This window comes from Streptomyces sp. RB17 (assembly GCF_009604455.1).
Lineage (GTDB): Bacteria > Actinomycetota > Actinomycetes > Streptomycetales > Streptomycetaceae > Streptomyces.
Map to the genome: position 1 here is coordinate 1 of NZ_WEGL01000020.1, position 44113 is coordinate 44113.

Here is a 44113-nt window from a genome sequence, read left to right on the forward strand (position 1 = left end):
CCCACTGGGTGTTGCCGGCGCCCAGCAGCGCGTACCGCACATTCGACAGCGAGCCCTCGGGCAGCCCGGCGGCGAGCAGGTCGTCGAAGCGCTGGGCGTTGTCGGGAGCCTTGCCGTTGTAGCTGGCCGCCACCACGGCGAGCAGGCCCTCGGAGGGCAGGTTGTCACCCAGCTCGTCCAGGCTCACCAGCGTGGTGCCGAAGCCGGAACGCTCGCCGCGGTCGGCGATGGTACGCGCCAGGTCCTCACACGAACCCAGGCTGGAGCCGTAGGCGACGGTCAGGTTCACACCGACACCACTGACCGCTGCCTGCTCGTGGGCCTCGTCGCTGTCCAGGGCTGCGACGCTGAAGACGGTCCGCTCGTGCTCCTGACGCTGGCGCACCACCAGTTCGAAGTCGCCGGGCTTGCGCGTCAACGCCTCCCGCACGTCCATCTTGTAGTCGCTGGTGTCGGAGAACTTGAACTTCTGCAGCACCAGCGCCAGGGCCAGCTTGGCCTCGGTGAGCGCGAACTGCCGGCCGATGCAGGCACGCCGGCCGTTGCCGAACGGCTTGTAGGCGTGCTGGTGGTGCTGGGCGCGGTTCTCCGGCAGCCACCGGTCGATGTCGAACTCCTCGGGGCGGTCCCACGCCTTGGGGTGCGTGTGGAGCGGCCCCATCAGCAGGTTCACCTTCGTGCCCGCCTTGAGTTCGTACTGGCCGCCGATGACGGTGTCCTCGATCGGGGCCTTCATGATCTGCGGGATGGGAGCCCAGAGGCGCAGGGTCTCCTCCAGGATCCGCGGGATCACGTCCATCTTCATGATGGTGTCGTAGTCCGGCACCGTGTCGCCCGGCAGCATCCGGTCCACCTCGGCGTAGGCTTGGGCCAGCACGTGCGGGTTGCGCATCAGCGAGTAGGTGGCGAACGCCAGCAGACCGCTGGTGGTCTCGTGGCCGGCGATCAGGAAGGTCACGACCTGGTCGCGGACGTTGTCGTCGTCCAGCGGCTTGCCGGTCTCCGGGTCGGTGGCCTCCAGCATCAGGCCCAGCAGGTCGTCCTCACCGCTGGGCTTCCCCTGACGGCGCTCCTTGATCACATTTTCGACCAGGTCCCGCATCAGCTGGATGTTCTCGTGGTACCGCTTGTCGTCGTCCACCCGCAGCGCGGTCATCGACGGCAGCTCCTGCGTGCGCCGCATCGACTCGGTCAGCGCCTCGAGGATCGCGTTGAGGAAGGGGTGCAACTGCTCCTTGTCGAAGGAATCGAACCGGTAGCCGAACCCGGACAGGGCGATGGTGTCCAGGGTGAGCCGGGTGTAGTCGTCGGTGATCTTGACCGGCTGGCCCTCCTTGCGCTCCCACTTGCCGACCAGGTTCTGGGCGATCTCCAGCATCTGGCCGAAGTAGCCCTTCATGGCCCGCTGGCTGAACGCCGGCATGAGGATCCGGTGCGCCATGCCCCAGACCTCTTCGTCGTCGGCGGCCGTGAACAGGCCGGTGCCGGTGTAGTCCCGGACGTGAGTCAGCGGCGCGAAGATCGACTTCCCGAAACGGGTCTCGTCGGAGACCTCGGTGATCAGGTCCGGGTCGTAGACGAAGACGTTCTCCTGGCCGGCGAGGTCCACGCTGTAGATGCCCTCGGGGAACTGCTTGGCCTGCTCGGCGAAGTACGCCACCGGGTTGGTGTCGGGTATCTGCGGCTGGCCCAGGATCGGGATCCCGTGCGAGGACCGGATGGGGCGAAGGTCGTTCGCGGAGTGCGTGGTCATGTCTTGCTCCTCTGCGTGGAGGGGTGGGCAAGGGCGCGCTGCGCAGGTCGATGCCGTGGCGCCCTACAGAAACATACGCCGTATGGAATTGAAACCATACGCAGTACGGAAAGCGAGTAGCCGGCTCCTGCCACCCACACAGAGCAGTCAACCCGCGACCGCGGCACGGGATCTTGGTCCTCGGAACTAAAAATTCCGCTTGCTTTGGGCTCGCGCACCCATGTGAGCAGCGCCGGTCCGCAACCCGCGCTTCGAAACGAAATGGAGTAGCTCGCGCGCCACCCGTGTCGCGCGACGCCCTCTCTTTGTGCCGCAGGCACGATCAGAGGTTCGTGCCGGTGCTGCCCTCGCCCTTCGATGAGTTCCGCCGCGTGGTCTCGCCCTTGGCGGAGGCGCCCTTCCCAAGCTCCTCCAGCAGCTCCAGGAGCGCGGCGTCCGCCTTTCTCTCGACGGCTCCCCGCATGGCGGAGTGTTGCCGGCAGGGAGTGCGGTGCGGACCGCGTGGTGGGGTCGGGGGGCAGTCCCATGCAGCGTTGGAAAGGGGTTTCGGGCCCTGGCCGCCCCACCACGACCGGCCCTTGCGACAGGGAGACGACCATGCACAAGCTCGTGCAGCGCGCCGCCCCCGCGACCACCTCGGCCGCCATCACCGCGGCAGCCGTCCTCGGCGCCGGGGGCACCGCCTCCGCCGGGCGCGGGCGAGGTGGGCGCCGCAGACTGTGCAACGGAAGAGCATGGCGGTCGCCCGCTCGCCTAGGTGGGTCAAGAAGTGCTCAAGCTGGTTTTCGTCGTGCCAGCCGTCGAGACGCATGTCGGCCCGCAGCTGCTCGAGGGCTTCCGGATGCGCCACCAACTCGGTGTACCCGACTTCGCCCACGAAGGCGGCCGCGTCGTGGCAGTGGACGAGCCAGTGCGGATCCTGCCAGGCGTGGAATCCAGGGGTGCGACGGGTGACCTCATGCAAGACGTCCTCGCTGACACCGTCCAGCCCGTAGGAGTCTATGAATTCACCAGCGAAGCGTTCAGCCTGGATCCACCGCGTGAATTCTGATCTGCGGTCTCAGGCGGTTTCGGGGTGATCTTTCGGGGTGCGGGCAGCGTGGTGGGCCGGGTGGCCGTCCGGTGCCGGGTCTCCGAGGTCTCTCCGTGTGGTGGGCGGTCAGGTCGAGTGGGGTGGTTCAGGTGAGCATGCGCTGGCCGGTGGCTGTCCACAGGTCGGTGAAGTCGTCGGCCCAACGCAAGCGTTCTGGCAGGTGGAGGGTGAGGCGGCGGGCTCCGGTCGCGATCCGGGCCGGAAAATGGCCAGACGCTCGCAGCGTACGCACTGAGCTTGACGTTTAACGTCGCAGGTCACCCGACCTGCTGATCTGCGGCTCTTTCTGGGACAGCGGAGGCGGCCGTTCTCCACGCTTCGAGATGTCGTGTCACGAAGCACCAAGAGAACGGCCGCTGTGTATGAGTCTGTCTGTCGATGCGCCCGCAGGCGAGGCGTTGGACGTGTTGTCCCGCTTTCGGGTCGAGTTCTACGAATGCCTCTACGCTCGCGCGGATGCGCTCTTCGAGCTCACTGATGCGGTGCTGTGCGCGGACGGGCCGGTGAAGACGCTGGTCGAGCTGTCACTGGCGGTCGAGCACCGGCGCGGGCACGGAGCCCTGTACGCCGCGCTGGACCGCGGTTGGGTGGAGCCGACGCGCCTGCGCCGCACGCACATCTGGGGCGTCTTACTTCCGGGAGCCGCGGGCACCGTCCAGACGCCGTGCGTGGTGATCCGATGCTTCGCCACCGGGGATGTGCCTGGACCAGATGTTCTCGTAGGCGACGAGCGCCTCAGGGCTGCACAACGTGTAGACACGGAGCTGGTACTGGGACATGGACACTCGTTCCTTTTCTGTATGAGCGCGGATGGTCAGTGGTCAGCCTGGCGAGAGCAGGTACGCCAGTTCGGCGTCCCAGTCGATGCGTCCGGCTTCGGTGCCCCGTGGCACCAGAGCCTCCGTGCTCTCCAGGAATGCTTTGACGTCCTGTACGGGAACCTCGAGCAGGGCGGTGCCCGCGCGAGACCCGAGAGCGACCAACCACGTGGCGCAGCTGATCGCCCTGGCTGTGCTGTCAGCTCTGGTGGTCTTCGTCTGTTATGTGCGGGAGCGGCATGCCCGGGAGCTGAGCCGGTTGCGGTCGGTGGCTGAGACGGCGCAGCGGGTTCTGCTGCGGCCTCCACCTCGCCGGATCGGGCCGTTGCGGGTGGCCTGGCTGTATCTGGCCGCCGAGGACGAGGCCCAGATCGGGGGCGACCTGTTGGCGGTCGCCCGCGCTGATCACCCCTGCACCCGGGTACTCATCGGCGACGTACGAGGCCGTGGTCTTGCCTCCGTCGGCGAAGCATCGGTGGCGATGAGTGCGTTCCGTGAGGGCGCGCACCGGTACCCCTCCTTGCCCGAGCTCGCCACCGCCGTCGAAGAGAGCATCTGCCGGAACCTGGAGGAGGTCGCCGACACCGCGCACGATGCCGGCGAGCACTTCATCACCGCCATCATGATCGACATCTCCGATCAGGGCCCACAGGCTGAGATGCTCAATTGCGGCCATCCGCCGCCCCTGCTGATCCGCGGTGACCAGGTATCTGCTCTGAACTCCCGCCGTCCCGCACCCCCATTGGGCCTGCGTGCTCTGTGCGTACTCAACGACCGGACCGACTGGTTCGCATTGGAACCGGGCGACATGCTGCTGCTCTACACCGACGGCGTGATCGAAGCCCGCTCACCGACCGGAGCCTTCTACCCGCCCGCCGAACGAGTCGCCTCCTTCTCCGCCTCAAGCCCCGACGCCTTGCTGCACCACATTCACCGCGACCTGCTCGCGCACACCGGCGAGCAGCTCACCGACGACGCCGCTTTCCTGATCATCGAACGCACCCCGTCACACCATCTGCACCGGCCGCTCGTCGCGTCCCATGCCGACGGTCGCACTCGTCCACAGCCAGCTGGCCGTCACGGTCTGGCCGGCTGAACACGTTCCGCGCATTCCCTCACCCCGATGCGAGCGGGCGACCGCCATGCTCTTCCGTTGCACAGTCTGCGGCGCCCACCTCGCCCGCGCCCGGCGGAGGCGGTGCCCCCGGCGCCGAGGACGGCTGCCGCGGTGATGGCGGCCGAGGTGGTCGCGGGGGCGGCGCGCTGCACGAGCTTGTGCATGGTCGTCTCCCTGTCGCAAGGGCCGGTCGTGGTGGGGCGGCCAGGGCCCGAAACCCCTTTCCAACGCTGCATGGGACTGCCCCCCGACCCCACCACGCGGTCCGCACCGCACTCCCTGCCGGCAACACTCCGCCATGCGGGGAGCCGTCGAGAGAAAGGCGGACGCCGCGCTCCTGGAGCTGCTGGAGGAGCTTGGGAAGGGCGCCTCCGCCAAGGGCGAGACCACGCGGCGGAACTCATCGAAGGGCGAGGGCAGCACCGGCACGAACCTCTGATCGTGCCTGCGGCACAAAGAGAGGGCGTCGCGCGACACGGGTGGCGCGCGAGCTACTCCATTTCGTTTCGAAGCGCGGGTTGCGGACCGGCGCTGCTCACATGGGTGCGCGAGCCCAAAGCAAGCGGAATTTTTAGTTCCGAGGACCAAGATCCCGTGCCGCGGTCGCGGGTTGACTGCTCTGTGTGGGTGGCAGGAGCCGGCCACTCGGCCCGGCCGCCGGGCCGTCACCGTGGTGCTGTGACGATGTCTGCGCGGCCGAGCCGACGGAACTGAAGCACGGTGCGAGGCACACATGGACAGTTTGCTCGGAGCTTGGGTCCTTGAGGACTTCTCGCTGACACGACAGGGGACGGTCGTCCGTCCGCTCGGGGAGCGTCCCAGGGGGATGCTGCACTACGCCGCCGACGGCTGGATGAGCGCACTGCTGACAGCCCATCCCGATGACGCCCCGTTCGTATCCCCGTTCGAGGAGACAGCCACCGGGACCGTGGCGTACGCCGGACGCTGGGAGCGCGAGGCGGACGGGTCGGTCGTGCACCACGTTCAGACCAGTCACTACGCACCGTGGACGGGGACGGACCTGGTACGCGAGGTCCAGTTCGGCCCGGGACGGCTGGAGCTGACAGCTGCCGGGGCCGACGACTCCCAGGTGCGCATTGTCTGGCGACGGGCCGACGCCTGACGACGTAGGACGGGCCCAGTGTCCGCCACACAGCCGGAGCAGCGACAACGACCGTCCGACTGATCACCCGATCGTCCCGTTCCCCCTTCTCCTTTCTGAACATGGAGGTGCTGTGCCATGCGGACAGCCACGCTCAACAGCCGTCTCGTGCTCGTCTTCCCCGACGGCGCCGCAGATGTGGAGAAGGCCAGCGACGGCCTGTTCTCCTCGGACCCGCAGGCGGTCTTCGACCGCTGGGCCGAGTTCCGCGACTGGGCCCAGTCGGCGGCCGCGACCGGCCACGAGCGGATCGCCGTGGTGGAGCAGCAGCTGGGCGCGCCGGTGCCCCGCCCGCGGCAGGTCTTCGCGGTCGGGCTGAACTACGCCGACCACGTGGCGGAGTCGGGGGTCGCCGTACCGGAGCGTCCCGCTGTCTTCACCAAGTACGTCACGTCCCTGACCGGGCCCTACGCCACGGTCGAGCTGCCGAGTGCCCTGGTCGACTGGGAGGTCGAGCTGGTAGCGGTGATCGGTCGTGAGGCGCACCAGGTCGCCGCTTCGGACGCGTGGCAGTACGTGGCCGGCCTCACGCTCGGCCAGGACCTGTCCGAGCGCGGCATCCAGTTGTCGGGACCGGCGCCCCAGTTCTCCCTCGGCAAGTCGTTCCCCGGCTTCAGCCCGACCGGGCCGGTACTGGTCACCCCGGACGAGTTCGACAACCCCGACGACCTCGCGCTCGGCTGCGCGATCGACGGCGAGACCATGCAGGACTCCCGTACCTCCCAGATGATCTTCTCGGTGTCCCGGCAGATCGCCTGGATGTCGTCGATCTGCACGCTGCTGCCCGGCGACCTGATCTTCACCGGCACCCCGGCCGGCGTGGGTGGCGCCCGGAACCCGCGCCGGTTCCTCGCCCCCGGCGAGGAACTGCGCAGCTGGATCGGCGGCATCGGTGAGCTGCGCAACCCCCTGGTCGCCGGCCCCACCTACCCCGAAGGCACCCAGGCCGTCTGACGCGCGGCCACACACCTGTCTGCGTACACCACCCGCACACTGAAGCTCTTTGAGGAGACTGCCATGGCCCTGCACCGCATGGCGCACATCACGATCGGGGTGCCCAATGTGGCCGACACCTCGGCCTACTACGCCGATTTCGGACTGACCGACCTCGGCGACGGCCGATTCGCCACTGCCGACGGTGGCGAACAGCTCAAGATCGTTTACGCGGCGCGGCGCCGCCTGGAGGAACTCACCCTGAGCGCCGACGACCAGGACGACCTCGGGCGGATCGGCTCGGCCCTCGACCGGCTCGAGGTGCCGTTCGTCCGGGACACCCACCGCCTGCGCGCGGTCGACCCGGGCACCGAGGTGACGGTGACCGTCGAGGTGCAGCCGCGCATCGTGCAGCCCGCCGCCGCGCGGATGCCGTACAACGCTCCCGGGCGGAACGAGCGGACCGGCGAGCGCGCCCCCGGCGTGCTGCGTGAGGGTCCGGTGCGCGTCCGCCGCCTCGGACACGTCGTCCTGGGCTCCACCGACCAGGAAGCCTCCCAGCGCTTCTTCACCGAAGGGCTCGGCTTCAGGGTCAGCGACCTGGTACCGGGCGCGGCGTTCCTGCGGTGCTCCACCGACCACCACAACGTCCTCGTCCAGAAGGCCCCCATCTCCTTCCTGCACCACACCTCCTGGCAGGTGGACGACGTGGACGAGGTGGGACGCGGCGCCACCCGGATGCTGGAGGACCACCCCGAGCGCCACGTCTGGGGGCTGGGCCGCCACCAGCTGGGGTCGAACTTCTTCTGGTACCTCCGGGACCCGGCCGGCAACTTCTCCGAGTACTACTCCGACATGGACTGCATCGTCGACGACCAGCTGTGGACCCCCGGGACGTGGGAGGACGCCCGCCTCGCCCTGTACAACTGGGGCCCGCCTGTACCGCCCTCCTTCCTCCGCCCCGAGGACCTCGCCGCGATGATGACCGGCGCGCACGACGCCGGCTGAACAGACGAAAAGGAACGCAATCATGAGCACCTCGACCGAGGGTCTCGCCGCGGAGACCTACGACGTGCTGGTCGTCGGCGCCGGTCCGGTCGGGCTGGCCACGGCCATCCAGCTGGCAACCCGAGGCCGCCGCGTCGGCATCGTGGAACGCTGGCCGCAGCAGTACCCGCTGCCGCGCGCGGTCGTCTTCGACCATGAGGCCGGCCGCATCCTGGCGTCGCTGGGGTTGGACATGGCCGCTGTCAGTGAACCCGCCGTGGACTACGAGTGGCGCAACGGAGAGGATCAGCTACTCCTCCGTTACGACTTCTCGGACGACAACTACTCCGGCTGGCCCAACCTGAGCGCGTTCAACCAGCCCACCGTGGAAGCGGTCCTGAACGAGCGCGTCCACTCGCTGCCGGGGATCGACGTCCTGCGCGGCTGGGAAGCCGTGGCAGTCCAGGCGGGCCCCACGACGGTGGAAGTCACCGTGGCGGAGAGCACGGGAGACGAACCTCTGCTCCGTGACGGGGTGCGCGTGCAGCGTACCCTCCGGGCCGCGTACGTCGTCGGCTGCGACGGCGCCAACAGCCTCATCCGCTCGTGCATGCACACCTCGGTCACCGACCTCGGCTTCAAGTACGACTGGCTGGTCCTCGACGTCATGCCCCATGACCGGGACCGCGCATGGACGCCACGGAACCTGCAGGTCTGCGATCCGGCCCGGCCGACCACAGCGGTGGTCGGCGGCCCCGGCCGCCGTCGGTGGGAATTCATGCGCCTGCCCGACGAGTCCATCGCCGAGCTCCTCCAGGCCGAGACCGCCTGGAAGCTGCTCGAGCCGTGGGACCTGCACCCGGACAACGCCACCCTCGAGCGGCAAACCGTCTACACCTTCCAGGCACGCTGGGCGGACTCCTGGCGCGACGGCCGGCTGCTGCTGGCCGGGGACGCGGCCCACCAGATGCCGCCGTTCGCCGGGCAGGGACTGTGCTCGGGCCTCCGTGACGCCATCAACCTGAGTTGGAAGCTCGACCTGGTGCTGTCCGGAAAAGCCGACGACAGTCTGCTGGACACCTACACCACCGAGCGATGCCAGCATCTGCAGAATGCGATCGAGAAGTCCGTGATGCTGGGGAGGGTCATCTGCGAGCCGGACCCGGCCGCAGCCGCCGAGCGCGACGCCCGCATGATCGCCGACCAGCAGGCAGGCCGCGTACCCCAAGGAGATCAGTTCCTGGTGACCTTCACCGGCGGACTGCTGGACCGCGACTGCACCGGCGCCGCCGCGGAGCCGACCGGGCAGCTCAGCCGGCAGGGACGGGTGCGGTTCAGGGGCCGTACCGGCATGTTCGACGAAACCGTCGGCATCGGGCTCACCCTGCTCACCACCGGTGATCCGCGTGACGGGCTCGACGAGGACACCCTGGCCTGGTGTGAGCAGGTCGGGCTCCGCCTGCTGAGGATCACCGACGACCCGGCGGCGAACGGCCCCGACGACGTCGTCGATCTCGACCGCACCTACCTGTCCGACCTGGCCCGTACGGGCATCGAGGCCATGCTGGTGCGCCCCGACTTCTACGTCTTCGGCGGCGCCAAGAGTACGGCCGACCTCCCGCGTCTGGTCACTGCGCTGCGCGGCGGGCTCACGGCGGCCCCAAAACGGTGCTGACCGTGCAGGCCGGCGGCAGGACGCATCCTGCCGCCGGCCTGCACGGCGGCGCTCGTCGTCCTCAGCGGCGGGGTCCGCGGCTGCTCGACTCAGCAGGGAAGATATGGTTCTCTGACCTGGGTTGCAGCTGCGAGCGGCCCGCTCGCCCACCTTCCCCGCGACGGAGGGACGAGAAGCGTGAGGGGACAGTGGCTCCAGTGGTTGCGGCCGGACCCCGGCCGCCTGACCGAGCCCGTCCTGTCACCGGCGGAACTGGCCGCGGCACGCACGGAACTCGGCGCGGGCCCGGTCGAGTGGGCGCTCCAGAGCGCCGACGCCATCGCGGAGGAGGTCCTCAGGAAGGTGCCCGAGCACGGCGGCGGTCCCGCTGCCGCGACCACCCTGCGGCGTGTGACCCAGTCCGTGGTGCTGACGTTCCTGCACCTGATGGCGTCCGACATCGGCCGGCCCCTCCCCACCCTCACCGAGGATGCGCTGGAAGGATGCCGGGAGTTCGCGCGCCGCGGCATCCCGCTGGAGCTCGTCCTGCGGGGAGTGCGGCTCGGGCACGCGCAGCTGGCGCGCGGCCTGGCAGCAGCGGTCGAGGAGCACGTCCCGGCCGACCAGCGCCTGGCCGAGCTGCGCCGGATCGACGACCTGATGTTCACCTACGTCGACGCCCATTCGAGCGTGATGGCCGAGGAGTACATCGCCGAACGGGACCGCTGGCGCGGCAGTGACGAAGCCGCCCGCCGCGCCGTCATCGACGAACTGCTGGCCGCCCGCCCGGTCGACCAAAAAGCCGCCGCCCTGCGTCTGCGGTACGACCTGTCAGGCACGCACGTGGCCGCGGTGCTGTGGAGCGACGACACCGCCACCGCCGCGCCCGCCGCCCAACGGCTGCACCACGCGACCTCAACCATGGCCCGCGCCCTGGGAGCGGCCAGGACGCTCGTCATCCCGGCTCACGACAACCATGTGTGGGCATGGTTCGCCGTCAGCGGCAAGACCGACGAAGACCACGTCCGGCACCTGCGCAGCTCCCTGCCCGAGCCGGCAGGAGTGCGCGCGGCTCTCGGCCCGCCCGCACCAGGGCCCCACGGCATGCGCCGCAGCCATCTTGGGGCGTTGCAGGCACAACGGATGGCCTCGCACGCGTCGGGCTCCTGGCTCTGCGACTACCAGGACATCCGCCTGGCGGCCCTCGTCACGGCCGATCCCGAACACGCACGCTGGTTCGTGCAGGAGGTCCTCGGGCCGCTGGCCTCCGAGGGGGCCCGCCTGCGTGAGCTGCGCGAAACTCTGCGCGTCTACCTCGCCGAGGAACGCAGTCCCCGCGCCGCGGCCGAACACCTGCACGTAGCCCGCAACACCGTCACGTACCGCGTCAAACGCGCGGAGGAACTGCTGCCAGTCACCACCACGGGAATCAGCTCGCTGGAAGTGCGCGTGGCGCTCGAAATCGACGCCGCCTCGCCCCACGGCCCATCGGCCAGGAGCTGACCTCGAGTACAAGGTGCCGTGACGGACGGTCCGCCAGGCGGAGTCGAGGGCCGGAGCGGCTGCTTCCGCCGCAACCCTTCACCCCCGTGGTGTGACCGGACCGGTTGGCGAACCACGCCACGTGCCGCACGGACGGCGCATGCCTTGCCGCTGGTCGGCGCTTGCCCGTGTGGCTGGCACAATCGGGGCGACCCGGCAAAGCTGCCGGCACCGCACTCGCCTGCTTCACGCACTGGTCGGACTGAGTCAGAGAATCTGCTCGGCCCACACCGTCTTGCCGTCGGGGCGGTAGCGGACGCCCCAGTTCTGCGCGAGTTGGGCGACGATGAACAGGCCACGCCCGCCTTCATCGACCGTCTGCGCGTGGTGTAACCGCGGTGCGACGGGATTGCTGTCGTAGACCTTGCAGGTGAGGGTCCGGTCCTTGACGAGCTGCAGTCGCAGAGGCGGGCTGCCGTAGCGGACGGCATTGGTGACCAGTTCACTGACGATCATTTCGGTGATGTAGGCGGTTTCCTCAGGCACTCCCCAGCGGGCGAGTCGATGCTGGTTGTGGGCGCGTGGCGACAGCTGTGAGGTGGTAGTCGATGTCCCACGCGGCGAGCTGGTCGGCGGGGAAGGGGTGGGTACGGGCGAGGAGCAGGACGACGTCGCCGTCGCGGGTGTCGTTGTGCAGCCGGTAGAGCATGTCGTCGCACAGATCCTGCAGGGGCCGGTTTGGCTGGGCCGGCACCCGTTGCAGGGTGTCCGCGGGCGGGGAGGCGTGCAGGAGGGCCGCGGTGTAGAAAGGAGGACGCTGTCGGCGGCGACAGGGACCGTGGCAGCGGCGAACGGAGGTCCCTCGGCAGTGCCCAAAGGAGGTCCGCTCGGCAGGTCAGGGATCTCGGCGGACCCGTCGGGGCGGGCGAGGTTGATCCGCAGGACTCGCAGATCCGGGTCCAGGATCAGCAGGCCCGCAGGTATTTTATCGAACAGAATTTCGAGAACGGCAGCATCTTCATCGGGAGTGATTGCTTCGTCGTGCGCCACGGCAACTCACCTCCACCATCCAGCCTGTGCGCCGCCCGATCGATCCGCGAGACGGAGGCCACGGGCTGGGAACCGGTCGGGGCGTCGCGTCAATCCGCCCCTGGTGACCTGGGTGCCCACGTCGGCACGGCGCAGAAGGCCGGGATTCCAGTGGCGCCCGTGTCAAGGCGTTCGGCCCGGGCTGCCCGCTGGCGGAGACGACCCGCAGGTCACCCGGGCGTGGACCGCGTGCTCTGCCCGGATGAGCCGCAGCCCGCGCAGTCGGCGATCGGTCGAACAGCGCCCAGGTGTGACCTCGTCTGTCCAGTTGGGTGGTACGAGGGAAGGGCTGACAGGCTGGATGCCTACGCCTTGCGTGCCCGTCGCAGCCTGCCGTTCGGCCACGCCGGTCAGCTGCGGGATGAATCATGCACCGCGGGGTCGCGGTCGGCGAGGGGTGGAGGCTGTCGCGCCATGGCCCGCGTCCTCCTGCACGCCGCTCTCTCGGTGACCGTCCGGCCGACGACTCCCTGCGGGCCTCGCGGTGCCGGCCAGAACTTCGGCCGTAACGGCGTCGCAGACTCGCTCGGCAGCAGTGATCGTTGCCTCCCAGTTCGGCAGTCTGCGCTTCGGCGGGGTAGGTTCGGCGTGGGCCTGAGCTGCAGCGCGCCGCGCGTCGGCCAGGAGGCTGTAGGCCGCGCGGCGCAGTTGCTGACGCTGGGTGGTGGTGGCGCTCGGCGCCAGGTCGCGGTACCGGCGGACGGCGAGCAGCGCGGCGTCGGTCTGCGCCGCGGCCCAGTTCCCGGGGGAGTCCGGCCACACGAGGAAGTTCGCCACCAGTACGATCGCCGCGGCCAGGGTGGTGTCCAGGATGCGGGTGCCGTACAGCGTCCGGTGGTCTCCGAGCAGGTCGACGAGGACGAAGACGATCCCGGTCAGACCGGTGGTGGCGATGGCGTAGTGATGGCGGACGCCTACGGCCATGAGCGCGCCGAAGACCGCCAATGTCCCGATGAGTGCGTACGGGGTGTTGCCGGTCAGCAGGGCGACCGCGCCGATCGCGGCGACGCCGACGACCGTGCCGACGCAGCGGTTCACCGCCCGGCGCAGGACGGGACCGAAGTCCGGCTTGTAGATGAAGACCACGGTCATGGGCAACCAATAGCCTCGTGGACGATGCAGCAGCAAAGAGCTGATGTAGGCGACCAGGACACAGGCCGCGAGCAGAACGGCGTATCGCGAACGGTCGGTCCGACCTGGCCGTTGACGTGCAGGCACAGACAGGACCTCGTCCGCGTCGGCTTCCGCGTCGGCCGTCGCGCCCAGCCCGACGAGTGCTCGTACGGCGGGTGAGCGCAGGTCGTGCTCGGGTACGGCCTTCTCGGCCGGGACGGGAACCTGCTCGGTGGCGGTGCCCTTCCCTGCCGGAAGCAGTCGCTCGGCCATCGTCACGGGGAGATTGGCCACGCCGGGCGGGAGCGGGCGTCCCTCCGACACGAGCGCCGACACCACCTCGCCGAGGCGCACGGCCAGACTCAGGGCTTTGCGCAGCCGACGGGCGTCAGGATCTTCCTGCTTATGCCGGGTTGCCGCCGTCAGGTCGGGGGCCATGACGTCGTGCGCGTCGTTGAGCGCCAGCGTCATGGAGCGTCGTGCGGATTCGGCCTGCGGGGTGCCGACGGCCGTCAGCGCCTGTGCGGCGGTGCGGTACACGGCGCGCACGGAGTCGGACTCGATGCGGTGCCGCCGCCACAGCCACGGACTCGTGGACAAGAAGGTGACGAGGAGCACTCCGGACAGCAGTGCGAGCGGCGGCTGCCACCAAGGTCCGGACAGGGCGATACCGCTGCCGACGGTGGCTCCGAGGACCAGGTGCATGCCCGTCACGGAAAGGATGGGGCCACGCAGACTGATCAGGCCGCCGACCAGAGCAGTGGCGACCAGACAGCCCGCCACTGCGGCCCTGTACCCGCTGCGCAGCGCGAGTTCTCCGAGAAGCAGACCGAGGGCACTGGCCAGCCCCACGGCCAGCTGTCGGCGCATGCGCAACCGGTAGGGGGACGAACTGTCCTGCCCCACACCCCATAGGGCGCCGATGCCGGCGAACACGGCGGGACCCATGTGTCCTGTCCACAGTCCCACCAACAGGGGAAGAGCCAGCGCTACGACGCCGCGCAGCGCGGCGGCGAACGGGAAGCCCGCATGCGCTGTGCCCAGGGCCCGCCGCAGCCGTGTGGTCACGGCCGTCCGGGGACGGCGAGACCGCGAGGCTTCTGCTCTGGCTGTCATGGGAAGAGATCCCTCATCGCACAACCTCGCTTCGCGCCACCGGTACGCCGCCCTGCGGCCCGTCTTCCACTGACCTGGCCAGGATCTCGACAAGGTGCACGGGGCGCACGGTGTGGCCGTCCTTGGCGAGACGGCCGCGGATGTTCATCAGGCAGGAGTTGTCCACCGCCGCCGGGACGTGCGCCCCGGTCTCCAGCACGTGCCGGGCCTTCCCCACCGTTCATGGCACCGAAGACGGCGCCGTTCTTGATCGAGAAGGCGCCGCCGAAGCCGCAGCACTCCTCCTGCGCGGGTAGCTCGACGAAGTCGATGCCCAGTACCGCCCGTAGCAGCCGGTAGGGCCGCTCGCCGAGCTGCGAGGCACGCAGGTGGGGTGGTGGGTGACGCGGTGCGGAAAATAGGCACCCATTCCTTCCACGTCCAGGATGTCGGTGAGGAACCGCGTCACCTCGTACACCCGGGGCGTGATCGCGCCGACCTCCGCAAGCAGGTCGTCGTCCCCGACGGACTCGGCGGCCGCCGCGTATGCCTCCGAAGGCAGCCCGCCGCATGATGCCGAGGGCACGATGATCCGGTCGTAGGCGCCGAAAACCTCCACGAAGTGGCGGACCAGTTTCGCTGTTTCGGTTCGGTAGCCGGTGTTGTAGTGCATCTGGCCGCAACAGCTCTGAGTGGTGGGGAACCCCAGCTCGACCCCGAGCCGCCGCAGCAGCTTGACGGTAGCCTGGCCTGTCGCTGGGAACAGAGCGTCGTTTTGGAACGTGACGAACAGCGCGGTGCGCATGGCGTCCCTTTCTCATTCGAACAGATGTCGCCCGCTTCCAGTCTGAGTCGCGCAGGAATGGACTGCCATTGCGGTGGAAGGTTCGCCGCCGACACGTATTCAAGTTGAACGCAATCTTGTATACAAACAGTGCAAAGATCCAGGTCAACCTGCGTGCATGCGGCACAATGGCGTCCGTGAGCCGGAAGTATGCCTCCCGCTCACGGACCAGCTTCTTGCGTCCTTGGCCACCCTGTGCACCTTGCGGATCTCGAACTCCATCACACCCCGTGAGATGGGGTGTTGCGACGACTCCTAGGACCCCAAGCGCATGGGACGGGCCCGCCGTACTGGGCGGCGACCGCGCCACGGGCCCTCTTTTCGTCACGCCCGACCTCGACCCGCCACGGGCTCCCTACTCCTCGCCACCGCCGTCGCGCCGCCCCTCGCCGGGCTCCGTCAGTTCCTCGACGCGGCCCTCGCCCATGCCGTCGGCACCGGCGGCTGCTCATGTGGGCCCGCAAGCTGGGTACGGTGCGCCGTGCCGGTGTGGAGGGCACCGGCACCTTCGGCGCGGGCCTGTCCCGCTACCTGCTGGCCCAGCAGGTCGAGGTATACGAAGTGAACCGCCCCGACCGCTCGGCCCGCTGGCTGCTGGGGAAGTCGGACCCGCTCGACGCGCAGGCCGCCGCGCGGGCCGTGCTCAGTGGCCGCGCCCGGGCCCGGGCCAAGTCCGGCGACGGTCCGGTGCACAGCGCCCGGATCTTCAAGCTCGCCAAGGACTCCGCGGTCAAGGCCCGTACCCAGGCGATCAACCAGCTCAAAGCCGTCCTGGTCATCGCCGATCCCACACTGAGGGAACGACTGTCCAGACTGGGCAACCGCGAGCTGTTCCGCACCTGCGCACGCCTCGGGCCAGGCGTCGGCGAGGACGGCGAGTGCACGGTGGCGCAGGCCACCCACATGACCCTGAGAATGCTCGCCGAGCGCATCGAACAGCTCACCGGACAGATCAATGAGCTGAACCAGCGCCTGACCCGGCTCGTCGAACGTCACGCCCCACAGCTGCTCGTACCGGTGGGCATCGGTCCGGACAGCGCCGTCACTCTCCTGATCACCATGGGGGACAACCCCGAGCGGCTGAGCACCGAGGCGTCCTTTGCTGCCCTTTGCGGAGTCAGCCCCGTCGAGTACTCCTCCGGCCGACGGCGCACGCGCCGGCTCAACCATGGCGGCGACCGCCAGGCCAACGCCGCCCTGCACCGAATCGTGTTCACCCGCCTGCGCCACGACCCGCGTACCCAGGCGTACTACGAACGCCGCACCCAGGAGGGCAAGACCCGACGCGAGATCATCCGATGCCTCAAGCGATATGCCGCCCGAGAGGTCTTCAACCTGGTCAGGACGGTATCCAGCGTCCCCCTGTTATTGGGGCGTCCGTGAGACGTGAGAGGGTCTGGGGCGTGAGTGAGACACCCCCGAACACCCTGCAATACCGCTTTGACGGGCCAGAAGACGCTCCGGTCCTGATCTTGGGTCCCTCACTGGGTACCACATGGCACAGGTTGTAAATACCGTCCATGGGCGTCCGAGCAGTCCAAAACGGGCGCGTAATGCCAGGTCGGAGGCTCCCGGTCCGGGGGAGTCGATGCAGTTGGTGACAGGCGCGTGAGAGCGCCACTCGATGAGAAGCCCCGCGGGTGCGGCCAAGCGGGGCTTCCGAATCGGTGGGTTGCAACGCCGGCGCGGGCGCCGTAGCACTCGGTTGTCCTCTTGGGAGCCACCCGAAGCAAGGACACAGCGACGGCACGCGTTATACGGCCGATGCGCAACACACGACCCAGGGACTTGGTGCGATCAACCAGGACACACCGCTTGCTAGCGCAAAGTCGAGCGTCTCCTGACGCGGCTCACGAGGCCAGCCTGAAGTCGTCCTGCACAGGCTGGCCCTCGCTGCGGCAGGCGCAGGGGAAGCAGCGGATGACCACCCCGTTCTCCGGCTCCTCCGCAGCGGTTCGGGCGTCCCAGTTGCTGTCGGCGGGCGGTCGATGCGGCGGCAGCGAATTGGTCGATCGGGGCCTGGTCAGGCGGTTCCCGGGAGCGGTGCAGGAATCCTGCCCGAGCAGCCGCCCCCCCGCACGGCGGCACGCCCCGGTGCGAAATACTCTCCCGATGAGTTCACGCACTTCCCCGATCAGTCAGCCGATCACGATACGGAGGGCCGTCGCGCGGGATGCCAAACGGCTCACGCGGCTCGTGCGTGGCTCAGGCGCCTACGAGGGTAAGTACGCAGCCGCCGTCGCGGGCTACCGGGTCGGTCCTGATTACATTGAGGCCCACCGCGCCTTTGTGGCCGTCGGCGCCGACGAGCAGGCAGGCCGGGTCCTCGGGTTCTACTCGCTCGTCCTTGCTCCACCGGAGCTCGACCTGCTGTTAGTTGCCGACGAAGTGCAAGGACGGGGTATTGGACGGCTGCTCGTCGCGCACATGCAGTCCGAGGCTCGTGCCGCCGGGCTCGACCGTCTCAAGGTCGTGTCGCATCCTCCCGCCGAGGATTTCTACCACCGCGTCGGTGCAGTGCGGACCGGGACCGCGCTCGCGAACCCGCCCGCCGTGCAGTGGGACCGTCCCGAATTCGAGTTTCGCATTCCTTCGGAATGACGCGGTGTGCCGGTTGGCAGGGCACCGGCTTCGCCTGCATGGTGACCGGCATGCAGGAGCCGCTGGACGCCGCGCGCTCCGTGTGTGCCGTCGCCTCAATGACCCTCGATCCGGCCGAGAGGAATGGTTGGGGCCGGGCCGCCGGTGACGTTCCCCGCGGAGGGCGTCGTTGAACCCGAGTAACGGCAGGGGGCCGTGCGCCTCGCAGACGACGGTTCGGGCGATTCGCTACTGAGTACGTGTACCCGCGCCGTACGGCTGCAGCGCATCCGAGGCGGCAGGAAGCCGGGCCGTCGCCCATGGGTAGGCCGCCCATCCCTGGTCGAGGACCGGGTTGCGGTCGCCCTCGTGCCCGTTGAGGCACTCGTTGAGCGCCCATATGGAGCGCAGGGGGTCGGCCGCCCGTTCGAGGAGCAGCGCGCTGGGCGTGGTGTCGGTCAAGGTCACCAGGCGTTCGATCTCCTGGGCGCCGACGACCGTGGTGGGGATGTCGGCGGCGGGCAGGTCCACGTGGGGCAGGTTGGCGTTGGCGATCGGGAACGGCTCAAGCGTGACGATCAATGCCTGACGTGGACGGTCGGTCGGAACGCCGGCGAATGCCGGATTGCGCTGGTCGATCTGGGCCGAGGTGGAGTTGACCTGGCGGTAGGCGCGAGCCAGTTTGCTGTCGGTCTCTGCCACTCCGTCTTCCAGTCCGAGCCGGGCGTTCTCGGTCGGCATCATGGACTTGACCTCCACGAGCAATACCAGGTCATCCAGGACGACGATCCAGTCGACGCTGAGGAGTTCGTTGCGCTTGACCCGGTAGGTGATCTCACCGACGACGTCAGCATCCGGTATCAGGCGGAGCTGGCGGCCGATGTACTCCTCGAAGAGATAGCCGGTCTCCCGCAGGAAGCCTGTTCCGAAGTGCTCACGGCCCGTGTGATAGATGCCGGCCGGAGTCGCCTTGCGCCAGACCAGCTGTGGTGAGGGGCACAGCAGGCCGGGTCCGAAGCCGGTGACCGCCGGCCGGCCGAGCAGCGGGTTGTACGTGAAGCGCCGCAGCTGGGCCGCTTTGCCGCCAGCCACCCTCACCAGGCTTTCCACGGTCTGCTTCTCGGTTGCTTTGATGGAAGCCACGTCAGTGGCGAAATGCCGCTCGATGACGCTCAGGACCGTCTCTCGGCTGATCGCCCGGCTGAACTTCTCCCCGTCGGGGCTGTCGTAGATCGCGGGATCGAAACGCCCAACGTTGAACAGCGCGCATCCCCACAGCAGTTGCGCGGTGCCGACGTAGTCGGGCAGCGGACAGCCGAACAGCTCTGTGTCCCAGCCCGGGACCATGCAGCGGGGCTGGCGGTGTGCGGGGAATGGCGTGTGCAGGTACAGCGCCGCGGTACGGGCGAGACTGTTGAACTCCGGGGCCTGCCAGGCTCCCTGCTCGCCGCCCAGGCGCATCATGAAGTCCCGGAGGCGGACCGTGGGTTCGTCCGTGCCGTGCAGGGTGGGTTCCTTCAAACTGGAGTACGCCGTCAGGATCTCCAGCAGATCACGCTCGGTGGCTTCGGAACGCTGGTACTCGGTGCCGTAGGCCAGGCAGACGCGGGCCGCGTCAGCCAGAGCCCAGGGCGTGTACTTCATCAACGGGCTCTTCAGCCAAGGCTGTGGCCGCTCCGGGGTGCTGTAGCGTGCCGCCGCTGCGGCGATCAGCGGCAGCAGTGAGCTGGGGCGATGCCGCCGGATGCGCTGGCGGTATTCGTCCTCTGCCACCAGCCGGTCGTAGAGGTATGCAGCCATCCCGCCATGATCCTCGCCGCGAAGGGATTCTTCGAGGGGTTTGTGCTCAGTCGGTGCAGAGCGGGGTTATCCCACGACCCAGGTCACTTTGGAATGGATAATCGCGGGTCAGCCCGCGCGGGCGCGGACCCGGTCGAGACCGCCCAGCGGGCGGCGTGGAGGTTCTCCTGCCCCCGTGCGCGCAGTGTCGCTATGTCCGGCGCAGCGCAGCGTTCAGTACTGCTCGGTCTCCACGAAACCCGTGTCCACGTCGTCGGTGCCGAAGGCGTCCGCAGCGGAGGTCGGGTTGAATCCGGGCGGGCTGTCCTTGAGACCGAGGCCCATGCCGGCGAGCTTTTCCTTGACCTCGTCGATGGACTTCGCACCAAAGTTGCGAATGTCGAGGAGGTCGGCCTCGGAGCGGGCCACGAGCTCACCCACGGAGTGGACGCCCTCGCGCTTGAGGCAGTTGTACGAACGGACGGTGAGGTCGAGCTCCTCGATCGGCATCACCAGATCGGCGGCGAGGGCAGCGTCCACCGGGGAAGGGCCCATGTCGATGCCCTCGGCTTCGACATTGAGTTCGCGGGCCAGACCGAACAGCTCGACCAGTGTCTTACCGGCGGAGGCCATGGCGTCACGTGGACGCATGGCCTGCTTGGTCTCGACGTCGACGATCAGCTTGTCGAAGTCGGTGCGCTGCTCGACGCGCGTGGCCTCGACCTTGTAGGTGACCTTCAGCACGGGCGAGTAGATGGAGTCGACCGGGATACGGCCGATCTCCTGGCCCACCTGCTTGTTCTGCACGGCGGAGACATAGCCGCGGCCACGCTCGACCGTGAGCTCCATCTCCAGCTTGCCCTTGCCGTTGAGCGTGGCGAGGACGAGGTCGGGGTTGTGCACCTCGACACCGGCCGGGGGCGCGATGTCGGCGGCGGTGACCAGACCCGGGCCCTGCTTGCGCAGGTACATCACGACCGGCTCGTCATGCTCGCTGTTCACGACCAGCTGCTTGATGTTGAGGATCAGGTCGGTGACGTCCTCCTTGACGCCCGGCACGGTGGTGAACTCGTGCAGAACGCCGTCGATGCGGATGCTGGTGACAGCCGCGCCGGGGATGGAGGAGAGAAGGGTCCGGCGGAGGGAGTTGCCGAGGGTGTAGCCGAAGCCCGGCTCCAGCGGCTCGATCACGAACCGGGAGCGGAACTCGTCGACGACCTCTTCGGTCAGGGACGGACGCTGAGCAATGAGCACGGGGTGTTGCCTCCAGTGGTTTGGCGCCCGCTATGTGACGCCGTAGACAACACGAAGGGTACGGGGCGATACGGGCTCATCGGCCTACGAAGAGGCCCGACCGCCCGACTCCAACCCAGCGAGGAGATCTCGAGTCTCCCTTCCGCCAGCCGCCCCCACTGCCGTTTCTGCTTTGCCCGCGTCCGGATCCCGGGCGAGCAGGACGGCCAGACAGTCATGCCCGGCCACGGCCGTGTCACGTTACACGCGACCAACAGCGTCCGTTCTACGCTCCCGGCCTCCCGGCCTCCCGGCCAGGCCGTCGCCACCCGCTATGCCCACCGCATGCCGTCCGAGGAAGTGATCACGCAGGGGCGGCTCCACGCGAAGAAGGGGCAGCACCTGCGCATGCGGTGTGCTCTTGCAGCCGGTCAGTGCAGCAGCAGGCCGAGGACCCCAGCGGCGCCGACGACGTACGGTTCGGGGATCTTGAAGCGCCACAGCAAGGCGAGGGTGGTCAAGGCTATGGCGGCGGTGGGGATGTCGGTGACGGCCTGGCGGGTCAGGACGACCACCGCGCCGCACAGGGCGCCGCCCGCGGCGGCGGTGGCTCCGGTGACGAACGCCTGGAGCTGGGGGTTGTCGCGGTGGCGGACGAACCAGCGGCCGGGGACGACGACGCCGAGGTAGATGGGGATGAAGATGGCGGTGGCTGCGACCAGCGCACCGGTGGTGCCGCCGACGAGGTAGCCGATGAAGGCGGCGGTGATGACGACGGGGCCGGGGGTGATCAGTCCCATCGCCACGGCGTCGAGGAACTGTGCCTGGGTAAGCCAGTGGTGCTGGGCGACCACGCCGTCGCGCAGCAGCGGGACGATGGCCAGGCCGGAGCCGAAGACCAAGGCGCCGGTCTTGAGGAAGAACAGGCCGAGGGAGGCGAGCGTCCCGCCGGAGGCGAGGGTGCCGAGCGTGGTGGAGGCCAAGGGCCAGGCGGCGATGCCGTACGCGGACGTGCCCTTGCCGGGGCGGCGGCGCGGCAGCCGCAGGCGCGGCCGTGCGTCGAGGGCGATCATCAGCAGGCCGGCGCCGACGATGAGGTAGATCGGTTCCCGGCCGGTGACGGCGGTGACGGAGAAGACCACCGCGCTGATGGCCCAGGCTCGCCAGTCCTTGCCGTCGGTGAGACGGACCAGTTTGTACGCGGCTATGGTGATGATCGCCATGACGGCCGGCGCGATGCCGTAGAAGAGGGCCTGTACGACGCTCAGCCCCGCGTAGTGGGCGTAGACGGCGGCGACGCCGGTGACCATGAGGAACGACGGGGCGATGAACGCGAGCGCGGTCGCCGCCGCACCGAGCGCGCCCCGCCTGAGGTAGCCGACCCACATGGCGACCTGCGCGGCGAGCGGGCCGGGCATGGTCTGGCCGAGAGCGACACCGTTGAGGAACTCCTGCTTGGCGATCCAACCGCGCTTTTCCACCAGGTCGCGCTGCATGTAACCGACCACAGCGATGGGGCCGCCGAACCCCAGGGTGCCCAGGCGCAGGAAGTACCGCAGCACGGCGGCGAAGCCCGGATCGCCCGAAGCCGTTGCCGGGGCGCGCCTGGCTATCTCGCTGTCGCCTGCGCTGCCGGGCGTCGTCGTGTCCTCGGAGCTCATGAGGGAACTGTAACCACGGTTGCATTTTCTCTCAATGGGCTCAGCGGTCGGCCGGCGAAGACCCGGGCGGCCCACGGCAGCGCCGTGGGCCGCCCGGGTCGGCAGCGGCAGACCGAGGTCAGTGGGCGTCGGCGTGGTGGGCCAGGGCCGCGTGCGGGTCGCTGCCGTGGTCGGTGTGGTCGGTGTGGACGGTGGCGGCGGTCAGGCGGGGTACGGCGTGGATCAGGGCGTGCTCGGCGGCGACCGCGAGCGCGTGGGCCTGGACGACGGTCAGGTGGGGGTCGACGACGATGTCGGCCTCGGCCCGCAGGGCGTGGCCGATCCAGCGCATCCTCACCTGTCCGGTGCCGCGCACGCCCTCGACGTCGCGCAGGGCCATCTCGGCAGCGTCGACCAGATTCGGGTCGACGGAGTCCATGAGCCGCCGGTACACCTCGCGGGCGGCGTCTTTGAGGACCATCAGGATCGCGACCGTGATCAGCAGGCCGACCACCGGGTCGGCCCAGCGCCAGCCGATCGCGACGCCGCCGGCGCCCAGGAGGACCGCGAGGGAGGTGAAGCCGTCGGCGCGGGCGTGCAGGCCGTCGGCGACCAGCGCGGCGGAGCCGATCTTGCGGCCGGTCGCGATGCGGTAGCGGGCCACCCACTCGTTGCCGATGAAGCCGACCAGTGCGGCGATGGCCACCGCCCACAGGTGGGTGACGTCGCGCGGGTTCAGCAGCCGGTCGACGGCTTCGTAGGCGGCCAGCGCGGAGGATGCGGCGATGGTGACCACGATGGCGATGCCGGCCAGGTCTTCGGCGCGGCCGTAGCCGTAGGTGTAGCGGCGGTTCGCCGCCCGGCGGCCGAGGACGAACGCGATGCCGAGCGGGACGGCGGTCAGCGCGTCGGCGGCGTTGTGGATGGTGTCGCCCAACAGGGCGACCGATCCCGACACCGCCACGATCACCGCTTGGATGACGGTGGTCAGGCCGAGGATGCCCAGGGACAGCCACAGCGTGCGCATGCCCTCGCGGGAGGTCTCCATCGCCGAGTCGACCTTGTCCATCGCCTCGTGGCTGTGCGGGGTGACCATGTGCGCCAGCTGGTGCCGCAGCTTCGCCCACCGGCCGCTCCCGTGGTCATGACTGTGGTCGTGACCATGACCGTGATTACCGTGGCGATGGCCGTGATCGTGGTGGCCGCCGTCGCCCGTGTGGGGATGCGGGTGGCCGTGCTCGCCGTGGTCGTGGCGGTGCGGCTCGTGGGTGTGGGACTGCTCGGTCACGGTGGTCGCGCCTTTCGCGGGCGGCGGGCTGGGTCGGACTGGACTCGGCGTTGCTACTTCACCATTATGTGCGTATGAACGCACGCATGCATCTATCAGGTGCGCACAGCTCGCAACAGCCAGACGACAGCGAGCGTCTCGCCGTCGCCGTGGAGGTGCTCGGCCTGCTCGCCGACCGCACCCGCCTGGCCCTGCTGCGGCGGCTCGGCGAGAGCGAGGCCGACGTCACGACCCTGACCGAGGCGACCGCGGCGACGCGGACCTCGGTCAGCCAGCACCTGGCCCGACTGCGCCTGGCCGGGCTGGTGACCACCCGCAAGGAGGGCCGGCGCGTGGTGTATGCCCTGCGGCACGGGCATCTGCGCCGTTTGGTGGACGAGGCGCTGAACGTCGCCGACCACCAGATCGGCCACCTGCCGCCGCACGACTGAACTCCGCCGGGCTGCCCCCGGCCCCGGCGCACGATCTGACGCGGAAGTTCCTCAGACCCCCGGCTGACGGAGGGCACCGGGATCGTGAGTAGTCAGGGTCGGGGCTGCGCAGGGGTTGGCGCTGCCGGTGAGGAGCAGCAGGAGGAGTCCGTTGAGAGGCGTGGCCTTGCGCGACCTTCCCAACTGCTCGCGCTGTCAGATGGTGATGACGTTGACCGCCAGTGAGGCGAGGGTGGCAAGCGCCCGGGTCTGGGCGTAGCGGCGTGGATCAGCCGGGATGCGGACGTCGGCGTAGAGGCTGAGGAAGACGTACGTGAGGACGGGCGCGGCCCAGTCGTTGGCGGAGAATCCCGGCAGGCCGTCCTCGTTCAGCGGCGTCATGTTCGCCGAGGTCCGCCACAGATAGACGGAGGCCGCGGACAGCACCGCGACGGCGGCGATGTCGGGCCATGCGGATCGGGGAAGCCGCCAGATCGCGATGGCCAGGGCGAGGATGCCGGTGATGGCGGCGGTCAGCCCGATGTGGGCGGTGCTGAAGATCTCGGGTGACGAGGCGATGACGAGCGGCATGGCGTGCTCCGGGAGGACGTGGTCAGGAGGGCTCGCGCCCCAGCAGCATGCCCCGGTGGTGGTACTCGTACAGGCCGTCGAAGAGGGGGCCGGTCAGCTCCAAGATCTGTTCGTCGTCGCAGATCATGGACAGGCCGCGCAGAATGACGTCCACGCCGGGGGCTTCGGGGGCGTCGTAGCGTTCGTCGTCGAGGTCGGCCTCGTGGACGATCTCCGCGAGTTTCCACAGCACGGGGTCGGTCAGGTCGTAGTGGCGCAGGATGGTCTCGAAGGAGCAGTCGCCGCCGTGGTGGCCGAGTTCGGCGCCGCGCATGTCGAACGGGGTGGCGTCGTCCGGGACTTCGGCGGGGTCGGTGACGAAGACGAACTCCGCTTCCTTGTCGATGTGCCGGCGGATGAGCCAGGCGCAGGCGGCTCGGTCGATGTGGATGCTGGCGCGGGTGGCCCACTTCATGCGTTCCTCTTCCGGTGGCTTGCGGCCTTCGGCGCTGTGCGGGCTGTGCCGGCCGGTTCGTCGGCGAGGGCGCGGACGGCGGCGTGTGCGCGGTCGCGTTCGAGGGGCGGGAAGAAGTCGCGGCGGTTTATGCGACGCAGTTCGGCGCGCAGTCGGCGGGCGACGGATGCGGTGTTGGCCGCACCGGTGGCCCGGGCGGCCTCGGTGGCCTGGTCGATGACGGCTTGGTATTCGGCGGCGCGGGCGGCGGCCATGGAGGTGGCCAGTTCGCGTTCCTGGGCATGGGTGGCGGGCCGGGCGATCCAGATGGAGGCGGTGCCGCCGCCCTCGATCGCCTCGTCGGCGATCCACTCCAGCTGCTCGCGGGTGCGGGCGTCGGCGGGCAGGGCAACCAGGCCGTCGGAGAGCTGGGCGACTCCCAGGCGCTTGAGCTTGCGCCAGAGGGTGATGCGGGGCGTGGAAGGCTCGCGGGGCATCCGATAGGAGAGCAGGACCCACTCGCCCGGCTCGCGGGTCGGACCGTCAGCGGCCATGGCATGTACCGATCCCTGAAGCGGACGTTGTCCCGTCCATCGATGCCCCCCACGGCCTGGATCCTGACTAAACGTAACCATGGTTGCACGGCGCTCCGAGCCCATCAAGCCGACGTGGATGGCCGCTGCAGGGCCGGCAGGCAGACCCATACGACCGCTCCGCCGTCGGGGTGGTTGAAGGCGCCGTACTCGCCGTCGGCGGCGCGGGCGATGGCGGCGGTGATGGCCAGCCCGAGGCCGGTGCCGCTGGTGGCGCGGGAGCGGTCGGCCTGGGTGAAGCGGTCGAAGGCGTGCGGGAGGAAGTCGGGCGGGAAGCCGGGGCCGTGGTCGCGGACCTCGATGCGGATCTGCTTGTCGTGGGGGCGGGCGGTGACTTCGACGGGGCCGTGGCCGTGCTGCTGGGCGTTGTGGATCAGGTTGGTCACCGCCCGCTCCAGTCGGTCGCTGGGGACGGCGGCGGTCAGCCCGGCGGGGCAGTCGACGGTGATGGCCTTGTCGGGGGATCCGTTGCGCAGGCGGGCGGCCACCTGGTGCAGAAGCGGTGCCAGCTCGGGCACCGCCGATCCGGCCGGGGTGGTGTCGCGGCGGTCGGTTCGGGCCAGGAGCAGCAGGTCCTCGGCGAGCTGGACCAGCCGTTCGGTCTCCTCGTGCGCGGAGAGGAGGGCGGCGTGCAGTTCGGCAGCGTCGCGGGGGTGCCGGAGGGCGAGTTCGATCTCGGTGCGCAGCAGGCTGAGCGGGGTGCGCAGTTCGTGGCTGGCGTCGGCGACGAAGAGGCGTTCGTGGTCGAGGGCGGTCTGCAGGCGGGTGAGCATGTCGTTCAGGGTGGTGGCCAGGCGGGCGATCTCGTCGCGGCTGGGCGGTACGTCGAGGCGGTACTCGGGGGTGTCCTCAGTGACGGCGGCGGCCTGGGTGCGCATGCGTTCTACCGGGCGCAGGGCGGCTGCGGCGAGCAGGTAGGCGCCGATGGTGGCCAGGACGAAGACGATGGGCAGCGCGGTGAGCAGTTCGCGTACAAGGTCGTCGAGGGCTTCCTGCTGGGCCTGGTGGGCAATGCCGGTGGCGGCGCCGTATTCGGCCTGGGACTCGCGGAAGCGGCTGAGGGTGAGGTAGCCGGCGCCGGTAAGGACCAGGGCCATCACGGCGGCGAAGATCGCGGTGAGGCGGATGCGGAGCGGGATGCGGTTCATGACGTGCGGCTCGTGGGGGTACGGCCGCCGTCACGGCGGATCCGGTATCCGGCGCCGCGAATGGTCTCGACGGCCTGGGTGCCATAGGGGCGGTCGATCTTGTCACGCAGGGCCTTGATGTGGGCGTCGACCACGTTGGAGCCGGGGCTGGTGCCCAGGTCCCAGCAGTGCTCGACGAGCATGGCGCGGGTCAGGACGGTGCCGGGGCGGCGCAGCAGGGCTTCGAGGAGGGCGTACTCCTTGGCGGTCAGGTAGATCTCCTCGGTGCCGCGCCGCACGGTCCGGGTGGCCGGGTCCAGGGACAGGTCGCCAGCGCTGAGGACGGCCGGGCGCTCGAACGGGCCACGGCGGATCATCACCCGCAGCCGCGCGAAGAGTTCCTCCAGGCTGAACGGTTTGGTCAGGTAGTCATCCGCGCCGCCGTCCAGGCCGCGCACGCGGTCGGCGACGGCGTCCTTCGCGGTGAGCATCAGCACGGGCAGCCAGATGCGGCGTCTGCGGAGGGTGGCGCAGACCTCGAAGCCGCCCAGGCCGGGCAGCATCACGTCCAGCACCATCGCGTCGTAGGCGGCCACATCGGTCAGAGCGAGGGCCTGGGGGCCGTCGGGAGCCGTGTCGACGGCATAGCCCTCCTCGGTCAGGGCCCGGCGCAGCAGTCTCGCATCTTGGGCTCGTCCTCGACCACCAGGATCCGCATCGCACCTTCCCTCGTCCGCCGTCACCGTGAACCTCGTCGCGTGGTTCACGATCCTTGCCGCTCATGAAGGTGGCATGAAGTCACCCGTTTGGCCGGGTGGCTCTTCATGGCAACTTCATCCGGGGTGGCTTCGCTGACCACATAGGCACCTTCGACTTCGACAACGATCTCGACGAGGAGTGGTCATGTCACCCCGTTCGATCACCAAGCCGGCCGCAGGGGCGGCGGCCGCGCTCCTGCTGGTGACGGGCGCCGGCCTGCTGGCAGGCTGCGGCACCCAGACGAGAAGTGATGCCAGCGGTACGAGCGTGGTCGCGGCGCAGGCTGCCGTCCGGCCGGGCCGCCTTCAGCAGCCCGTGCAGACGACGGAGAAGGACTGGAAGCCGGTCGCCGAGGCCCTCGGCCGCACCGGAACGCTGATGAAGGGCACCGTGTACCACGTCGCGCTGCCCCGCAAGGACCTCAAGGTCACCACCCAGGGCGTCGCGATCAAGCCGGGCCTCTCCCTCGGCGGCTACGCGAACTTCGCCAAGTACCACGACGGCACCATGCTGATGGGCGACCTGGTCGTCACGGAGACCGAACTGCCCAAGGTCACCGACGCGCTCCAGGCCGCCGGTATCGAGCAGACCGCCCTGCACAAGCATCTGCTCCAGCAGTCCCCGCCGGTCTGGTGGACCCACGTGCACGCCATGGGCGACCCGGTGAAACTCGCCCAGGGTCTGAAGTCCGCGCTGGACGCCACGGCCATACCGCCGGCTTCGCCGCCCCCGCCCACCCAGCCGCCCATCGCGCTGGACACCGCCGGCATCGACAAGGCCCTCGGTCGCAAGGGCACTGCCGACGGCGGCATCTACAAGTTCACCGTCGCCCGCAAGCAGGCCGTCAATGACGGCACCCACGTGCTGCCCGCCGCTCTTGGCCTCACTACCGGCATCAACTTCCAGCCGCTGGGCGGCAACAAGGCGGCCATCAACGGCGACTTCGTCATGACCGCACCCGAGGTGCAGACGGTCATCCAGGCACTGCGAAAGGGGAACATCGACATCGTCGAACTGCACAACCACTCCCTGACCGACCAACCGCGCCTGTTCTATATGCACTTCTGGGCCACCGCCGACGGAGTCACCCTGGCCAAGGCCCTGCGCCCGGCCCTGGACGCGACCGACCCGACTCCCGCGTCATGATCAGCTGGGGTCAGATCGGCTACGGCGCGGCGCTGTCGGCCGTCCTCGCCGCCGTCCTCATCGTCATCGCCAGGGGCCGCCCCCGAGCGGCGGTGACCACGGGTGCGCTCGCCGCGGCCCTCGGGCCCCTTGCCTGGAACGCCATCCTCCGGGCCGCCCACGGGGACCAGTTCTTCACCGACGCACCCGTGATGGTCTTCCCGGTCAGCTGGCAAGACACCGGCTCCGGAGTCTTCACGCTGGCCGCCGCGTCCCTCGGCTACGGGCTGGGTCCGCTAGCCACCCAGCCAGCGCGCACCAGCGTCCGCTACTCGCTCCTGGCCGCTGTCGCAGCCCTGCTCGTCGACATCTACTTGTACTGAACGGCCCCGGTCGTCCCGCCACCCCGAACTCCTCCGGACGGTGGGACGGCCCTCGCCACCTCACCGCCGACCCCTGGAAAGCCGCCCATGACCCGTCGCCTTACTCCTCGTGCCCTGCTGGCCCTGGCCGCCGGCCTGGTCATCGCCGTCGCCGCCGCTGTGGCCGGCGTGACGCTCACCCGCGGCAGCAGCCAACCACCCAAGGAGGCGCTGCCACTCCGGCTGGTCAAGGAGATCGCCCTGCCGGGCGACAGCTCCCGCTTCGACTACGCCAGCCTCGACCCCGCCCGCGGCCTGCTGTTCATCGCCCACCTCGGCGCGAGCCAGGTCATCGAGGTGGACACCCACGCGGACGAGGCCGTACGGACCATCACCGACCTGCCCGGTGTCCACGGCGTCCTGGTCGTCCCCGCCCTGCACCGCGTGTACGCCACCGCCAGCGACGCAAACCAGGTCGCCGCCATCGACGAGACCACCGGCAAGGTCCTGTACCGCAGCCCCACCGGCGGCACCCCCGACGGCCTGGCCTACGACCCGTTGCACCACACGGTGTGGACCACCAACGAGTCCGGCGGCTCGGAGACCGTCGTCGACGCCAACAGCGGAGCGGTCCGCGGCACGGTGACCCTGGGGGGCGAGGCCGGCAATGTCGCCTACGACCCCACCACCCAGCAGATGCTCGTCGACGTCCAGACCCGCAACGAACTCGCCGTGATCGACCCCGCCACTCTCCACATCACCCGCCGTGTCCCGCTGCCCGGCTGCGATCACGACCACGGCCTCATCCTGGCCCCCGCCGACCGGCTGGCATTCGTCGCCTGCGACGGCAACGCCCGCTTGCTCACCCTGGACCTGACCACCTGGCACGTCACCGGCACCGACCAGGTCGGCCAGGACCCCGACGTCCTCGCCTACGACCCCGCGGCCCGCCACCTCTACGTCGCCGCTGAATCCGGCTGGGTCACCACTGCCGACAATCGCAGCCGGCACCTGACCGTCACCGGCCGCGCCCACCTGGCCGACGGCGCCCACGTTGTCGCTGTCGACTCCACCACCCATCGCAGCTACTACCCTGTCCCGCACGGCTCCGGCGGGCACCCGGCCCTCCTGGTCTATCAGCCGGCTCCGTGAGGCCGGTCGACGCTGCTGACACCGCCTACCAGGTTCGTGTAACCATGGTTGCATCAAGCTGTGGTCGGTGGAGGTGGCACCCGTGGAGACAAGCGCGTTCGCCCTGGAACAGGTCACCGTGCGACGCGGCGACGCGATCCTGCTGGAGGAGATCACCTGCGGCATCCCCGCATCGGCCTGCACCGCCCTGGTCGGAGCGAGCGGCGCGGGCAAGACCACCTTCCTGCGCCTCCTCAACCGCCTCGAAGAACCCACCACCGGAACCGTCACCTTCCAGGACCGTCCCCTGCCCGGCTGGAACGTCCTGACCCTGCGCCGCCACGTCACCCTCGTCGGCCAGCAGCCCGTTCTGCTCACCGACACCGTGTTGGACGACCTGCGGGTCGGCCGTCCTGACCTGGACCGGCGGGAAGCCGCGGCCCTACTGGACCGCGCTCACCTGTCCGCCGCCTACCTCGACCGCGCCACCACCAACCTCTCCGGCGGCGAGGCACAACGCGTCTGCCTGGCCCGGGCCCTGGCCGTCAGCCCGCAGGCACTGCTGCTGGACGAACCCACCTCCGCTCTCGATGCCGTCGGCACCACCGCCGTCGAGGGCGTCATACGCGAACTGGTCGCCGACGGCCTGACCGTGGTTCTGGTCAGCCACAACACCGCACAGGCCCGCCGCCTCTCCGACCACGTCCTCGTCCTCGACCACGGCCGCATCGCCGAACAGGGCGAAGCCCACCACGTCGACTACCTCAAGGAACCCGCGTGAACCCCGCCGTCCCCACCTGGGCGGGGGTCGCCGCCTCCGCCGCCCTGGTCCTCCTCACCATCGCCGTGGCCTGGCACGGCCGGCTCCGGCTGGCCCGCGACATCACCGTCGCAGCCATCCGAGCCGCACTCCAACTCGCAGCCGTCGGCGCCCTGCTGCTCCTGGTCTTCCGCCACACCGGGCTCACCGGAGCCATCGGCTGGCTCGCCCTCATGGTCCTCATCGCCGGCCGGGTCGCCGCCCGCCGCACCCCTGCCCTGCCCAAAACCCTGCTCACCGCCACTACCGCGATCACCACCGGTACGGCCGCGACCATGGGCACCCTGCTCGCCCTCGGCGTCATCGCCACCCAGGCCCGCGTCGTCATCCCCGTCGGCGGCATGGTCGTCTCCGCCGCCATGCAAGCCACCGCACTCGCCCTGACCCGTCTATCCGACGAGGCCCGCACCGCACGCCCCGCCATCGAGGCCCGCCTCAGTCTCGGCCTCTCCGCCACCGACGCCTTCGCCCCGCACCAGCGCACCATCGTCCGTACGGCCCTGATCCCCGCCCTCGACTCCACCAAGACCGTCGGCGTCATCAGCCTCCCCGGCGCCATGACCGGCCTCATCCTCGCCGGAGTCGACCCCCTCACCGCGATCCGCTACCAGATCGTCGTGATGTACATGCTGCTCGCCGCCGCAGCACTCGCCGCGCTCAGCGCCGTACGAATGGCCGAACGTGCCCTGTTCGACGACGCCCACCGCCTGCGCCCGCTTGCCGCACAGCCCACCGGCAGCTGACCCCACCATCGCATTTCACCTGCCAGTCCCTCCGATACGCCAGGCTGCAGGGATGTCGTCCCGAGGGCTGCCCTCGCCATCGAACACAGACTTATGGCGAACAGCTCATCCGCACGGTGTCGCAAGCGCCGGCGTTGACGAGACGGGTGCCAGCTTCCCTTCCGACCCAGGCACTGGCACGGTCGCCCGACACAGGTGTGAGCAATGGCCTGAATCTGTCGTGGATTCGAGGGCGGAGACCAGAGAAGCGTGGGCCGGTGGCGGCCTCGTGCGGGGGGTGTTGGTCGGGCCGTGTGCTTAGGCTCGCGGGCCGCAGGCAGGGACCACCGCGCACCTCACGCCTGTGCTGTGCCCTCCGGTGTAGGGCGGCAATAGCGGGGGAGCGTGCCATCGACGAAATCGAGCGTGGTCATGCCGACCGACAGTGCCACCCGGAACGGGCTCGGCCTCATGATCCCTTCGGAACTGGCGCAGTTCGACATCGACCTGAAGCCCGACACCGACGCCGCGGTCTACGCGGCCGCGCTCGGCAGGGCTCCGCGTCTGCCGGGCATCTGTTGCTCCCCTCTGAATTCAAGTTCAGCCCGACTCTCATCGCCATCGAAGCACTGGTGCCTGTTCACCCGGACGCTGGTCGCGGTGGCACCGTGGTATCGCTCGATGCGCAACCCCTTGTCTCGCGGCGGGAGCGGGAGGCGACGAAACCGGACCCGAAGAACCTCGTGCATGGTGCATGCCAGACCCGTTGCGGCCGGACGATCAGTGACCGGCGCGCGCCTATACCTCGATGTGCGAGCCCATGATGACCGTGCGGTCGCGGGGGAGGCCGAAGTACTCGGCGGCGTCGGCGGTGATGTAGGAGGTGGCGATGAACAGCCGCTTGCGCCAGGGAGCCATCGTTGGTGACTTGCCGCGCCGGAGGTCGATCTTCGACAGGAAGTAGGACGCCTGGTCGAGGTTCAACGGTCCTTCGGTCTGGGCCGGGGTGAGCATGGCCAGGGTGCCAGGCACGTCCGGTGTCTCCATGTAGCCGAACCGGGCGGTGACGTGGATGATCCCGTCGTCGCTGTAGCCGAGGTCATCGACGACGAGCCGCTGGTCGCCCGGGACGCGGGGCACGGGCTCGGTCTCCAGGGAGAGGATCACGACCTGGTCGTGGCGTACGTGGTTGTGCTCGACGTTGGCCCGCATGGCCAAGGGAGCAGTCTGCTTGCCCCGGTTGAGGAAGACGGCCGTGCCCGGGATCCGCAGCGTGGGCACCTTCTCTGAGCGGAGGTCGTCGATGAACTCGGGGAGCGGGCCTTCGAGTTGTGCCCGCTGGGCGGTGACGATCTCGCGGCCGCGTTGCCAGGTCGTCATGACGGTGAACGCGGTGACGCCGATCAGCAGCGGCAGCCACGCGCCGTGCACGAGCTTGGTCATGTTGGCCGCCACGAACAGCAGGTCCACGAAGAGCAGCACGGCGGCGCCGATGCCGATCAGCCACTTGGGCGTGCCCCATTTCTCGCGGGCGACGTAGAAGAACAGCAGGGTGGAGATGGTGATGGTGCCGGTGACCGCCATGCCGAACGCGAAGGCCAGGGCCGCGGAGCTGCGGAAGGCGAACACGAGCGTGAGGACCGAGACCATCAGCATCCAGTTGATCCAGGGCACGTAGATCTGGCCGATGGTGGATTCGGAGGTGTGCGCGATGCGAAGCCTCGGCAGGTAGCCGAGCTGGGCGGCCTGGGAAGTGACCGAGTACGCGCCGGTGATCACGGCCTGGGAGGCGATCACGGTGGCCGCCGTGGCCAGCACGACCATCGGCAGGCGTGCCCAGCCGGGTGTGAGCAGGAAGAACGGGCTGCTGATGTTGTGCGGACCGGCGAGGATCAGCGCGCCCTGCCCGAAATAGCTGAGGATGCAGGCGGGGAAGACGAGGAACACCCAGGCCCGGGTGATCGCCCGGCGGCCGAAGTGCCCCATGTCGGCATACAGCGCCTCGGCGCCGGTGACCGCGAGCACGACCGCGGCCAGGGCGAAGAATGCCGTGCCGAAATGGCCGAACAGAAAGCCCAGGGCGTACGTCGGTGACAGTGCCCCGAGGATGGCCGGATGGTCGGCGATGCCGGCGACACCGCAGGCGCCGATGGCGACGAACCAGGCGATCATGACGGGGCCGAACACCCGGCCCACCGCCGCTGTTCCCCTGCGCTGGACGAGGAACAGCAGCACGATGATGACTGCGGTGATGGGCACGACCGCGCTGTCCAGCGAGGGCTGGACGACCTTGAGTCCCTCGACCGCGGACAGCACCGAGATCGCCGGAGTGATCATGCTGTCGCCGAAGAACAGCGACGCGCCGAAGATGCCCAGCGCGGCCAGTACGGCAGCGGTCCGTCCGGCCGGCCGCGAGGTCCACCGCCGCACCAGGGTGATCAGAGCCATGATGCCGCCCTCGCCGTCATTGTCGGCGCGCATCGCCAGCAGCACATAGGTGACCAGCACGATGATCACGACCGACCAGAACACCAGCGACACCACCCCGTACACGTTCTGCGTGGTGACCGGGACGGGGTGCGGGTCGCCCGGGTTGAACACGGTCTGGAGGGTGTAGATCGGGCTGGTCCCGATGTCACCGAAGACCACCCCCAGGGCGCCGATCACCAGTGCGAGACGTGCCGTGTCGTGAGCGCTCGCACGACGAGCCTCAAGCGCCCCCGGGGGCGGCAATCCGTCGTCCGGCCCGTTCTCCAGCCGGCGATCCGCCATCGTGGTCCTCCTCCTTGCGGGTGCCTGTGCTGATGGCCCGGTGCGTCGGGTCGGACGATACCGATCATCAGCGCGGATACCGGTAGGTGGGGCCGGGCCGCTTCGACATAAGGGTGTCTGCGTCCTGCGGGCCTGCACGGCGGCCCGTGGTCGGGGGTTCCCCATCCCGATCCGCCTGATGCTCCTGGGCCCGACCGGTGCTCTGTCCTTCCGCTCCCGTGGTCGTCGCAACAGCCGGGCGTCCCGGTGCGTGGCCGGAATGCCCACGGCCGGCCGTGCCGACTCCTGCTGGCTGCCTGTCGGCACGGGTCTAACGCCCCACGGTCTGCGCCGGTCGTGCCGCACCCACATGGAGGACTTCGGCACCGAGAAGGTCCTCTCAGGGACGAGCGCGCGCAAGAGCAGTGCCCTCTCTGTCAAAGTGGTGTGAGGCGTCGCGCACGTGACTCTTGACGGTGGCGTGACCGGGCCGTGCGCTCGCGTGAGGTCAGGAAAGCCCCGACGCGCGGAGCACCGCCTGCACCGTCTCCTCGTCGATGTGGTGGCCGAGCCGTTCGAGGACCTCCGCTCCCTGGCGCAGCGTGCCACGCTCCAGCGAGCGGTGGACGCCCGTGTCGAGTTCGTGCCACAGCAGGGGGTTGGCGGTGAGGATGCGTGGGTCGAGTTCCAGGCGGTGGCCGTGGACGTCACGCAGGACGAGGTGCGAGGAGGGGCCGTCGTACTGACGTACGGCTGTCAGTGCGTCCGTCCGGACCAGGTGCCGGCGCCAGGGTGTGCGTACCGCAAGCCAGCCGGGCCCCGCGCTCACCCGGTGGGGAAGCAGGACGGTGGCCACCGCGGCCGAGAGGGTTGTCCAGAGCAGGGCGCGCAGGGGGGTCAGGCTTCCCGCGTCCCAGTCGACCAGAAGGCTCAGGGCGCAGAACAGCAGAGCGCAGCTCAGCGCGAGCCGGGCGCTGCCACGCCAGTGGCGGTCGCCGGCCGAGCCTGGCGGTCCGCTCCGTCGCATGACGCCGACGCTAGGCGGCCGTGCGGGGTGCGACGACCGCTGCTTACGGGTTCCTAGCGCCAAACGGGTGAATCCTGACGGGATCCTGACGCGGGCGCCGGGCGGGTCGGGTTCTCAGCCGGTGTGTACGCGGGGGCGTCGGGCGCGGTTCGGTTCCGCCTCGCGCAGGACCTCGCGGGTGACCGGGGCGACCTCGCCCTGGCCGAAGAGGAAGAAGCGTAGGAAGTTGGCGAAGGGGCCGCCCTCGGTCCATTCGAAGTAGATGTGCGGAGTGCAGCCCGTCATGTCCCGGGCGTGCAGGAGAAGGGCCGCCAGGGCGTTCGGGATGGACGCGGACTCCAGGGTCAGTACCCGGTAGCGGTCGTGCAGCACCTCGCCGCGCACGGTCAGGCCCGCCTCGAACTCGGAGGGGTCGGTGACGGTGACCTCGACGAAGACGAAGTCCTCCTGTTCCGGCATGTCGTTGTCGGCGCGGATCTGCTCGATCTTGTCGCGGTACTGGGCCTTGTCGCGGTGCCCGGGCTCGTTGGCGATGAACCGCATCTTGCGGCTGGCCATGTCCCGGACGAACCGTTCCGCCATCGGGTCGAGCGTCACGCTGGTCACGCGGAGTTCGAAGGCGCGGGCGAGGCGGGACAGCAGCGAGACGAGGATGATGCCCGCGATGAAGCAGGCACCGATCTTCACACCGTCCGGGCGCTCGATCACGTTCATGACCGTCGTGTACAGGAACACCGCGGAGATCACGGCGAACCCGATGGTCCACTTGCGCTGCCCGGCCTTGCGCGCGGCGATGGTGACCGCGATCGCGGCGGAGCTGATGAGCACCAGCACGCCGGTGGCGTAGGCGCCGCCCTGCGCGTCGACGTTGGCGTCGAAGATCCAGGTGACCAGGAAGGCGATGAGCGTGAAGACGATGACCATCGGGCGCACGGCGCGGGCCCAGTGCGGAGCCATGCCGTAGCGCGGCAGATAGCGCGGCATCAGGTTCAGCAGACCGGCCATGGCGGAGGCTCCGGCGAACCACAGGATGGCGATGGTCGAGACGTCGTAGACCGTGCCGAAGGCGCCGCCGAGGTACTCGTGCGCGAGGTACGCCAGCGCACGTCCGTTGGCCGGGCCGCCGGTCTTGAAGTCGTTCTCCGGGATGAGCAGCGTGGTGACGAAGCTGGACGTGATCAGGAAGGCGCTCATGATCAGCGCGGCCGTGGTCAGCAGCTTCTTCGTGTCCCGGATGCGGCCGGTCGGCTTCTCCTCTGTGTCCCCGGGATCGCCCTGCACGTGCGGCATGACCGCGACGCCGGTCTCGAAGCCGGACAGGCCGAGCGCGAGTTTGGGGAAGACGATCAGCGCCAGGCCGATCATGACGAAGATGTTGCCGTGCTGCGCGGTCAGTGCGCTGGACCAGTCGGTGATCACATGTGCGGCGGTGATCACGTGATAGAGGCCGACGGCCACGACGACGACGTTCAGCGCGAGGTAGACGCCGACCAGCGCGGTCGCGACGCCGATCGCTTCCAGGAAGCCCTTGAGGAACACCGCGCCGAGCAGCGCCACCAGGATCAGGGTGATCAGCATCTGCTGGCCATGAAGGGCGCCCGTCAGATGTGGGTTCTCGACCAGGTGGGTGGAGGCGTCAGCGGCCGACAGGGTGATGGTGATCAGGAAGTCGGTGGCAGCGAAGCCCAGCAGCGTGAGCACGAAGAGCTTGCCCTGCCAGAAGGACAGCAGCCGCTCCAGCATGGCGATCGAGCCCTCGCCGTGCGGGCTCTCCTCGGCGACCCGGCGGTACACCGGAAGCGCGCCGGCCAGGGTCACGATGACGAGGACGATGGTGGCGATCGGGCCCAGCAGTCCGGCCGCGAGCGCCGCGATGCCCGGCTGGTAGCCGAGGGTGGAGAAGTAGTCGACACCCGTCAGGCACATCACCCGCCACCACCGCTGCCCCTTGTGCGGGGGCTCCGGCTCGGCGTGGGGACCGGTGTGGCCGCCCGGCTTGCCCATGTCGGACAGGCCCTCCAGCATCCACGTCCGCAGGCGGCTGGTACTGGGAGGGTGTTCGGTGATGGCCATGGACGTGCTCCTGATGTGCGGCTCAGCGTGGGGTTTCCGGCCATCACACGGACGGCCGCACCAGCGTAAGCAGAGAGTGACACCTGAGCCCACGGATCATCTCGCCGGAGGGCGTCAATCTTCCGTTAAGACCGGTGGGGTGAACGCTGCCCTCACATCAAGGTCTGAGGCTGTCCCTTGCCCGGAGAGCGACTGCACCGTACAGGGAGAGTCGGCGCGTTACGCGCTGAGGCTGCGCCGGCTCATCCCTACCGGGCTGCCGACGGCGTAGTGGACGTATTCGCGGACCAGTCGGAAACCGGCGTTCCAGGCCAGGAGGCGGCTGGCGCGGTTGTGGAGGGAGCAGTTCCAGCCGGGTGTGTGGCCGCGGGCCGTGATATCCGCGCACAGGGCGGTGACGCAGGCCAGGGCGAGGTGGTGGCGTCTGCGGTCGGGAACGGTGTAGACGGCGACGTCCTCGTAGCCGGTGCCGCGGAAGTAGGTGCAGGCCACCGCGAGGATGCGGCCGTTGCGGCCCACCGCGGCCCAGGCGTGGCCGGAGGAGGCGAGGCCGTGCGGGCCGCCCCAGCTGGCCGGGAGCCAGGACGCGTCCGGGCCGAGGGCTTGCACGGCGTCGGCGTCCGCCAGTTCTAGGCGCCGTACGGTCACGGCGTGCGGGACGGTGAAGGGCTGAGGCGTGGCCTGGAGCGTCCAGATCATGCGCTCCCACGGAGTGAGCCGGTCGAAGGCGGCCCCGAGGGCGGGCAGGAAGCGGGCCGGGGCTTCGACGCGGTTGCCGGCCAGCGAGGCGAGGAGATCCGGAGTGAGCAGTTCCGCTAGGCATCCGCCAGCCTCGCCTCTTCCAGGTCCAGGGATCGCTGGAGCCGACGGCGGGTGGTGTCGCTGATGCGGTGCGTGTCGTAGAGGCGCTGCAGTTCCTCAGTCTCCACAGCGATCACGTCGCGGCGCAGCTGGCGGTAGACGAGGTCGGCGGACTCGGTGGCTGCGGCGGTGCCGTTGTGCTCGGCGAGGCGGTCGCGGGCGTCGTCGAGGCGGGCGTTCAGACCGCGGCGCAGCCGGTCCAGGACGACCTCCGGCACGACCTCCAGCTCCGCGAGCTCCTCCAGACGGGCGAGGCCGGCGTGGGCGAGGCGGGAGCGGGCCCGGGCCTCCTCGCGTTCGGTGTGGGCGGGCTCCAGGGCGATACGGGAGGCGCGGACGACCGGGGCGAGGGTGAACCCCTGGACGACCAGCGTCACGACCACCACGGACGTGGTCAGGACGAGGACCAGGGGCCGGTCCGCCAGAGCGGTGCCGTCCATGGCGGCCTCGGGTATGGACAGGGCCGCGGCCAGCGGCATCACCCCGCGCGTACCCGCCCAGGTCAGCACCACCGGCACCCGCCAGTTCATCCGGCCGATCCCGCCCTTGCGCTGCACGACCGCCGACAGGGGTGCCAGCCACAGCAGGCGTACGGCGATGAGGGTGGCGGCGACGACGAGGGCATACAGCGGCCAGGACCGGTCGCCGTCGGCCAGGGCCCGCACCTGCGCGGGCAGCGCCAGACCGATCAGTGAGAAGACCACGCTCTCCAGCAGGAACACCACCGTGCCGTATACGGCGTGCAGCTGGAGGCGTATGCGGGCGTTGGTGAGCCGGTCGCCGCGCCCGCCCAGGATCACTCCGGCGACTACGCAGGAGGTCACCCCGGAGGTGTGCGCGGCCTCTGCCAGCAGGTAGGCGGCGTACGGGGTGACCAGGGCGATCACCGTCTCCAGCACCGGTTCCTCGGTACGGCGCCGGATCAGTGCCACCACACCGGCCACGGCCGCCCCGATCACCGTGCCGCCACCGGCCAGCAGCAGGAACTCACCACCTGCCGCACCCCAGTTCGCCGCCGCCGATGCCACCGCGATGCCCGCCGCCACCCGGACCAGCACCAGGGAGGTCGCGTCGTTGAACAGGCTCTCCGCCTGGACCAGGACCTGCACCTTGGGCGGCAGGGCGAGGCGCCGGCCGAGCGCGGTCACGGCGACCGGGTCGGTGCTGGCCAGGATCGCGCCCAGCACGAACGCCATCTGCCACGACAGGGGAGTCACCAGCGCGGCCACCGCGCCGACGGCGGCTGCCGAGGCCAGCACGAGCCCTATCGCGAGGATCCCGACCGGTTTCCACACCGCGCGCAGCTCCCGCCAGGGCATGTCCTCCGCGCTCGCGTACAGCAGCGGGGGCAGCACGACCAGCCCGATGATCTCGGGGCTGATCTCGATCTGGGGGGTGCCCGGCAGCAGTGCCACGGCAAGGCCGGCGACCACCAGGAGCGAGGGGGCGGGCATCCGCCAGCGGCGCGCGAAGGTCGCCACCACGGTGGCCAGAATGACCAAGGCGAGAACCGTACCGACGCTCCGCATGCCGTCCCCCTGGGACTGAGAAGGGGAGCCACCCTGGCTCCCCTGCCGACCAGACTTCCCGGCACACCGCGGTCACCCTATCGGCCCAGGTCACGTCAAGACAGCGTCAATGTCCTCGGGACCGGCGCCAAGGATTCGCTAACACGCACCCCACCTGGCCCGCGGGAGGGCTTCCTTGGGAGCAGTCCCCCTCGACCACGGGGGAGTTGAGCCAGTGAGCGGAGCGCGTCGGCGGCGATGAGTGACGTACGGCCCGGACGACTGAAGGTCTACCTCGGGGCGGCCCCGGGGGTCGGCAAGACCTACCGGATGCTCGACGAGGGGCGGCGCCGTGCCTCGCGCGGGGCGGACGTGGTGGTGGGCTTCGTGGAGTGCCACGGGCGCCCGCACACGGAGGCCATGATCGACGGCCTTGAGGTTGTCCCGCGCACGTCCTGCACCTACCGCGGCGGGGGCTTCCAGGAGATGGACCTGGACGCGGTGCTGGCCCGGCGCCCGCAGGTGGCGATCGTGGACGAATTCGCCCACAGCAACGTCCCCGGTGACGGCCGCAACCCCAAGCGGTGGCAGGACATCGAGGAACTCCTCGCCGCGGGCATCGACGTCATCACCGCGGTGAACATCCAGCACCTCGAATCCCTCAACGACGTGGTCGAGAAGATCACCCAGGTCCCGCAGCACGAGACCGTGCCCGACGAGGTCGTACGCCGGGCCTGGCAGATCGAGCTGGTGGACATGCCGCCCGAGGGCCTGCGCCGCCGGATGGCGCACGGCAACATCTACGCCCCGGAGAAGATCGACGCGGCCCTCGCGAACTACTTCCGCCCCGGCAACCTGACCGCGCTGCGGCAGCTGGCCCTGCTGTGGGTGGCCGACCGGGTGGACGAGGCGCTGCAGGAGTACCGCTCGCAGCACGGCATCGGCGGGGTGTGGGAGACCCGGGAACGGGTCGTCGTCGCCCTGACCGGCGGCCCCGAGGGCGACACGCTCATCCGGCGGGCCGCCCGGATCGCCGCCCGGTCCGCCGGCGGCGACCTGCTCGCCGTGCACGTGGCCCGCAGCGACGGCTTGGCCGGCGGCGTCTCGGCCGCCTCCCTAGCCCGGCAGCGCCGGCTGGTGGAGGACCTTGGCGGCAGCTACCACTCCGTCGTCGGCGACGACGTGGCCGCCAGCCTGGTGGAGTTCGCCCGCGCCGAGAACGCCACCCAGCTCGTCCTCGGTACCAGCAGACGCGGCCGTCTGCAGCGTTTCCTGACCGGGCCCGGCACGGGGGAGACTGTGACCGAGCTGTCCGGCGACATCGACGTCCACCGCGTCACCCACGAACGGGCCGGACGCGGCACCCTCCTGCCGTCCCGGCGCCGCACGCTCTCCACGGCCCGGCTGATCGCCGGACCGGTGGCCGGGCTCGTCCTGCCGATGCTGCTCACCGCTGTGCTGGCCCAGGTGCGCGGAACGCTGGATCTGACCAGCGAGGCGCTGCTGTTCCTGCTCGCGGTCGTGGGCGTTGCTTGCATCGGCGGGGTCGCCTCGGCGGTGATCGCGTCGGTGACGGCGTCCCTGCTCCTGAACTACTGGTTCATCCCGCCCATCGGCTCCTTCACCCTGAACGACCCCAACGCCCTGCTGGCCCTCGCCGTGTTCGCGGTCGTCGCGGCCACCGTGGCCGGCGTCGTCGACCGCTCGCTCCGGCTGTCCAGACGCTCAGCCCGTGCCACCGCCGAAGCAGAGACCATGTCGTCCCTCGCCGGGACGATCGTGCGGGGCGAGGCGACGATTCCGGCTCTGCTGGAGCGGACGCGGGAGACCTTCGGCATGGAGTCGGCGGAACTGGCGGACGAGCCGCCGGACAGGGAGGGCACCGCATCGGTGCCGGCCGGTCCGGGCGCGTACCTGGTGCTGCGGGGCCGTACCCTCTCCTCCTCCGAGCGGCGGGTGCTGGCCGCGTTCGCCGCGCACGTCGGCTCGGCGGTGGAGCGGGCCCGGCTCGCGGAGGCGGCGGCGGAGGTGGAGCCGGTGAAGGCCGCCGACCGGCTGCGCACGGCCCTGCTGCGGGCCGTCGGCCACGATCTGCGCACCCCGCTGGCCGCCGGGTGGGCCGCCGTCACTTCCCTGCGCAGCCAAGACGTCGAGTTCACACCGGAAGACCGCGACGAACTCCTCGCCACCGCCGACGAGTCCATGGCCAAGCTCAACCGCCTCGTGGAAAACCTCCTCGACCTCAGCCGCCTGGAGGCCGGCGCCCTCACCCTCAACCTGCGCCCCACCTCCCTGGACGAGGTCCTGCCCATGGCGCTCGCCGACATCCCCGGGGTCGAGACGGTGGACGCGGAGGGGATCCCGGCGGTGCTCGCCGACCCGCCGCTGCTGGAGCGGGTGATCGCCAACCTCGCCTCCAACGCCGCCCGCCACACCCCGCCGGGACAGAAGGTACTGGTCACCGCCAGCGCCCTGGCGGGACGCGTGGAGCTGCGCGTGGTCGACCGGGGCCCCGGACTCCCGCAGACCGGCAGGGAACGGATCTTCGAACCGTTCCAGCGGCTCGGCGACACCGACAACACCACCGGACTCGGCCTCGGCCTGGCCCTCGCCCGGGGCCTGACCGAGGCGATGAACGGCACCCTCACCCCCGAGGACACCCCCGGCGGCGGCCTCACGATGGTCGCATCGCTGCCGCTCGCGGAGCAGACCGTGGCCGGACCCACCAAGCAGAGCGCAGGAGGCGCGCAATGAGCACGCACGCAGGCACCTGGAGACTGCACCGCACACACATCCCGGCCCACGCCTGGCCACTGCGGGACCGGATCGCCCTGACCGCGGGACTGGCTGCCCCGTTCGTGACGGCCCTCGTCCTGGTCCCGTTCCGTACGAGCCTGTCGCACACGAACGCGGCCCTCGTCCTCGTCGTGGTCGTGGTCGCGGTGTCCGCGTTGGGCAGCCGCGCGGCAGGCGTGGTCGCGGCCCTGTCGGCGGCGGCCTGGTTCGACTTCTTCCTCACCCGGCCGTACGAGACCTTTGACATCAACGCCACGGCGGACATCGAGACGGCGGTGCTGTTGCTGGTCGTCGGCGTCATCGTCGCCCAACTCGCGGCCCGCGCACGTCGGCTGGAGGTCATGACGGTGACGGAGGCCGCCCATCTGGCGCGCATCCACCGCACGGCCGACCTCGCTCAGTCCGCGAACTCGGCGGACACGGTCGTCGACCACGTCCGTACCGAGCTGACCGACCTGCTCGGACTGCGCGCCTGCCGCTTCGAGTACGGCAGCCTCATGGGACGGCCCCCGCGCCTGGAGAAGGACGGCAGCGTGTCGGTGGGCCGGCGCACGTGGAACCCGGACACGGAGGGCTGGCCCGAGGGTGAGATCGAACTGCGCGCCTACGGCAACGGCCACTACCTCGGCCGCTTCATGCTCACCCCCGGCCCCGGCGCCGTGCCCTCGCTCCAGACCCGGTTGGTCGCGGTGACGCTGGCCGACCAGACGGGGGCGGCCCTGGACACGTCAGGACCCGTGCGCGGGTGGTGAGGCCGCGCGTCGCGGGACTTCGACGGAGGCGGTGAGCAGGCACGGCGGATTCCCTCACCTTGAAATGTGATCTCGCCATGCCGGTGACTTACTGAAATTCGCTGTTTACCGGACACGGGCAGGGGCCGTCTGTGCCGCGGTCCCGGAACCGTCCGTGACGGTCACGCCACGCACGCCACGGCCGAGCAGGCAGCCCCTCGGCCGATGTCGTCCCCGACGGGATCGTCGACCGGTTGTGTCCGCACGTCCCGGCTTCCGCGCAGGTGGACAGGCCGCGCCGAAGTCAGCGACCCGGCCAGCTGTCTGCGGTGGCCACCCCGGCGGCGTCGAGGACGGGGTGCTCTCGTTGATGGCGTGGCTGGGTGGTTTGAGGATGTTGGTGCTCTGGGCTCGTCCGGTCTGCGCTCCCGGTTCCCTGGGCTTGGTCATCTACTCAGTGGTACCGTATAGCGGTACTCGGTGATACCGAGTACTAGGAGGGTCGAATAGGAGTCGAGCGTTCACCTGCGGTGACGCCCCGCGGGCGTGAAAATCGGTACAGGGGCTGTCCGCCGACGCCGCTTGATGTTTGGGCTGTGAGCCCGCATAGGAGTCTGGTGAGGGAGCCGTCCG

39 protein-coding genes and 2 pseudogenes are annotated in these 44113 nt (G+C 69.8%); 18 read left to right on the plus strand and 23 right to left on the minus strand.

The genetic code is table 11. From position 1 onward, the window contains the following. From SRB17_RS42890 to SRB17_RS42900, 3 genes are all read right to left on the minus strand, one after another. On the minus strand, positions 1–1753 hold a 1753-nt coding region (locus tag SRB17_RS42890), incomplete at its 3' end, for a cytochrome P450 (protein WP_153547320.1). A gap of 322 nt (positions 1754–2075) precedes the next feature. Beyond that, positions 2076–2216 carry a hypothetical protein gene (locus tag SRB17_RS42895; RefSeq protein WP_153547322.1) on the minus strand — a complete coding sequence of 47 codons (141 nt, stop codon included), beginning with the start codon at positions 2214–2216 and terminating at the stop codon, positions 2076–2078. Between the two features lie 183 nt (positions 2217–2399). Continuing rightward, on the minus strand, positions 2400–2786 hold the full coding sequence (locus SRB17_RS42900; protein WP_323377549.1) for a CbrC family protein: 387 nt from the start codon (positions 2784–2786) through the stop codon (positions 2400–2402). Between the two features lie 422 nt (positions 2787–3208). Here SRB17_RS42900 and SRB17_RS42905 point away from each other — a divergent pair. Next, positions 3209–3458, plus strand: a pseudogene (locus SRB17_RS42905) (transposase); the annotation flags it as partial. Between the two features lie 17 nt (positions 3459–3475). Here SRB17_RS42905 and SRB17_RS45765 read toward each other — a convergent pair. Next, positions 3476–3625, minus strand: a complete 150-nt coding sequence (locus SRB17_RS45765) for a hypothetical protein (RefSeq protein WP_194294342.1) — start codon at positions 3623–3625, stop codon at positions 3476–3478. A gap of 42 nt (positions 3626–3667) precedes the next feature. After that, the gene (locus SRB17_RS48760) at positions 3668–3829 is read right to left on the minus strand and encodes an SsgA family sporulation/cell division regulator (protein ID WP_153547381.1); all 162 of its coding nucleotides are present in this window, start codon (positions 3827–3829) and stop codon (positions 3668–3670) included. A gap of 4 nt (positions 3830–3833) precedes the next feature. Here SRB17_RS48760 and SRB17_RS42915 point away from each other — a divergent pair, with 4 nt between their 5' ends. The 7 genes from SRB17_RS42915 to SRB17_RS48350 all read left to right on the plus strand — a co-directional run bounded on the left by SRB17_RS42915 (position 3834) and on the right by SRB17_RS48350 (position 11020). Then, entirely contained in the window at positions 3834–4760 is a 927-nt protein-coding gene (locus tag SRB17_RS42915; RefSeq protein ID WP_194294343.1) for a PP2C family protein-serine/threonine phosphatase, read from the plus strand. A 319-nt stretch (positions 4761–5079) separates the two neighbouring features. Then, positions 5080–5220 (plus strand): hypothetical protein, encoded by a 141-nt coding sequence (locus tag SRB17_RS42920; protein WP_153547322.1) that lies wholly within the window; start codon positions 5080–5082, stop codon positions 5218–5220. Positions 5221–5514: 294 nt separating this feature from the next. After that, positions 5515–5904, plus strand: a complete 390-nt coding sequence (locus tag SRB17_RS42925) for a lipocalin-like domain-containing protein (protein WP_153547326.1) — start codon at positions 5515–5517, stop codon at positions 5902–5904. 117 nt (positions 5905–6021) lie between these two features. After that, positions 6022–6897, plus strand: coding sequence for a fumarylacetoacetate hydrolase family protein (locus tag SRB17_RS42930; protein ID WP_153547327.1), 876 nt, complete (start codon positions 6022–6024; stop codon positions 6895–6897). Positions 6898–6960: 63 nt separating this feature from the next. Continuing rightward, complete coding sequence (locus tag SRB17_RS42935; RefSeq protein ID WP_153547329.1) at positions 6961–7884, plus strand: VOC family protein; 924 nt, start codon at positions 6961–6963, stop codon at positions 7882–7884. Between the two features lie 22 nt (positions 7885–7906). Beyond that, on the plus strand, positions 7907–9538 hold the full coding sequence (locus tag SRB17_RS42940; RefSeq protein ID WP_153547331.1) for a bifunctional 3-(3-hydroxy-phenyl)propionate/3-hydroxycinnamic acid hydroxylase: 1632 nt from the start codon (positions 7907–7909) through the stop codon (positions 9536–9538). A gap of 177 nt (positions 9539–9715) precedes the next feature. Continuing rightward, positions 9716–11020, plus strand: coding sequence for a PucR family transcriptional regulator (locus SRB17_RS48350; RefSeq protein ID WP_153547334.1), 1305 nt, complete (start codon positions 9716–9718; stop codon positions 11018–11020). Positions 11021–11266: 246 nt separating this feature from the next. Here SRB17_RS48350 and SRB17_RS47845 read toward each other — a convergent pair whose 3' ends face one another. The 4 genes and pseudogenes from SRB17_RS47845 to SRB17_RS42960 form a co-directional block, all read right to left on the minus strand. Then, the gene (locus tag SRB17_RS47845; protein WP_267133507.1) at positions 11267–11515 is read right to left on the minus strand and encodes an ATP-binding protein; all 249 of its coding nucleotides are present in this window, start codon (positions 11513–11515) and stop codon (positions 11267–11269) included. A 22-nt stretch (positions 11516–11537) separates the two neighbouring features. Beyond that, positions 11538–11753 (minus strand): hypothetical protein, encoded by a 216-nt coding sequence (locus SRB17_RS47850; RefSeq protein ID WP_194294340.1) that lies wholly within the window; start codon positions 11751–11753, stop codon positions 11538–11540. A 701-nt stretch (positions 11754–12454) separates the two neighbouring features. Further along, on the minus strand, positions 12455–14269 hold the full coding sequence (locus SRB17_RS42955; protein ID WP_323377542.1) for an FUSC family protein: 1815 nt from the start codon (positions 14267–14269) through the stop codon (positions 12455–12457). A gap of 61 nt (positions 14270–14330) precedes the next feature. Further along, positions 14331–15101, minus strand: a pseudogene (locus tag SRB17_RS42960) ((Fe-S)-binding protein). 513 nt (positions 15102–15614) lie between these two features. On the opposite strand from SRB17_RS42960, the gene SRB17_RS42965 reads away from it, so the two are divergent. Together SRB17_RS42965 and SRB17_RS42970 are read left to right on the plus strand one after the other, a co-directional pair. Beyond that, on the plus strand, positions 15615–16523 hold the full coding sequence (locus SRB17_RS42965; protein ID WP_323377543.1) for a transposase: 909 nt from the start codon (positions 15615–15617) through the stop codon (positions 16521–16523). Between the two features lie 729 nt (positions 16524–17252). Further along, on the plus strand, positions 17253–17741 hold the full coding sequence (locus tag SRB17_RS42970; protein WP_153547340.1) for a GNAT family N-acetyltransferase: 489 nt from the start codon (positions 17253–17255) through the stop codon (positions 17739–17741). A gap of 228 nt (positions 17742–17969) precedes the next feature. Here SRB17_RS42970 and SRB17_RS42975 read toward each other — a convergent pair whose 3' ends face one another. The 4 genes from SRB17_RS42975 to SRB17_RS42990 form a co-directional block, all read right to left on the minus strand. Next, entirely contained in the window at positions 17970–19520 is a 1551-nt protein-coding gene (locus SRB17_RS42975) for a hypothetical protein (protein WP_153547342.1), read from the minus strand. 213 nt (positions 19521–19733) lie between these two features. Next, positions 19734–20753, minus strand: a complete 1020-nt coding sequence (locus SRB17_RS42980) for a DNA-directed RNA polymerase subunit alpha (RefSeq protein ID WP_323377544.1) — start codon at positions 20751–20753, stop codon at positions 19734–19736. 410 nt (positions 20754–21163) lie between these two features. Next, a complete protein-coding gene (chrA, locus tag SRB17_RS42985; protein WP_153547344.1) occupies positions 21164–22393 on the minus strand; it encodes a chromate efflux transporter in 1230 nt (409 codons plus the stop codon). A 118-nt stretch (positions 22394–22511) separates the two neighbouring features. Then, complete coding sequence (locus SRB17_RS42990) at positions 22512–23489, minus strand: cation diffusion facilitator family transporter (protein WP_153547385.1); 978 nt, start codon at positions 23487–23489, stop codon at positions 22512–22514. A gap of 245 nt (positions 23490–23734) precedes the next feature. Here SRB17_RS42990 and SRB17_RS42995 point away from each other — a divergent pair, with 245 nt between their 5' ends. Continuing rightward, positions 23735–24091, plus strand: a complete 357-nt coding sequence (locus tag SRB17_RS42995; protein ID WP_153547346.1) for a metalloregulator ArsR/SmtB family transcription factor — start codon at positions 23735–23737, stop codon at positions 24089–24091. A 195-nt stretch (positions 24092–24286) separates the two neighbouring features. Here SRB17_RS42995 and SRB17_RS43000 read toward each other — a convergent pair whose 3' ends face one another. The 5 genes from SRB17_RS43000 to SRB17_RS43020 all read right to left on the minus strand — a co-directional run bounded on the left by SRB17_RS43000 (position 24287) and on the right by SRB17_RS43020 (position 27581). Continuing rightward, positions 24287–24661, minus strand: coding sequence for a hypothetical protein (locus tag SRB17_RS43000; protein ID WP_153547348.1), 375 nt, complete (start codon positions 24659–24661; stop codon positions 24287–24289). Between the two features lie 22 nt (positions 24662–24683). Beyond that, entirely contained in the window at positions 24684–25115 is a 432-nt protein-coding gene (locus tag SRB17_RS43005) for a chromate resistance protein ChrB domain-containing protein (protein ID WP_153547350.1), read from the minus strand. Next, a complete protein-coding gene (locus tag SRB17_RS43010) occupies positions 25112–25648 on the minus strand; it encodes a Chromate resistance protein ChrB (protein ID WP_153547353.1) in 537 nt (178 codons plus the stop codon). Before SRB17_RS43010 ends, SRB17_RS43005 begins: the two co-directional genes overlap by 4 nt. 104 nt (positions 25649–25752) lie before the next feature. After that, entirely contained in the window at positions 25753–26835 is a 1083-nt protein-coding gene (locus tag SRB17_RS48355) for a sensor histidine kinase (protein ID WP_153547355.1), read from the minus strand. Further along, positions 26832–27581, minus strand: a complete 750-nt coding sequence (locus SRB17_RS43020; protein ID WP_323377546.1) for a response regulator transcription factor — start codon at positions 27579–27581, stop codon at positions 26832–26834. The genes SRB17_RS48355 and SRB17_RS43020 overlap by 4 nt, the downstream gene beginning before the upstream one ends. Positions 27582–27717: 136 nt before the next feature. Here SRB17_RS43020 and SRB17_RS43025 point away from each other — a divergent pair, with 136 nt between their 5' ends. The 5 genes from SRB17_RS43025 (at position 27718) to SRB17_RS43045 (ending at position 31754) form a co-directional block, all read left to right on the plus strand. Beyond that, positions 27718–28719, plus strand: coding sequence for a DUF1259 domain-containing protein (locus SRB17_RS43025; RefSeq protein ID WP_153547357.1), 1002 nt, complete (start codon positions 27718–27720; stop codon positions 28717–28719). Continuing rightward, positions 28716–29081 carry a hypothetical protein gene (locus tag SRB17_RS43030; protein ID WP_153547359.1) on the plus strand — a complete coding sequence of 122 codons (366 nt, stop codon included), beginning with the start codon at positions 28716–28718 and terminating at the stop codon, positions 29079–29081. The genes SRB17_RS43025 and SRB17_RS43030 overlap by 4 nt, the downstream gene beginning before the upstream one ends. A gap of 87 nt (positions 29082–29168) precedes the next feature. Then, positions 29169–30212, plus strand: coding sequence for a YncE family protein (locus SRB17_RS43035; protein WP_153547361.1), 1044 nt, complete (start codon positions 29169–29171; stop codon positions 30210–30212). An 82-nt stretch (positions 30213–30294) separates the two neighbouring features. After that, positions 30295–30972: an ABC transporter ATP-binding protein gene (locus SRB17_RS43040; RefSeq protein WP_323377547.1), complete on the plus strand. Its 678-nt coding sequence runs from the start codon at positions 30295–30297 to the stop codon at positions 30970–30972. After that, positions 30969–31754, plus strand: coding sequence for an ABC transporter permease (locus SRB17_RS43045; protein WP_323377548.1), 786 nt, complete (start codon positions 30969–30971; stop codon positions 31752–31754). The genes SRB17_RS43040 and SRB17_RS43045 overlap by 4 nt, the downstream gene beginning before the upstream one ends. 777 nt (positions 31755–32531) lie before the next feature. Here the strand turns inward: SRB17_RS43045 and SRB17_RS43050 are convergent. From SRB17_RS43050 to SRB17_RS43075, 5 genes are all read right to left on the minus strand, one after another. Next, the gene (locus tag SRB17_RS43050) at positions 32532–34505 is read right to left on the minus strand and encodes a potassium transporter Kup (RefSeq protein ID WP_153547365.1); all 1974 of its coding nucleotides are present in this window, start codon (positions 34503–34505) and stop codon (positions 32532–32534) included. 487 nt (positions 34506–34992) lie between these two features. Continuing rightward, positions 34993–35511: a hypothetical protein gene (locus SRB17_RS43060; protein WP_153547367.1), complete on the minus strand. Its 519-nt coding sequence runs from the start codon at positions 35509–35511 to the stop codon at positions 34993–34995. Between the two features lie 114 nt (positions 35512–35625). Then, the gene (locus SRB17_RS43065) at positions 35626–37584 is read right to left on the minus strand and encodes an APC family permease (RefSeq protein ID WP_153547369.1); all 1959 of its coding nucleotides are present in this window, start codon (positions 37582–37584) and stop codon (positions 35626–35628) included. A 219-nt stretch (positions 37585–37803) separates the two neighbouring features. After that, a complete protein-coding gene (locus SRB17_RS43070) occupies positions 37804–38283 on the minus strand; it encodes a GNAT family N-acetyltransferase (RefSeq protein ID WP_153547371.1) in 480 nt (159 codons plus the stop codon). Positions 38284–38399: 116 nt separating this feature from the next. Further along, the gene (locus SRB17_RS43075; RefSeq protein WP_153547373.1) at positions 38400–39974 is read right to left on the minus strand and encodes a Na+/H+ antiporter; all 1575 of its coding nucleotides are present in this window, start codon (positions 39972–39974) and stop codon (positions 38400–38402) included. A gap of 237 nt (positions 39975–40211) precedes the next feature. Between SRB17_RS43075 and SRB17_RS43080 the strand changes: the two genes are divergently transcribed. Both SRB17_RS43080 and SRB17_RS43085 read left to right on the plus strand, forming a co-directional pair. After that, positions 40212–42707 carry an ATP-binding protein gene (locus SRB17_RS43080; RefSeq protein WP_153547375.1) on the plus strand — a complete coding sequence of 832 codons (2496 nt, stop codon included), beginning with the start codon at positions 40212–40214 and terminating at the stop codon, positions 42705–42707. Continuing rightward, positions 42704–43501 (plus strand): DUF4118 domain-containing protein, encoded by a 798-nt coding sequence (locus SRB17_RS43085; protein WP_153547377.1) that lies wholly within the window; start codon positions 42704–42706, stop codon positions 43499–43501. Before SRB17_RS43080 ends, SRB17_RS43085 begins: the two co-directional genes overlap by 4 nt. Positions 43502–44113 lie beyond the last annotated feature (612 nt).

Excerpts from the sequence above, each read along its gene's own strand:
- SRB17_RS42970 (WP_153547340.1), top strand. The coding sequence starts at position 17,253 with ATGAGTTCACGCACTTCCCCGATCAGTCAGCCGATCACGATACGGAGG.
- SRB17_RS45765 (WP_194294342.1), bottom strand. The coding sequence starts at position 3,625 with ATGTCCCAGTACCAGCTCCGTGTCTACACGTTGTGCAGCCCTGAGGCG.
- SRB17_RS42995 (WP_153547346.1), top strand. The coding sequence starts at position 23,735 with ATGAACGCACGCATGCATCTATCAGGTGCGCACAGCTCGCAACAGCCA.
- SRB17_RS42935 (WP_153547329.1), top strand. The coding sequence starts at position 6,961 with ATGGCCCTGCACCGCATGGCGCACATCACGATCGGGGTGCCCAATGTG.
- SRB17_RS43010 (WP_153547353.1), bottom strand. The coding sequence starts at position 25,648 with ATGGCCGCTGACGGTCCGACCCGCGAGCCGGGCGAGTGGGTCCTGCTC.
- chrA (WP_153547344.1), bottom strand. The coding sequence starts at position 22,393 with ATGAGCTCCGAGGACACGACGACGCCCGGCAGCGCAGGCGACAGCGAG.
- SRB17_RS43005 (WP_153547350.1), bottom strand. The coding sequence starts at position 25,115 with ATGAAGTGGGCCACCCGCGCCAGCATCCACATCGACCGAGCCGCCTGC.
- SRB17_RS43035 (WP_153547361.1), top strand. The coding sequence starts at position 29,169 with ATGACCCGTCGCCTTACTCCTCGTGCCCTGCTGGCCCTGGCCGCCGGC.
- SRB17_RS43025 (WP_153547357.1), top strand. The coding sequence starts at position 27,718 with ATGTCACCCCGTTCGATCACCAAGCCGGCCGCAGGGGCGGCGGCCGCG.
- SRB17_RS42930 (WP_153547327.1), top strand. The coding sequence starts at position 6,022 with ATGCGGACAGCCACGCTCAACAGCCGTCTCGTGCTCGTCTTCCCCGAC.
- SRB17_RS48355 (WP_153547355.1), bottom strand. The coding sequence starts at position 26,835 with ATGAACCGCATCCCGCTCCGCATCCGCCTCACCGCGATCTTCGCCGCC.
- SRB17_RS43075 (WP_153547373.1), bottom strand. The coding sequence starts at position 39,974 with ATGCGGAGCGTCGGTACGGTTCTCGCCTTGGTCATTCTGGCCACCGTG.
- SRB17_RS42920 (WP_153547322.1), top strand. The coding sequence starts at position 5,080 with ATGCGGGGAGCCGTCGAGAGAAAGGCGGACGCCGCGCTCCTGGAGCTG.
- SRB17_RS43050 (WP_153547365.1), bottom strand. The coding sequence starts at position 34,505 with ATGGCGGATCGCCGGCTGGAGAACGGGCCGGACGACGGATTGCCGCCC.
- SRB17_RS43085 (WP_153547377.1), top strand. The coding sequence starts at position 42,704 with ATGAGCACGCACGCAGGCACCTGGAGACTGCACCGCACACACATCCCG.
- SRB17_RS42975 (WP_153547342.1), bottom strand. The coding sequence starts at position 19,520 with ATGGCTGCATACCTCTACGACCGGCTGGTGGCAGAGGACGAATACCGC.
- SRB17_RS43030 (WP_153547359.1), top strand. The coding sequence starts at position 28,716 with ATGATCAGCTGGGGTCAGATCGGCTACGGCGCGGCGCTGTCGGCCGTC.
- SRB17_RS42940 (WP_153547331.1), top strand. The coding sequence starts at position 7,907 with ATGAGCACCTCGACCGAGGGTCTCGCCGCGGAGACCTACGACGTGCTG.
- SRB17_RS47845 (WP_267133507.1), bottom strand. The coding sequence starts at position 11,515 with ATGATCGTCAGTGAACTGGTCACCAATGCCGTCCGCTACGGCAGCCCG.
- SRB17_RS43060 (WP_153547367.1), bottom strand. The coding sequence starts at position 35,511 with ATGCGACGGAGCGGACCGCCAGGCTCGGCCGGCGACCGCCACTGGCGT.
- SRB17_RS42895 (WP_153547322.1), bottom strand. The coding sequence starts at position 2,216 with ATGCGGGGAGCCGTCGAGAGAAAGGCGGACGCCGCGCTCCTGGAGCTG.
- SRB17_RS42925 (WP_153547326.1), top strand. The coding sequence starts at position 5,515 with ATGGACAGTTTGCTCGGAGCTTGGGTCCTTGAGGACTTCTCGCTGACA.
- SRB17_RS43065 (WP_153547369.1), bottom strand. The coding sequence starts at position 37,584 with ATGGCCATCACCGAACACCCTCCCAGTACCAGCCGCCTGCGGACGTGG.
- SRB17_RS43000 (WP_153547348.1), bottom strand. The coding sequence starts at position 24,661 with ATGCCGCTCGTCATCGCCTCGTCACCCGAGATCTTCAGCACCGCCCAC.
- SRB17_RS43070 (WP_153547371.1), bottom strand. The coding sequence starts at position 38,283 with ATGATCTGGACGCTCCAGGCCACGCCTCAGCCCTTCACCGTCCCGCAC.
- SRB17_RS43080 (WP_153547375.1), top strand. The coding sequence starts at position 40,212 with ATGAGTGACGTACGGCCCGGACGACTGAAGGTCTACCTCGGGGCGGCC.